The 48,187-nt window shown below is 43.1% G+C and carries 38 protein-coding genes, 1 other RNA gene and 1 pseudogene; 19 read left to right on the top strand and 21 right to left on the bottom strand.

Going from position 1 to position 48,187, the window contains the following annotated elements; translation table 11 throughout:
* Window positions 1-129: 129 nt before the first annotated feature.
* Window positions 130-3,402, bottom strand: a pseudogene (locus tag FTT83_RS09085) (LysM peptidoglycan-binding domain-containing protein); the annotation flags it as partial.
* A gap of 221 nt (window positions 3,403-3,623) precedes the next feature.
* Here FTT83_RS09085 and dnaQ point away from each other — a divergent pair.
* From dnaQ to nudC, 3 genes are all read left to right on the top strand, one after another.
* A complete protein-coding gene (gene dnaQ / locus FTT83_RS09080) occupies window positions 3,624-5,096 on the top strand; it encodes a DNA polymerase III subunit epsilon (RefSeq protein WP_180081400.1) in 1,473 nt (490 codons plus the stop codon).
* Window positions 5,097-5,222: 126 nt separating this feature from the next.
* Window positions 5,223-6,869, top strand: a complete 1,647-nt coding sequence (locus tag FTT83_RS09075) for a chemotaxis protein (RefSeq protein ID WP_180042736.1) — start codon at window positions 5,223-5,225, stop codon at window positions 6,867-6,869.
* Entirely contained in the window at window positions 6,869-7,642 is a 774-nt protein-coding gene (nudC, locus tag FTT83_RS09070) for an NAD(+) diphosphatase (RefSeq protein ID WP_180176381.1), read from the top strand. Before FTT83_RS09075 ends, nudC begins: the two co-directional genes overlap by 1 nt.
* Before the next feature lies 1 nt (window position 7,643).
* On the opposite strand, the gene FTT83_RS09065 is transcribed toward nudC, so the two are convergent.
* Genes FTT83_RS09065 through FTT83_RS09050 form a run of 4 tightly spaced genes read right to left on the bottom strand, consistent with a single transcriptional unit; the run spans window position 7,644 to window position 10,628 of the window.
* The gene (locus tag FTT83_RS09065; protein ID WP_086194943.1) at window positions 7,644-8,531 is read right to left on the bottom strand and encodes an alpha/beta hydrolase; all 888 of its coding nucleotides are present in this window, start codon (window positions 8,529-8,531) and stop codon (window positions 7,644-7,646) included.
* The gene (locus tag FTT83_RS09060) at window positions 8,521-9,204 is read right to left on the bottom strand and encodes a BON domain-containing protein (protein WP_166170967.1); all 684 of its coding nucleotides are present in this window, start codon (window positions 9,202-9,204) and stop codon (window positions 8,521-8,523) included. Before FTT83_RS09060 ends, FTT83_RS09065 begins: the two co-directional genes overlap by 11 nt.
* 60 nt (window positions 9,205-9,264) lie before the next feature.
* Window positions 9,265-9,693, bottom strand: coding sequence for a YraN family protein (locus FTT83_RS09055; RefSeq protein WP_180176380.1), 429 nt, complete (start codon window positions 9,691-9,693; stop codon window positions 9,265-9,267).
* Complete coding sequence (locus tag FTT83_RS09050; protein WP_180176379.1) at window positions 9,690-10,628, bottom strand: penicillin-binding protein activator; 939 nt, start codon at window positions 10,626-10,628, stop codon at window positions 9,690-9,692. Before FTT83_RS09050 ends, FTT83_RS09055 begins: the two co-directional genes overlap by 4 nt.
* Before the next feature lie 12 nt (window positions 10,629-10,640).
* Between FTT83_RS09050 and rsmI the strand changes: the two genes are divergently transcribed.
* Complete coding sequence (rsmI, locus tag FTT83_RS09045; RefSeq protein ID WP_180176378.1) at window positions 10,641-11,480, top strand: 16S rRNA (cytidine(1402)-2'-O)-methyltransferase; 840 nt, start codon at window positions 10,641-10,643, stop codon at window positions 11,478-11,480.
* Between the two features lie 80 nt (window positions 11,481-11,560).
* Here the strand turns inward: rsmI and FTT83_RS09040 are convergent, their stop codons facing one another.
* The 6 genes from FTT83_RS09040 to FTT83_RS09015 form a co-directional block, all read right to left on the bottom strand.
* Window positions 11,561-11,809, bottom strand: a complete 249-nt coding sequence (locus FTT83_RS09040; RefSeq protein ID WP_086194938.1) for a hypothetical protein — start codon at window positions 11,807-11,809, stop codon at window positions 11,561-11,563.
* Window positions 11,810-11,985: 176 nt separating this feature from the next.
* Entirely contained in the window at window positions 11,986-13,233 is a 1,248-nt protein-coding gene (locus FTT83_RS09035) for an FAD-dependent monooxygenase (RefSeq protein WP_180176377.1), read from the bottom strand.
* On the bottom strand, window positions 13,230-14,438 hold the full coding sequence (gene ubiH, locus FTT83_RS09030) for a 2-octaprenyl-6-methoxyphenyl hydroxylase (protein ID WP_180176376.1): 1,209 nt from the start codon (window positions 14,436-14,438) through the stop codon (window positions 13,230-13,232). Before ubiH ends, FTT83_RS09035 begins: the two co-directional genes overlap by 4 nt.
* 441 nt (window positions 14,439-14,879) lie before the next feature.
* Window positions 14,880-15,116 (bottom strand): DUF378 domain-containing protein, encoded by a 237-nt coding sequence (locus FTT83_RS09025; protein WP_180176375.1) that lies wholly within the window; start codon window positions 15,114-15,116, stop codon window positions 14,880-14,882.
* A gap of 444 nt (window positions 15,117-15,560) precedes the next feature.
* Window positions 15,561-16,892: a Xaa-Pro aminopeptidase gene (gene pepP / locus FTT83_RS09020; protein ID WP_180176392.1), complete on the bottom strand. Its 1,332-nt coding sequence runs from the start codon at window positions 16,890-16,892 to the stop codon at window positions 15,561-15,563.
* A gap of 75 nt (window positions 16,893-16,967) precedes the next feature.
* Window positions 16,968-17,600, bottom strand: a complete 633-nt coding sequence (locus FTT83_RS09015) for a UPF0149 family protein (RefSeq protein WP_180176374.1) — start codon at window positions 17,598-17,600, stop codon at window positions 16,968-16,970.
* A 64-nt stretch (window positions 17,601-17,664) separates the two neighbouring features.
* On the opposite strand from FTT83_RS09015, the gene FTT83_RS09010 reads away from it, so the two are divergent.
* The 3 genes from FTT83_RS09010 (at window position 17,665) to ssrS (ending at window position 18,787) form a co-directional block, all read left to right on the top strand.
* On the top strand, window positions 17,665-18,216 hold the full coding sequence (locus FTT83_RS09010; RefSeq protein WP_166170981.1) for a hypothetical protein: 552 nt from the start codon (window positions 17,665-17,667) through the stop codon (window positions 18,214-18,216).
* Window positions 18,217-18,218: 2 nt separating this feature from the next.
* Window positions 18,219-18,503 (top strand): cell division protein ZapA, encoded by a 285-nt coding sequence (locus FTT83_RS09005; protein WP_086194931.1) that lies wholly within the window; start codon window positions 18,219-18,221, stop codon window positions 18,501-18,503.
* Window positions 18,504-18,603: 100 nt separating this feature from the next.
* A non-coding RNA gene (gene ssrS, locus FTT83_RS09000) (6S RNA) lies at window positions 18,604-18,787 on the top strand.
* A 171-nt stretch (window positions 18,788-18,958) separates the two neighbouring features.
* On the opposite strand, the gene FTT83_RS08995 is transcribed toward ssrS, so the two are convergent.
* Entirely contained in the window at window positions 18,959-22,051 is a 3,093-nt protein-coding gene (locus tag FTT83_RS08995) for a heavy metal translocating P-type ATPase (protein WP_180176373.1), read from the bottom strand.
* Between the two features lie 82 nt (window positions 22,052-22,133).
* Between FTT83_RS08995 and FTT83_RS08990 the strand changes: the two genes are divergently transcribed.
* The 3 genes from FTT83_RS08990 (at window position 22,134) to lon (ending at window position 25,724) form a co-directional block, all read left to right on the top strand.
* Complete coding sequence (locus FTT83_RS08990) at window positions 22,134-22,514, top strand: MerR family transcriptional regulator (protein ID WP_180176372.1); 381 nt, start codon at window positions 22,134-22,136, stop codon at window positions 22,512-22,514.
* 48 nt (window positions 22,515-22,562) lie between these two features.
* Window positions 22,563-23,150, top strand: a complete 588-nt coding sequence (locus FTT83_RS08985; RefSeq protein ID WP_180176371.1) for a 5-formyltetrahydrofolate cyclo-ligase — start codon at window positions 22,563-22,565, stop codon at window positions 23,148-23,150.
* 147 nt (window positions 23,151-23,297) lie between these two features.
* On the top strand, window positions 23,298-25,724 hold the full coding sequence (gene lon, locus FTT83_RS08980; protein ID WP_180176370.1) for an endopeptidase La: 2,427 nt from the start codon (window positions 23,298-23,300) through the stop codon (window positions 25,722-25,724).
* Window positions 25,725-25,989: 265 nt separating this feature from the next.
* On the opposite strand, the gene FTT83_RS08975 is transcribed toward lon, so the two are convergent.
* The gene (locus FTT83_RS08975) at window positions 25,990-26,949 is read right to left on the bottom strand and encodes a M28 family peptidase (protein ID WP_180176369.1); all 960 of its coding nucleotides are present in this window, start codon (window positions 26,947-26,949) and stop codon (window positions 25,990-25,992) included.
* A 154-nt stretch (window positions 26,950-27,103) separates the two neighbouring features.
* Here FTT83_RS08975 and rlmH point away from each other — a divergent pair, with 154 nt between their 5' ends.
* The 3 genes from rlmH to FTT83_RS08960 all read left to right on the top strand — a co-directional run bounded on the left by rlmH (window position 27,104) and on the right by FTT83_RS08960 (window position 29,481).
* Window positions 27,104-27,586 carry a 23S rRNA (pseudouridine(1915)-N(3))-methyltransferase RlmH gene (gene rlmH / locus FTT83_RS08970; protein ID WP_092819942.1) on the top strand — a complete coding sequence of 161 codons (483 nt, stop codon included), beginning with the start codon at window positions 27,104-27,106 and terminating at the stop codon, window positions 27,584-27,586.
* A gap of 201 nt (window positions 27,587-27,787) precedes the next feature.
* Entirely contained in the window at window positions 27,788-28,564 is a 777-nt protein-coding gene (locus tag FTT83_RS08965) for a dioxygenase (protein WP_180176368.1), read from the top strand.
* 149 nt (window positions 28,565-28,713) lie between these two features.
* The gene (locus FTT83_RS08960) at window positions 28,714-29,481 is read left to right on the top strand and encodes a DUF4377 domain-containing protein (RefSeq protein WP_092819944.1); all 768 of its coding nucleotides are present in this window, start codon (window positions 28,714-28,716) and stop codon (window positions 29,479-29,481) included.
* Between the two features lie 71 nt (window positions 29,482-29,552).
* On the opposite strand, the gene gdhA is transcribed toward FTT83_RS08960, so the two are convergent.
* Window positions 29,553-30,896: an NADP-specific glutamate dehydrogenase gene (gdhA, locus tag FTT83_RS08955; RefSeq protein ID WP_180176367.1), complete on the bottom strand. Its 1,344-nt coding sequence runs from the start codon at window positions 30,894-30,896 to the stop codon at window positions 29,553-29,555.
* Between the two features lie 307 nt (window positions 30,897-31,203).
* On the opposite strand from gdhA, the gene FTT83_RS08950 reads away from it, so the two are divergent.
* Together FTT83_RS08950 and nth are read left to right on the top strand one after the other, a co-directional pair.
* Window positions 31,204-32,025, top strand: a complete 822-nt coding sequence (locus FTT83_RS08950; RefSeq protein WP_257234889.1) for an RnfABCDGE type electron transport complex subunit B — start codon at window positions 31,204-31,206, stop codon at window positions 32,023-32,025.
* A complete protein-coding gene (gene nth / locus FTT83_RS08945) occupies window positions 32,025-32,720 on the top strand; it encodes an endonuclease III (RefSeq protein ID WP_180176391.1) in 696 nt (231 codons plus the stop codon). Before FTT83_RS08950 ends, nth begins: the two co-directional genes overlap by 1 nt.
* A 43-nt stretch (window positions 32,721-32,763) precedes the next feature.
* On the opposite strand, the gene FTT83_RS08940 is transcribed toward nth, so the two are convergent.
* The 4 genes from FTT83_RS08940 to FTT83_RS08925 all read right to left on the bottom strand — a co-directional run bounded on the left by FTT83_RS08940 (window position 32,764) and on the right by FTT83_RS08925 (window position 35,698).
* Entirely contained in the window at window positions 32,764-32,973 is a 210-nt protein-coding gene (locus FTT83_RS08940; RefSeq protein ID WP_180176365.1) for a hypothetical protein, read from the bottom strand.
* Between the two features lie 83 nt (window positions 32,974-33,056).
* Entirely contained in the window at window positions 33,057-33,716 is a 660-nt protein-coding gene (adk, locus tag FTT83_RS08935; protein ID WP_180176364.1) for an adenylate kinase, read from the bottom strand.
* 82 nt (window positions 33,717-33,798) lie between these two features.
* The gene (locus FTT83_RS08930) at window positions 33,799-35,115 is read right to left on the bottom strand and encodes a hypothetical protein (RefSeq protein ID WP_166171004.1); all 1,317 of its coding nucleotides are present in this window, start codon (window positions 35,113-35,115) and stop codon (window positions 33,799-33,801) included.
* Between the two features lie 64 nt (window positions 35,116-35,179).
* On the bottom strand, window positions 35,180-35,698 hold the full coding sequence (locus FTT83_RS08925; RefSeq protein WP_086195128.1) for a hypothetical protein: 519 nt from the start codon (window positions 35,696-35,698) through the stop codon (window positions 35,180-35,182).
* Between the two features lie 235 nt (window positions 35,699-35,933).
* Between FTT83_RS08925 and mrdA the strand changes: the two genes are divergently transcribed.
* Together mrdA and rsmD are read left to right on the top strand one after the other, a co-directional pair.
* Window positions 35,934-37,958 (top strand): penicillin-binding protein 2, encoded by a 2,025-nt coding sequence (gene mrdA / locus FTT83_RS08920; protein WP_180176363.1) that lies wholly within the window; start codon window positions 35,934-35,936, stop codon window positions 37,956-37,958.
* A gap of 3 nt (window positions 37,959-37,961) precedes the next feature.
* Complete coding sequence (gene rsmD, locus FTT83_RS08915) at window positions 37,962-38,519, top strand: 16S rRNA (guanine(966)-N(2))-methyltransferase RsmD (protein ID WP_180176362.1); 558 nt, start codon at window positions 37,962-37,964, stop codon at window positions 38,517-38,519.
* 82 nt (window positions 38,520-38,601) lie between these two features.
* Here rsmD and FTT83_RS08910 read toward each other — a convergent pair whose 3' ends face one another.
* Window positions 38,602-38,808, bottom strand: a complete 207-nt coding sequence (locus FTT83_RS08910) for a hypothetical protein (RefSeq protein WP_180176361.1) — start codon at window positions 38,806-38,808, stop codon at window positions 38,602-38,604.
* A 241-nt stretch (window positions 38,809-39,049) separates the two neighbouring features.
* On the opposite strand from FTT83_RS08910, the gene FTT83_RS08905 reads away from it, so the two are divergent.
* Together FTT83_RS08905 and FTT83_RS08900 are read left to right on the top strand one after the other, a co-directional pair.
* The gene (locus FTT83_RS08905; protein ID WP_180176360.1) at window positions 39,050-39,784 is read left to right on the top strand and encodes a sulfite exporter TauE/SafE family protein; all 735 of its coding nucleotides are present in this window, start codon (window positions 39,050-39,052) and stop codon (window positions 39,782-39,784) included.
* A gap of 218 nt (window positions 39,785-40,002) precedes the next feature.
* Window positions 40,003-40,305 (top strand): hypothetical protein, encoded by a 303-nt coding sequence (locus tag FTT83_RS08900; protein ID WP_306443904.1) that lies wholly within the window; start codon window positions 40,003-40,005, stop codon window positions 40,303-40,305.
* Between the two features lie 122 nt (window positions 40,306-40,427).
* On the opposite strand, the gene FTT83_RS08895 is transcribed toward FTT83_RS08900, so the two are convergent.
* Both FTT83_RS08895 and FTT83_RS08890 read right to left on the bottom strand, forming a co-directional pair.
* Window positions 40,428-41,015: a 1-acyl-sn-glycerol-3-phosphate acyltransferase gene (locus FTT83_RS08895; RefSeq protein WP_180176358.1), complete on the bottom strand. Its 588-nt coding sequence runs from the start codon at window positions 41,013-41,015 to the stop codon at window positions 40,428-40,430.
* Between the two features lie 477 nt (window positions 41,016-41,492).
* Window positions 41,493-48,176: a tandem-95 repeat protein gene (locus FTT83_RS08890; protein ID WP_218951840.1), complete on the bottom strand. Its 6,684-nt coding sequence runs from the start codon at window positions 48,174-48,176 to the stop codon at window positions 41,493-41,495.
* Window positions 48,177-48,187: the final 11 nt, after the last annotated feature.

The following is a 48,187-nucleotide window of genomic DNA, read 5'->3' as shown; positions in this document are numbered from 1 at the left end:
TTCAAATGGCTATTCTACGTTTGATTGGTTTTGGAAAAAAAGAAGAATTTAAGAAAGTGCTAGCAATTTTAAGAAAGAAAAAGCCTGATAGGACAAGGATCCTATGAAATTTGTCGTGTACAGAGATAAGTTTGGAACTTTAATCACATCACCAATGCGCAATTGTTTATTGGGTTGCATATCATTCATTTCTGCAAGTTTGGAACTTTCCACACCATAACGGCTGGCCAGCCCAATCAGGGTATCGCCACGTTTGACTTTATATTCAACCACAGTTTTAGGAATAACAATCTGCTGCCCCACACGTAAACCGGCACGAACATTCAAATCATTCATCGCCGCCAATTCAGCAACCGATACCCCTGTCCGGTTGGCAATGGCATTTAAAGACTCGCCCGCTTTCACGGTATAAGCATCGGTATTTTTAGATGATTTCACTGCTTTTGCGATAGGCTCATCCACTTTAGCATCCAGTTTTGGCAGATCCCCGTCAATTTTTAAACGTTGCCCAATACGGACCGTATAATTGCGGGTTAAGCCATTCAATGCAGCTAAATAATCCAGCTGTAAATGATATTTTTTCGCAATATTGCTTAATGTCTCGCCAGATTTAACTACATGGCTATCACTCTTTTCAAAGCTGACTTTTTCAATTTTCGCTTCTACTTTGTTAGATGCTGCGACAGGTTCTTCACCCGTCAGTTTCAAACGCTGTCCTACACGTAAACCCGTATTGCGGTTAATACCGTTGATATTGGCAATATAATCCATGCCTAAATTGTATTTGGCAGAAATGGCCGACAGACTATCCCCGGATTGCACGGTATAACTCTCCGGAACAGTTGAACTTACAGGAATCTTCAAAGTTTGACCTACCCGAACGCCACTGTTGTTGGATAATTTATTCAGCTGTGCCAGTTCGGTTAAGGAAATTTTCGATTTGGCTGCAATACTCGACAGGGTATCGCCACGTTGCACCTGATAATTTTCCGTTTTATAGGATGGCTCAATAACTACCGGATCTATTTTAACCGGACTCACTTTTTCTTCCGGCTTGCTGTTTACTTCATGCAGTGGCACATTAATTTTTTGTCCCACCATTAAACTGCTGCCTGCAGTTAATCCGCTGGTTAAATCGGCCAACTCCTGATTGGATAATGCATAACGGTCAGCAATCAGTTTGAGATATTCACCACGTTTGACCACATAAGATTTGGTTTTCACTTTAGCAGCGGATTTTGAATTATTGTTCTTAGTTTCAACAATATCGGAATGACTTTGAGCAGTTTCTTTTAACGATAATTTTTGCCCGACACGTAAACCGCTGCTGACCGATAAATTGTTGAAATCTGCCAGCTGCTTCACCGACAAGCCAAACTGGCTGGCCACTCCGGTCAGACTGTCATTGGCCTGAACTACATAGGTTTCAGGCTGTGCTTTAGACTTGGCCGATGATGAAGTTTCGGTATTTTTTTCACTATTTTGTGGTTTGGCATCATATAAATAAATACTGGTTCCCACGTACAGCGGAGAGTTTGGATCAATCTGGTTCCATTTGGCTACATCACGCCAGTTCAGGCCATTTTTCATGGCAATAACGGCTAAAGTATCGCCCTGTTGAACGGTATAGGTACTGCGTTTTCCTTTCGGTGCAACCACTACAATTTCAGTATCTGTCTTAACGTAATTTTTGCCCTGGTTACGTTTGGCTTCATCTGAATCAGGCTTGGTACTTTCCGCCACACCTTTTGGATAAGCAAAACCTTTGGTTAACTCCTTACCTTGCTGTTCAGCGACCGACAAACTGGTTTGAATGGCCGTTAACTTGATTTTGCCGTCAAACGGATCGACTATTTCGGTGCCTTGCGGTGCAATCGCTTTAATTTCTGCTACGACTTTTTCCTGTTCAGCTTTACTGGCTACCGGTTGCAGTACCTGTTCTAGCGTTTTATTTTCACCTTCTGCTTTCACTGCCGCCATAATCTGCTCACGCTCAGCAGCAGACAATGGAGGTTCTACCGTCACAGGCTTGACATTCGCCACCTGACTCACCGCAACAGGAATACGTGGTGCACTTGGAATATCGCTATTTGCAGCAAAAGATGCCAAGGCATCAGGGCCTTGAGGCGTAGCCATACGTTTGCTACTTGAAGGCTTTGTTACTGCCACAGGATTTGCCGCATTCACTGGGGTAGCAGTGGCTGGCTGAGAACTTTTAGGCGTGTTTGTAGCTAATACCGGTGGTGCTGTTTTGGCCGGATTAATCACTTGCATATTTAACTCAGGCGGATTGCTTCTTTCCGGAGTAAAGGGTTTTGCCGTGCTTGCCCATAGCGCACCTGAACTCGGTGAGAGTTTCTTGAGCCTTGCATCAATAGCAGGGCTTAAATCCGCAGGAATAATGATCTTCATCGGGCTTTGCTCATCAACCCAGTCCCCACGATGTCCTGGATTTAACTGGTACAGCTCGGCACGGCTTAAACCGGTAATGGAGGCGACTTCATTTAAGTTTACCGGCCCGACCGATACCTCCCTAAAGTGAGGACGGTTGGCAATCGGTGGTAAAGACACCCCATAGGCCCCCGGATTTTTAATAATTTGCGCTACGGCCAGGAAGCGTGGCACATAGTTCATGGTTTCCTGAGGCAGTTTCAGTGACCAGTAATCTGTAGGCAAGCCGGCTGCCTTATTGCGGTTAATCGCCTGCTGGATCCGTCCCGGACCCGCATTATAAGCCGCCAAAGCCAGTTCCCATGAACCAAACTGGTTATATAGTCCACCTAAAAACTCATAAGCTGCACGGGTCGATTCCACCACATCACGACGGCCATCATACAGACTGGTCTGTCTTAAACCATAAATCCGTCCGGTACTTGGGATAAATTGCCACATCCCGGCAGCGGCTGCACTACTGGTCGCTGCAGGGTCATAGGAACTTTCAATAATCGGCAATAAAGCCAGTTCTGTTGGCAAACCACGGCGTTCCGCTTCTTTCACCGTATGATAAAGATAACGTGAAGCACGGGCACTTAAACGGTCCAGATAAGGTTGTCGGGAAATGAACCAGCCGCGCTGTGCTTCAATACGGGAGTCCCAATGGCTCTGATCCATCTTGAAACCGACGGTCATACGCTTCCAGACATCACCATGTTTCAAGATCAGCAGGCGATCGCCTTCTACTGCGCTCATGTCTGTTGCAGACAATAAATCTTCCAATGAATCCAAGCTGTCGGCATCCAGGTATCCGGATGAACCCACCATTTTCGATTTTGAGCCATGTGTCACACTTTGGCTTGAAGAACAGCCTGACAGTCCCAATGCAGCTAAAGCTGAACCCAGTACTGTTATTTTTAAAAAATTGGGTAATGTAGGCTGCCACAAAATCGCGGTTGGTTTATACATAAAAAAATCCAAACAACTCGTATAAAATTTATTTTTTAGATCTGCCATTGTAGTGAAGCATGAGGGAGACACAAGGGATTAATTTAGCGCGATTTCACTATAAATGTTACAAGAATTTAAAAAATAACCGTGTAATACACTTTTAAAGTGAAATTGCGTTATACAATATGCCAATCACTTGGTTTATTTGACTCTCATTTTAGCGTTCGGATTTGGTTTATATGACTCAAACAATCACTCTCTATGTCGATGGCGCGTGTCGCGGCAATCCTGGTTTAGGCGGTTGGGGTGCATATATCATTACAGAATCGGAAAAGCATAAACTGTGTGGCGGAGAAGCGGAAACCACCAATAACCGCATGGAACTCACCGCGGCAATTGAAGGTATTCAGTTTTGTCCACACGATGCCAAACTGATCATCTGGACCGATTCCAAATATGTCAAACAAGGCATTACCGAATGGATTCATGGCTGGAAAAAGAAAAACTGGAAAGATGTCAAAAATCCGGACCTGTGGAAATTACTGGATGCGACTTGTCAGGGTCGTGACATTGAATGGAACTGGATCAAAGGTCATGCCGGACATCCGGGTAATGAGATGGCCGATCAACTGGCCAATCGGGGCGCCGATCAAACCTTAAAAGCCATGAAAAATCTATTATCATCTGCCGAAACTGTTTTAGAACAAGCCGACATGCTGGATAAAAAAAAAGCTGAAAAAGACTGGTTGTTAGATGACCCCTTTGGTTTCGACCTGATGGAAGCCGAGCTGCAAGATGACAATGAAATTTTAGACAATGAGTCTTTAGTAAATGAGCCTTCAGAAAGTGAAGTCTTAGAAAGCACATTGTTAGAAAACACAGAACAAGAAACCGATCAGGCAAATAGTATGCAGGAACAAAGTGAAGATCTGGACACGATTGTACCTAACATTACGACTGCTTCGGATAAACCCCTGCACCCGCATATCATGATTACGCCACGAAGCAAAGAAGTTCATGGTCCTCGCCAGCTAATTCTGGATACCGAAACCACCGGTTTCTATTTTCAGGACACGGACCGGATTATTGAGGTGGGCGCGATTGAAATGGTCAACCGCAAACTGACTGGCAGTTCGATTCATATTTATATCAACCCGCAAAAACCGGTGGGTGAATCTGAAAATATTCACGGTATTTCAGATGAGTTTCTGAAAGACAAACCGCTTTATGCAGAAATTGCCGATGTGCTGTTTGACTACCTAAAAGGTGCAGAAATTATTGCGCATAATGCCACCTTCGATATGAACTTCCTCGATATGGAGTTCAAACGTGCAGGCTTTGTGACCTTATCGGAAGTCTGTGAAGTGACCGATACCTTGGCCATGGCCAAGAACAAGCACCCGGGACAAAAGAACTCTCTCGATGCTTTGGTGCGCCGTTATGAAATTCCGCAGCGTGACCGTACTTTCCACGGTGCCTTACTCGATGCCGAAATTCTGGCGGATGTCTACCTAGCCATGACCGGCGGTCAGGTGTCTTTCGATATGGATACCCTGACCGAAGCCGAGCAACAACAGAGTCAAGCAGCCCGCTCCACTGTACAAATAGAGCTGCCTGTGATTTTACCTTCAGCCGAAGAATTAGCAGAACATGAGAATTGGGTCAAACAATTTGAAGAAAAACATGGAACAGCTTGTCTTTTTGCAAAATAAAATCTACATTTCTAGTGGTTTTTTGTATTTAAACGTTTAACAGTTACGTTATAGTTAAACGTAAAGAAGTTTGGCCTTGAACGGGCTACTCATAAACAGATAAAACACTAGGAAAGGTGCAGATCCATGTCTTCTTACCAAACCTCTATTCATTTTGACCCGACTGCATTGCTGATAATAAAAAATGAGGTTGATAACTCCATTAAATTAGTTGAATCAGCGGTGAGTTCTTTGGCAGAAGACCACACTTTACCCTTTGGTATTGACGATGCACTAAATCAGTTTGAACAATGTGCCCAGGTGCTTGCGCTCATTGATATGCAAAGTCTGGCTAAAATTGCCCAGTACTCAGCAGAGTTAATGCGCAAGATTATGCAGAATCCTGCGCAAATTAATACTCAGGAAGTGGTGGCCCTAAGTGAAGGCACCACCATGTTGAAACGTTACATCGAATTTATTTGCTTACGCGAAGTTAAAATTCCACAATTCCTGCTCGAAACCCTGAATCGTCTGGAAATTGTGCTGGGTAAACCGATTAGCCATGAAGGTCAGTATATCGAGCCATTACTGGACTGTATTACTCCTGATTTTAAGCTGCCTCAAGCACCAAGTCTGGAAAAGTCACAATATGTACATCGCCTGTACAAACTGTCTTTAAACAAGCTGCTGAAACAGGAAGAAACTGAATTTGACCTGCAGGCGATCAAACTGGTCGGTGCCTATTTGGCAGGTCTGGCAGAAAATACGCCAAGCAAACAATACTGGAATCTGGTGCATGTGGCATTTAATCAGGTGAACCATTTATTGATCAATGATGCACGTTTACGCACCCTGATCGGTATTGAACGCAATATGGCACAATATTTTAGTGCTCCAGATCGCTTCAAGCCAAGTCTGTCTGATCTAGCCAACATCTTAAGCTTGTGTATTAGTCAGGAAGATGAGACGGCTCAACATATCCGTAGCCAGCTAAACATTGGTGAAGATCATTTGACCGATACCCAATTGCAGGTATTTAGCCGCCATCTTTATGGTCCTGATTTTGATACCATGCATACCATTAGTGAACTTGTGACCACAGAAATGGCGCAAATTCGTAATGATATCGAATTCAACTATCAAAACATGACCGCTGAGAAAACGCAGCAACTGCAAGCTCAATTACTCAATCTTGCCAATATCTTTAAAGTATTGAACCTAAATGAAGCATATAATGATTTATCGCGTCAGGCTGCATCACTTAGCCAAGGTGATATCTTAAAAGATGAAAATTTTGCACAGCAGTTGATGAATTGCATTTTGTCAGCAATGAACTCGATTGGAGTCCTTGAACGCCATTACACCTCAAGCCGTTTACAACTTCGTGTAAATAATATGAACATTTCTTTAGACCGTTTAGATGAAGCACATGAGGCTTTACTGAACGAAACTAGAGCCGTGATTGAGCTTTCCAGCCAAATCTTGATGCAGTACCTGCAAGATCAAAATCTGGCTGCGCTTGAGAATATTCCAACCCAATTGCGTGAAATTGGTGGTGCCCTGCTGTTCTTAAATGCCGAATCAGGTCGAACTTCATTGAATACAGCTGCGACCTTTATTCAACAGCAAATTGAAAATTCTGCAACGATCACTGCTGAACAAATCAACCACACCCTCGATACTTTAGCCAGTGCCGACATGCTGATCGACAATTTAAAATCGAAACAGCCTGTCCTCCAGTCCATGTTTGATGTAGCATTGCAAAGTAGCGAAAAACTGAAAACTGTTGCCTAATGTCTGAATTGTCACTTGCTTATATCTTCCATCAACATCAACTTCTAGTCGATGAAAACTTTCAACTCCCTCGGGTAGAACGTTTAGCAAGTGACCTTCACTTCAACACGGGTGATAAGGTGATTGCCCGTGACCTTCTCGAAAATGAGCCTATTCCAGCAGGCTTGCAACTGGTTCCTATCCGTCAATTGTTAACCTTGTGGGATACCCAACAGTTTGAAGCCGCCAGTCGTGCCATCCAGCTGTTAGAATGGCGCCGCAACCACAAGTTCTGTAGTCATTGTGGACATCCAACTGAAGCCCATGCGACTGAATATGCCATGGTTTGCCCAGCATGTGGTTATCATCAATATCCGCGGATACAGCCCTGCGTCATCACCATCATTACCCGTGGTCAAGATGAAATTTTGCTGGCTAAAAATGCCAACAACAAAAGTAATATGTACGGTCTGATTGCCGGTTTTGTTGAGGTAGGAGAAACGCTGGAAGAAGCTGTACGCCGTGAAACTTTTGAGGAAGTGGGATTAAAAGTAAAAAATATTCAGTATCTTGCCAGCCAGCCCTGGCCTTTCCCGAGTAACTTGATGCTCGCCTTCCGTGCTGAATATGCTTCTGGAGAAATCAAGCTGCAAGAAGAAGAAATTAGCGACGCGCAATTCTTTAAAATGGATCAACTGCCTGAAATTCCATTTAAAGGCAGTATTGCCTACGCCATGATTAAACATATTACCGAAGGTCATCCCGTAGCAGATGATACCCGTGAATGGCTATAAACTAGGGTTTTAAAGCTTCATCCAGAACCGCCAAAATTTGTTTCTTGGTCTGGAAATAGCGACTGAACAAACTGGAAACAGAACCCATAATGGACACATGTCCAGTACCCGGGATGGTAATCATCTGGCTATGATTACCCTTTTCCTGCAGAATACGATGTAGATCTTCGGAATTATTATGACCGACCACCTGATCATTTGCCGCTAAAAACAGGTAATGTCGCACGGTATTGGTTTCAACAAAATAATAAGGCATCACCTGTTGATAAGGTACGCTTTGATCAAAGGCATCTGCACAGATCGGATCATCTTTATAATCAAAATGATAAGGGCCAGACAAACCAATAATGGCTCGAATCTGGCTGCGGCATTGCAAAGGGTAAGGTGTCGGATGATAGAGTGCCGACATGACATTAAATGCACCGGCTGAATGGCCCATCAATACCAGTTTTTCCGTCTGAATATTGTATCTGGACTGATGCTGAGTCAAATAGTTTAATGCCAGGCTCAGATCATCAATATAACTGGGAAATACATGCTCGGGAGCAAGATGATAATTGATCACCGCAACATCATAGCCTTCTCTGGCGAAAGCCTCTCCCACAAAGCGGTAATCTTTTTTATCTCCATGCAGCCATGCCCCACCATGCACAAATACAATTAAAGCACGCTGTTCACGCGGTACTTCGCTGGTAAAAATATCCAGGCGTTGCCGGGCTTTCAAGCCATAAGCAATGTTTTCAATTACCGTATAGCCTTTACGCGGGGTTAAACGGTTTAAGGCATAGCTACCAAAATCGTAAAGGCGAAAATCCTTGTACAGGATTTGCACTTTTTCGACTTTTTGCTGGATTTCCTTTCTAACTGTTTGTACAACCTTATTGAGCATAGGTGGGCTCTGCTTGATCCGGATCAATAGCCACTGGTGTCTGTTCGACAGGCTGTGCATTCACGACAGGACTACTAAAACTTGAAGTCCTTATAGCAGACTGTTCCACATTGTCAATCAGAGTAATAATTTTGGTGACATTGCCGACTTGTTGCAGCACCTGATTCAGATCATTAATTTCCGCAGTATTTAAACGCCCCATCACATATAAAACACCATCTTCGGTGTGAATGCGCACTTTGCTATCAGACACTACCACGGCTTTCATAATCAGACCACGTGTATTCGCAGTTACCGTGGTATCTTGCATAATAGTGCTATAACCAATCTGGTTACCCACAGCAATGTAATTATGTACGGTTTTTACATCACTCATGGCACGGACATTATCTTCAGCCAACTGTTTTAAGTGTGCATCCGGCACTTGACCGGTTAACAATACATTGCCATGAAAACTTTCAATATTGACACGAGATTGTTTAAAGCGACTGTCTAATTTATATAAATTGATTTTAGCGGTACGTTCTATAGAGGAATCGATAAACACCTGTCCAAGAGAACGGGCGCCACTTTCTGTACCTACCGGGGCCGATCCTGTGCCACTCGAGATAAAACTTGCACAACCAGATAAACTTGCTACACACAGTAACGTCATTGCAATACGGTTAAACACTCAGCAAGACTCCTCATTATTCAGTTCTATTTTATGTCAGCATTTACGCTATGATTTTGTTCAAAGATTAATAAACTCTTCATCAAAAGTAAAAGCATTTTCAATCCATTGTTGATCATAAGTGAATTTAGAAAAATCTTGCTGTATGGTTTTTGCAAATTGTTGAAGAAAATCAAAACAAATCACATCAAAACGACAATAAAAGGTTTGCAATTCAGGATGGGCATGCAAAAAGCACAGCGCCGATTTCATAATTTTGCGCTGTTTGGAAAAAGAAATGCTTTCGAAGGACTGGGCATACTGGGTGACTGAACGTGCTTTGACTTCGACAAAAATCAGTTCCTGAGCCTGCTGTACAATCAGGTCAATTTCCCCGTAACGGCAATGATAATTTGCCACAAGCAGCTGAAAGCCTTGAGCCTGCAATAATATTAAAGCCTGCTGTTCAGCCCATTGTCCCAAATTTAAATGTGCCGCAAGCTTTGTCATAACAATGCCCGGATTCCCTTTTTGGTATTTTCATAACAATGTGGAATGCGCTGGATTTGATTGTTATTGACTTGAATTAGTCCGGTACGTCCCTGAAACTGCATACTTTTTAAATTGGGTTCAGCCAAATACTGGCTCGCAATATGCCAGGCATCGCCACCAAAAGCGATCAGGCGCTGATAGGCCATGGGAATGACATTTTCTTGAACAGCCTGGATGACATCTGGCCATTCCGAGCCATATAAGGCCGGAGCATCACAAAACTTTACCCCTACCGGCAATGTCTGACCTTGTTCAACGGCATTTGCTAAAATATAGATATTTTTATGCGGCAGTTGGGTCAGCTTATTCAACCAGGCATTATTCCCCAATAATAATAACCCGGTATGTTTATTTAACTTTTTGGGTGCTTCTTCGATTAAATTCAGGCGGTAATTTGTTTGAGTAAGTAAAGAAATCAGAAACAGTTCATTATCAATTTCAGCATCTTTTTGCTGCAACACATAAAGCTCTTTGATTTTGTCATTCTGCAATACCTGATTCAGTGCCACCGCATCCTCCTGCTTGGACAAACTAAATTGTTCAACATTGGCAAACTGCGATGACGCATCATTTAAGGCCAAAACCCGAACGTTCGGCTTTGCCTTGATTAAAGCTTCCACATCCTGACGGGCTAAAGGTCCAACCACCATTTCAGTTTTTTTATTGACATTTTGTTTAAGCAACTGCGCAATCGGTTTTTTGTCCGAGTTTACAAATTTAATGGGGGTTTCCAGCTCTGATGCCTGATAAGCACTCATAAAACCCTGTTTGATACTTAATCCGGCTCGCGCCAAAGGTCCCGATTCGGGTAAAATGAGCAGCACTTCAGCTTGAGCGTGATTGAAAATGCAATACAGGATGAAGCCCATTAATTTTTTATTATTATTCAACATTGGAGAAACCTTATGAGTGCTCAGTTATTTGTTGTAGCGACCCCAATTGGGCACTTAGATGACATTACTTATCGTGCTATTGATATTCTAAAGTCTGTAAGTATCATCGCGGCAGAAGATACACGTACTTCCGCTCAATTATTAAAGCACTTTAATATATCAACTCCACTGACTGCCTGTCACGAACATAATGAAAGCAATAAAATCGACATCTTGATCCAGCGCTTGCTGAATGGCGAAAATATGGCACTGATCAGTGATGCAGGTACGCCGCTGATTAGCGATCCGGGGTTTAAACTGGTTCGTGCAGCCCAAGAACATAACATTCGCGTTATTCCTGTTCCCGGTGCCTGTGCAGCCATTGCAGCACTAAGCTCTGTTGGTTTACCGAGTGACCGCTTCAGTTTCGAAGGTTTCCTACCTTCACGCCAGTCACAACGTCTGAGCCAGCTGGAAAAACTGAAAGATGAAACCCAGACCCTGATTTTTTATGAAGCACCGCATCGCATTTTAGAGTCGGTCAAAGATATGGCCCAGATATTTGGTGCCAATCGTCCTGTGGGTTTTGCCCGTGAAATAACAAAGACCTTTGAAACCATCAAAAAGATGACTTTGGCAGAACTGGTTCAGTTTATTGAAGCTGACCACAACCAGCAAAAAGGTGAAATTGTGCTGGTCATTGGGGGTGCAACTGAAGAAAAGGATCTGGAACAGGAAAAACTGGACCAGCTATTGACCCGTTTATTACAGGATTTATCCGTAAAAGCAGCGTCACAATTGGCCGCAGATTTAACCGGAATAAAAAAGAAAGTGGCGTATCAGCGCGCGTTGGAACTTAGCAATAAGGTCTGAGCAACTGTCAGTTCAAAAGCAAAAAGCATCACGAAAAGTGATGCTTTTTATTCTGTAGCCAAACCCGACAAAAGAATCAATTAATCTTTTGCTGACTCGTCTGCAGGCACTTCAGTAATACGACCGCCACGCGCAAGGAAAGCAGCCACCTCATCTTCCAGTGCTTGACGCTGTTTCAGTTTAGCAGTCACTGTCAGTGTTTCAGCTTCAGCCACATCACCATCAGTTGCAACTGAATCACTGTCAGATGCACCTTTTTCAGCAGCTTTTGCTTCATCTTCATCTACTGCAGTATCTTCTACATCATCGTAGTCATTCATATCTGTCATCTTTCTTTCTCCCCAAAAATGACGTCTATCACTTCAATTTGAATTGATTGCGAACTAGGAAGAAATTTAGCAATCTCTGTAGGTTTCGCATAGAGTCAATTTAAAAAAAATCGTATCTTTTTTAATCAAAAAAGTAACCTTGTATAAATATTTGTACAAAAAACAGTTTTTCAGCCTTAAACCGCATATCGTGTATCTTTTAAGATCTGCAATCCGTTGGCTTGAGCCATGAAGGCATCTTTTAATGCCGCATGTTGCTCCACTTGTTTTAAGCCAAAATTTCGTGCCCAAACCACGGGAAACAGTTGGGTCGTTTCCATCCATCCAATTGCAGACATGCTGTGCATCATGGCATCGTTTTGACCTTTACGGCGGTGTTCATAGCGCTGTAAGGTTTGTTCATGCGCCCATACTCCACGTTTCAAATCATGCAACAGTACATCGCATAAAATGGCTGCGTCCAGACAGCCAATATTGACCCCTTGACCAGCTAGTGGATGAATCACATGTGCGGCATCTCCAATCAAGGCTAAACCGGCTTTGACATACTGCTGTGCGGCACGTGCTTTAAGCGGAAACTGTGCTCGTGGCGTTGCCTCTAAAACCTCACCCAGCATGTGATGACTTTCACGCGTGAGCAATGCAGTAAAATCGGCATCATTTAAAGCGGCATATTCTGCTGCATAATCATCTGGTAATGTCCAGACAATGGATTGCCAATAGCCTTGCTGTTCCGGCTTTAAACTGGCCATCGGTAAAAAGGCCAATGGGCCAGTTTCCAGAAAAATCTGACGAGCCACATGTTGATGCGGCTGGGCAGTTCGAATGGCACAGCTCAAACCGGCCTGTTTATAATCCAGAATATCGAGATCAATAAAGGCCTGTTCACGAACAAAGGAATTTGCTCCATCCGCGCCGATCAGCAGTCTGGTTTTTAATTGGGTACCGTCTGCCAGGTGAATCTGCCAGATTCCCGCTACACCCTGCTCTATAGCTGTGACCTTGACCTGAGTACGATAATCCTGAAGCTGCTCCAGCATTTTTTCTTGAATGGCTAAGTTCAACAAACTTGGCTCGACCATTGAACCCAAAGCTTGCTCAACCGATGGTATTTGCTCTGCTGCATGCCCAAAGTTAATTTCACCATAGCCATTTTTATTCCACACTTGCATGCCTGTGTATGGCTGTTGGCGTGCCAGTCTGTCCCAGACACCGGCCATTTTCAATAAATGAATAGTCGCCTGGCTGAGCGCCAACACACGTGGGTTGGCAACACTTTTGGTTTTCTCGGCATCCAGAATGGGGGCTGCATCCAGTACCGTGGCCTGTACACCACCTTGAGCCAATAACAAAGCAGTCAGACCACCAACCAGACCACCACCAATAATGACTACATCTAAAATATCAGACTGAACCTGGTTCATGCTTTTAACCCCATTGCATAATTGGCCACCAGAGGTTTAATCCCTGGAATAGTATCAAAAGCGACCAAGCCGGTATTACGAATGAATTTTAAAACAGGGTTGCTATTGCTAAAGCCACGGACTACCGAATCACAGAACTTGATCACACGTTGCTGATCGGTCAGACGGGATTTTTCATAGTCTTGCAGCAAGGCTGCATCACCTAAGTCGGCTTGCTTTGCGACTTGTTCGATTAAATAACGGAGCAAAACATAGGCATCACGCATACACAGGTTAAAGCCCTGACCGGCTACCGGGTGGATGGTATGGGCTGCATTGCCCATCAGTACCACACGTCCAACGGCCTGTTTTTCTGCCAAAACTTGCGACAAAGGGTAACTAAAACGCTTGGCAGTTTTCTGGAATTTACCCGCACGGTCACCATAGGTTTGCTGTAAAGCATCAAGGAAGTGCTGGTCATTTTCATCGCCCAGCCATTCGCCTTCTGTACCTTTTTGCACCGGCCAAACCACTGAACGGCGGTATTCACCCGGTAATGGTAACAGCGCTAAAGGTCCAAGCGGGCTAAAACGTTCAAAGCCGACATGGTTATGCGGTTTTGAAGTTTGTACAGTCGTAACAATAGCCACTTGATCATAGTCATGTACCGATGCACCAATGCCCAAGGCTTTACGACAAAATGAATCGCGGCCATCGGCAGCTATGACCAGCTTGGATTGTAAAGACAATGTTTCTTCGCCACGTTGCGCTGCGATATAAGCAAAGTCAGCATCTTGGGTCAGTGAGGTCACTTGTACGCCATCAATCAGTTCAATCAATGGCTGTTTGCGCACTTCTGTTAGCAACACACGGCCGAGCCAGGCATTTTCAATGACCTGACCAAAACTTTCGACTTTTTCCTGTTCTGCTTTTAAACGTGCCTTGCCAAAGCTGCCCTGTTCGGTAATATGCACTTCCAGAATTGGCGTGGCATGTTCTTGCAGTGCATCCCATAAACCGAGTTCCTGATAAATTTGTACGCTACGGCGTGACAAGGCACTGTTACGTGCATCAAAGCTCGAATGATAGGGAGCAAGATCGGCATCATCATAATTGGGGTACTTAATTGCTTCGAGCAGCTTCACTGCAATATTTGCCTTAGCCAACATCAAGGCTAAACTTAGCCCGACCATACCACCGCCTACGATGATTACTTCTTGCTGCATGTTTTGATCCTTTTATGTCGTATCTATCAGGTTGAGATACTTATAATCTTGATTGATTTTATATTACCTCAAAGAAATTTATTTTTATAATGAATTAGCGCTGCACTTTTAGATGATATCCAATTATGAATGGATTTCAGCCAGGCTAAGCCGATTATCTAGCTGTCTTGGCTCCATAAAAAGTGTTTAGTGCTTACGCTGTAAACATCATAAGGGTATTGCTTAAATCTCAACCATGAAAAAATATGTGGAAGCAATCGGTTTCAAGTCTATATGGATGTGAAATTCCTCACAGGAAAACCATCAGCTTGTAATGTAGAAGCAAAAACGGAGCTTAAGCTCCGTTTTTACAGACTCAAATGAAATTCTCATAACACAATGATATAAATTACAGAAAAATCGCCTTCATGAAGTTTCTAATTGAGTTTTGTATTTAGTCTGCTAACGTACCACTCTTGTCTGAGGCTCATGATGTACTGTTTTGTCTAATTTCGTTCCTGTATAAATCAGATATAGTGCCGACAAGCCGACCAAGATATAAATAATCCTAGATAGAGCGCTCATTTCACCAAAAATAGCAGCGACTAAATTGAAATCGAATGCACCAATTAAGCCCCAGTTCAGGCCACCAATAATTGCCAAAGCGTAAGCAATCCAGTCGATAGTATTTAATCTCATCATTTTTCTCCCACTGTTCTTTAGTTTATTTAAGGATCAGAGGAATTATCTGAAGAAAAGCAGATTTAATATGTTGCTTTGATGCTAAAAACCGATTTTATATGTTGAATTCGTGTCAGTTTTTAAACTTTAAATTTTAACTGGGTTGGTTTTATTTAAGTTATTCGAGATAAACGTAAATAAAATCATTTTTCGCATTTAATGCATATCCACCCGAATTACATCAAATATTGAAATTTTTTAATCTCGTCGCAAGAAAATCAAGAACCGTCAAACAAGCTAATTGATCTGGAATTTGTTATAACGAGCAATAGTTACATCGATTATATACACCACAATTGTAAGATTGATTTTTATAGAAAAATCTAAAAATCATGCTCTAATCAGACCATATCTTTAATAAAAAAGCCGATCATCTGATCGGCTTTTCATCCTAAAAATCGCTTAGGCTACTTTGGCTTTTGCCATCAGGGCTTCAATATCTTCTACTGTTTTGACCACATCTTTGGTGAGCACCAGTGGCCCATTTTCGGTAGCGACCACATCGTCTTCAATGCGGATACCAATACCACGCCATTTGGCATCGACAGTTTCATCATCTGGTGCAATGTACAAACCCGGTTCAACCGTCACCACCATACCCTCTTCATAGGCACGCCATTCGCCATCCTGTTTATATGAACCGACATCGTGCACATCCATACCCAACCAGTGTCCGGTACCATGCATGTAAAACTGACGGAAAGTTTCTTTTTCGATAATTTCCTCAATATCACCTTGCATCAAGCCAAGTTCAAGCAAACCTTGAACCAAAATGCGTACCGCCACATTGTGCGGTTCCTTATAAGAGTTGCCAATACGTACCGCATCAATCGCAGCCACTTGTGCTTTTAACACCAGCTCATATAAGGCTTTTTGCTCAGGGCTGAATTTACCATTCACCGGGAAAGTACGGGTGATGTCTGAGGCATATAACTGATATTCGCAAGCCGCATCAATCAGCACCAGATCACCATCTTTCAGCACTTGGTCATTTTCCACATAATGCAAAATGCAGGCATTTTCTCCTCCCCCAACGATACTATTGTAAGAAGGCACGCAGCCATTTTTACCAAAAATATAATTCAATTCTGCTTCAAGTGCATATTCCATCATGCCCGGTTTCACCGTTTGCATGGCACGGGTATGCGCTTCTGCTGAAATATCCGATGCCAGTTGCATCAACTTGATTTCCTGTTCAGATTTATGCAGACGTATTTCATCGACAATTCGGTCCAGCTGAATCACTTGCGCAGGTGCCGAAGTACCTTTGCGTGATTCACCATTAGCTTTGGCAATCCATTTCGCTACACGGGCATCAAAATCGGCCTGATGACCAATACGATAAAACAGTTTTTGTTTATTGTGCAGTTTCTCGATAATTTCTTCATCCAGCAGATCAATGGCATAGGCTTCATCCGCCTCGTAATCATCCACTGCACCGTCTACACCGGCACGGTAACCGTTCCAGATTTCCATCTCGCGGTTACGTTCCCGGCAGAACAGACTATAGGTATAACCTTCATCAATCGATTCAAAAGTCTCAATCACGGCTACTGCTTCAGGCTCTGCAAAGCCCGTTAGATAGAAAAAGCTGCTGTCTGCACGGAATTTATAATCCGCATCGCGGTTACGCATAGCAACCGGACTGGTGGCAATAATTGCAATACTGTGCGGACCCATTTCTTCTGCCAGGCGGTCACGACGTTCCTGAAAATCTGCTTGAGTCAGTTTCATCATTAAGTGTACTTTTGTCTTTTATGAGGAGGTGATAACTTTTAAAGGATCTGTTCTTGAACACAATCGTCCGAATTAGCTCGGACGATGCGGGGTAAACATTTCAACAACACTGCTGGCTTCTGTAGTCGCGCTATTTTTTTGTAACTGCGGCTGGATATTTTGCAGCAATGGAGTTTCTGCAATTTCCACTTTTTTACGCCCCAATGACAGGCTCACAGGAATCAAGCGCACAAATTCGTAAAGTTCCTGATAGCTTTCTTCGCCTTCTTCGTCATCATCCGACTCATCAAATTCAACCGCTGCCACATCTTGCAGATGTTCAATCAGTTCCATTTCATCCGGACGGATATGTCCTGATGCCAGACCAAATCCCAATACCACCCCGGCACACCAGTCCGCCAAGGCTTGTACACGATCCGCAAGAACGTGTTCATCATCCGGAAGCAAAGGTAAATAGTCGAGTTCATCTTCAGATAAAGCATGGGCAATATCTTCTGCTTCATCGGCTAATATCTCTAAAACCTGCTGCTCTAGCGCAGGAATTTCAAGCGTGGCTAAAATTTGTTGCCATTCATCACCGGTCGGTGCTTGAGTAACACAAACAATACCCGTTAGTAACCCATGTAACTCACTTGGGCTTGAAATCTCTTCAATTTTTGAAAAATTGTGGTGCCATTCCGACCAACCTGAAATATCGTCTTGCATTCGCTTATCCAATCTCTATACTTCTTATATATTACCTTTGTTTGCGATACTGTGCGACCACGATATGTTAGAAGAATTACAGCGTCTACAGGCGCATATTGGCGTTTTAAAAACGCGACTTGCGCATTATGAAAGTGAAAATGCTGCACTTAATGCTGCAAAAGCAGATTCCAACGAGCACTATCATGCCCAAATTGTGCAAAAAAATGGCATCATTACCCAAAAACAAGAAGAAATAGATAATCTGAGTGAGCAATTAAGCGAAACCCAATCGCAATTCAAGCAACTGAATAGTGATGCAGCTGCTTTAGCAGACCGCTATAGCCGTTTGGAAAAAAGTTGTACCGATCTTAAAAACCGTTTTCAGGAAATTCTGGCTGAACGTAATGAATTACGTGTCATTAAAGAAAAAATGCAAAATGATCACCGTGTTGCTCAACAGGAAATTCAGGGCTTGCAACAGGAACGTGAAAGATTGTTACAAAAAAATGAACATGCTAAAGCCAAAGTTGAAGCCATTATTCAGCGTCTTGCAATTTTAGGTACTGCTCAAGATCAGCATGCGCAAGAAATTCAACAGCTTGCTCACCCAGCCGATGCAAATGAGGATATTTAATCATGAGTGAACAAATTGCCGTTGAACTGCGTGTGCTGGGTCATAATTTTCGTTTAGCAACCACAGAAAAGGAAAAAGCTGGTTTAGAACGTGCAGCTGAATTGTTAAATGAAAAATATGATGATTTTCGCCGTAAAGCACCCCGTGTTGAGCCGAGTAAACTGATTATTATGGTTGCACTTGAATTGATGCAGGAAGTGCTTTCAATGAACAAATCCTTGCAAGAGTATGCACATTGTGATCGCTTGCTGGCGACTATTTTAGAAGACCTCAATGATTTGGTTTAATTTCCTATTAAATTGAATAAACTATCAACATTTGTGATTTAACTTTACAGTTGTTGCACATTGAGGATTTGCCAACACCTCATTATTGGTTATACTTACTCTATCTCTGAGGTGTTCGCCAGCGCGTCTATATCCCTGCCGATACTTAAATCTACGGATTGTGTTCTGCATATTTAGAGTGTATGCCCATCTTCGAATGGGAAACCCAGCAAGTATGCGTCGCGTCCACCTTGAACTTCTTCGGGTTCAGGGTAACGACATGCAGCGGCATCTTCGGAGTGTTTTTTCTTATTATTCTAAGTGTCATTTATTACAATACTTATTCATCTATTTTACATTTTAAAGAGTTTTCGTTTTTAAATTTCATTTCATTCTCCGCCATATTCATCAATATTTTATGCAAAAAATACCCAAGATTTTCATCTTGGGTATATCACTTAAGTTCTGGCATTCAGTTATTTAGACTTTTGCAGCCGCAAAGCATTGATGACTACTGATAATGAACTGAGCGACATGGCAACCGCTGCAAGCATCGGGGTCAACAGCAGTCCAGTGAGGGGATAAAAAACACCCGCTGCCACAGGCACACCCAAGCCATTATAGACAAAGGAAAAGGCCAGGTTCTGTTTCATGTTCTTCACGCCTAACTTTGCCATATGAATAGCATCGGCTACGCCTCGGATATCTCCTTTGACCAAAGTCACTTGAGCCGTCTGTTTGGCAATATCGGTACCATTGCCCATTGCCACCCCCACATTGGCCTGGGCAAGTGCCGGTGCATCATTAATGCCATCGCCAGCCATCGCCACAACTTTTCCTTGAGCCTGAAATTTTTTCACGATATCTAATTTTTCAGTCGGGGTACAGTTGCCATAAACCTGCTGAATCCCCAGCTCAGCCGCGACCAGTTTGGCATTCTGCTCGTGGTCACCAGTCGCCATCACCACTTCAATACCATCGGCCATCAGTTGATCAATCACCTGATGGGCATTGTGTTTAATCGCATCATGAATCGAGATATAAGCCAGAACTTGCTGCTCATTGGCCAGAAAGCTAATCACATTACCGCTCTCGCGTTGCGCATCCAGCTGTGTCTGAACATGATCAGGCAGCTGTAAACCCAATTGATCAATCAGCTTTTGACTGCCCACATACAGGGTTTGACCCTCAATTTGACCTTTCACCCCAAAACCGGTGACATCTTCAAAATCAACGACTTTCAACAGTTGCTCATGTGGAACAAGCTTGGTTAAAGTCTGGGCAATCGGATGAGTTGAATATTGCTCAATCGAGGCAATCCATTGTTCCACTTGCGTTTGCTGAGCTGTATCTGAAAGCAGTTTAATCTCTTTCAGGCTCGGTTTACCTTCAGTCAAGGTTCCGGTTTTATCGACAATTAAAGTGGTGACTTTGCTCAAGGCTTCTATGGCTTCCGCATCTTTAAACAGCACGCCTTTTTGCGCTGCCCGCCCTGTGGTGGCCATGACCGACATCGGCGTTGCCAGACCTAAAGCACATGGACAGGCAATAATCAGTACAGCCACTGCACACATCAGTGCCAGATCAAATTGCGCTTGGCCAAACAGCATCCATGCCATAAAGGTCAACACACTAATCGCTAAAACAATCACCACAAAATATTTGGCAAATACATCAGCAAGTTTTTGTAACGGTGCTTTAGAGCGCTGTGCTTCCGCCACAGTCTGAATCATTTTCGCCAAAGTGGTATTGGCCCCCACTGCCGTGGTTTGAATACGTATACTGCCCTGCTGATTCACCGTACCGCCAATCACCCGGTCATCAAGTTCTTTTTTGACGGGTACAGGTTCACCCGTCATCATGGCTTCATCAACATAGGTTTTGCCTTCCACCACAATGCCGTCGAGTGGAATCTGGTCCCCTGATGAAATCTGCAGGATATCGCCCTGTTTCACCATGCCAATATCCACCTCAACAACCTGATCATGCTGTACCAGTTTTGCAGTATGCGGTTGCAGTTTCAGCAAGGATTTAAGTGCGTCAGCGGTTTTGGCACGGGCTTTCAGCTCCATGATTTGCCCGAGCAAACTCAAGGACACGATCATACACGCCGCTTCATAATACACGGCAACCCCATGACCGGTTTTCGCCTGCATCGGAATCAGGGATGGAAAAACTGTCGCCACAACACTGTAAATAAAGGCCGCCAGCACCCCGACCCCAATCAGGCTCCACATGTTCAGATTACGTGTTTTATAAGAAGTCCAGCAACGTTCGATAAACGGCTTACCCGCCCAAAGGATGACGGGAATAGACAGCACCAGTTCAATCCACGGCTGAATATGCTGCGGAATAAAGGCATGGATATGCGACCCCATGGCCAATACAAAGACGATTAAAGTCAGTGGCAACGTGATCCAGAAACGGTGACTGAAATCGACCATCTCAGGATTCGGTGCATCATTCAAACTAGGTTGCATAGGTTCCAAAGCCATACCGCAGATTGGACAGGTTCCCGGTCCTTTTTGCACAATTTCAGGATCCATGGGACAGGTATAATCCATGTCAGCAGCACCTTCCGGCACAGGTCGCTGATCTGCTGGAAGCAAATAAAATTCAGGGTCTCCTTTAAACTTTTCCAGGCAATACGGATTGCAGAAATAGTAAGTTTTACCCGAATAATCAGTTTTTAAATCGGTTGAAGTGTCTACCGACATGCCACAGACAGGATCGACCTCAGAATGAGGTGATGATGCAGGATGAGTTCCGCCACAGCAGCTGGATTGCTTTTCTGCAACTGCCACTTTTGCTGTTGAAGCACAGCAGGAGGATGCTGTTTGCAGAGTTTGTAGATATTGTTCAGGTTGCTGGGTAAATTTATTCAGACAGCGTTCTGAACAGAAATAATAATCTTTTGATTCAAACTTGCTATGCCATTTAGAATCCGTTTTAACCTGCATGCCACAAACCGGATCAACTATTATTTCACTCACCTGCTCTACGGTTTGTGCTTTATTTCCCGCACAACAGCCTAATGATTGCGCTACGGGTGGTTGATTTTGAGAACCGCAGCAAGATTTTTTTTCATCTGTTTTTAATTGAAATGCACAGCCGCAGCCCGAAGTTTTAGATTTATTTTTTTCTAAATACTGTTCTGGATTGGCCTGAAATTTATTCAAACAGCCCTGACCGCAAAAATAATAACTTTTATCTAAGTATGTAGTGTGCGGCTTGGATAAATCCGTCACGGTCATACCACAGACGGGATCAATATACTGTTGTGACTCAGCTTTTTGACTACCACAACATGAAGATGAGGCCGCTACAACTTTAGCTTTATTTGCACAGCCACAGTCTGATTTAGGCGTGGTTTCTTGAAGGTAAGCTTCAGGATTTTTAATAAACTTTTGTTTGCAGCCATCACAACAAAATAAATATTTTTTCCCCAGATATTCAAAATAATGTGCTGAACTTTCCGAAACGTTCATTCCACAGACTGGATCAACTTTCACTAATTCAAGGACTGAATCCTGTTTTGCACAGCAGGCAGATTTTTGTTGCTCATTCATCCGACTCACCTATTTTATTCTTTCATTGTGTTAGCATAAAGTCTGTACCCAAGTACAGAGTCAAGTCATTTGAGGATATTTTATGCTCACTATCGGAAAACTGGCCAAACACTGTCATGTAAACGTCGAAACCATTCGCTATTATCAACGCATCGGTTTAATGCGCGTACCTGAATCCACGCAGAGTTACCGTTATTACAATGACAAAGATATTGAAACCTTAAGCTTTATTCAAAAAGGCAAAGATGCAGGCTTGCAACTCAGTGAAATACAGGAATTACTGCAACTTCAACTCGAAGACCGTGAACAGGTGAGACATGTCATTGAGCAACGATTGGAAAAAATTGATCAACGAATTCAGGAATTGCAGGCACTCAAAACCCGTTTAAGCAGCTGGGTAGATGAATGTAAAACCACCAATGAAAGCTGTTGCCCGATTTTGAAAGAGCTAAAAAACAGTTAAACTGCTTTTACGATAAAAATGTATATATTTTTGGGGAATTTATAACCGATGTCAGTGGATTTAAAAGTTTTACGCAAGCAACTTCGACATCAGCGCAGAGCCGTTTCCAGCTTTCAACAAAAACAGGCGCAACAAAAAGTATTTCAGCAACTGATCCGGCTAAAACCTTTTCAGCATGCCAAAAAAATCGGCATCTATCTGAATGCCTTTGGTGAAATCCATACCCAAAAAATCATTGAATACTGCTTTAAACAGCATAAACAGGTTTATCTGCCAATGATTTGCACCATGAACCAGCAATTGCACTGGGTCAAAATCACGCAACAGCAATACCGAAACAATCAATTTTCATATCATCCACTCGGCATGAAAGAGCCTATGGCCGGGCGTGGCCTGCATGTTTCGACGCTGGATTTTTTAATGATGCCTTTGCTGGCCTGTGATATTCACGGTACCCGCATTGGGATGGGCGGCGGTTTCTATGATAAAACCCTGGCCAGCGCCCCCCATAAACCCTATCGGCTTGGTATTGCACATGCCTTTCAGCTGATTCAGCAGCCTTTACATCGTGAAGTCTGGGATCAACCTCTCGATGCCTTACTTACCCCTGCAAAATACCTACACTTTAAGCGTTGAATGGGTATTTTTGACTGACAAGAATATTTTAAAATCACACATTTACTCATTTTTTATACATTTTCATTTGCCCTGCCCTTGTATTTTTTAAAATACCCATCACTATAAAAAACATGGCAACACTGTTGTTACTCATTAGGAGTGCCCATGTCTGAAATTATTATGAATCAAGAAACCTTAGATACACAGGTTCCAAGCGTATTACCACTTTTAGCGCTACGTGATGTGGTGGTTTATCCACACATGCAAATTGCGTTATTTGTAGGTCGTGAAAAATCGATCAAAGCAGTTGACGTGGCCCGTAACAGTGACAATCTCGTATTTGTAGTTGCACAACAAGATTCTCTTACAGAAGAAATTGATCACGACAACTTATATCAATACGGTACTGTCGCGAAGATTGTGCAAGTTGTGAATCATGAAAATGATGAAAACTGTATAAAAGTACTTATTGAGGGTCTACACCGTTCTAAACTGGTGAAAATCATCGACCATGATGAATATTTATCAGCCGAACATGCCCTTAGCCCAATGACGGTCAATGTTGAGGCTGGTTCTCAAGCAACACGTGTGCAAGAACTGCGAACTTTATTTGCCCAGTATGCAGAAGCCAAATTACGTAATGCACGTGAATTGGTTACTGCTGCAAATAAAATCGATGACTTGTTGCAACTCTTGTTCTTTGTTGCCACCCGTGTCCCACTGAACATTGATATCAAGCAAAAGTTTTTGGAACAGGATGACTTTGAAGCACATTTGACTGAGCTCATGACTTATTTGTTGCAACAGTCTGAAGAACAGCAGATTGAACAAACCTTGCATGACTCGGTAAAACGCCAGATGGAGAAAAACCAGCGCGAATATTTCCTGAATGAAAAAATGAAGGTGATTCAGCGCGAGCTTTCCGACATGAATGGCGGTGCTGAAGATGATGTCGCTGAAATTGAACGTCGTCTGGAAGAAGCGGATTTACCTGAACACGTGCGTAAAAAAGCCGAATCTGAATTCCGTAAGCTCAAAGCCATGCAGCCCGCTTCAAGTGAAGCTGCTGTGGTGCGCAACTATATCGAGGCGATTTTAGATACGCCTTGGAATAAAGCTAGCAAAGTCAGCATCAATTTGGCGAAAGCACAAGAGATTTTAGATGCCGATCACTACGGTTTAGATGAAGTCAAAGACCGTATTGTGGAATATCTTGCAGTACAATCTCGTGTGAAAAAGCTCAAAGGCCCGATTCTTTGCCTGGTTGGCCCTCCAGGGGTAGGTAAAACTTCACTTGGTGAGTCGGTTGCCAAAGCTACAGGTCGTGAATTTGTGCGTATGGCCCTAGGTGGCGTACGTGACGAAGCAGAAATCCGCGGTCACCGTCGTACCTATATCGGTGCGATGCCGGGTAAAATCGTGCAATCACTGACAAAAGTAGGCGTGAAGAACCCGCTGTTCTTGCTCGACGAAATTGACAAGATGGCACAGGATTACCGTGGCGACCCTGCTTCTGCCTTGCTTGAAGTACTGGATCCATCACAAAACAGTAAATTCAACGATCACTACCTCGATCTTGATCTTGACCTGTCTGAAGTGATGTTCATCTGTACTGCAAACAGCATGAATATTCCTGAGGCTCTTTTAGACCGTATGGAAGTGATCCGTCTACCGGGTTATACCGAAGAGGAAAAAGTCAATATTGCCGAACGTTATCTGGTTCCTAAAGCCATTAAAGACAATGGTTTACGTGCAAAAGAATTGACCATTCATGAAGAAGCGATCCGTGACATCGTGCGTCGTTATACTCGCGAAGCCGGTGTGCGTAGCCTAGAACGTGAAGTGTCAAAAATTGCCCGTAAAGTGGTGAAAGAAGCGGTCAGCAAAAAAGCCAAAAACTTGCATATCGATGTCACTGCTGAAAACCTGTCTGATTACCTGGGCGTACATAAGTTCGACTTCGGTATGGCGGAAGAAGAAGCGCAAGTCGGTCGTGTCAATGGCCTGGCTTGGACTTCAGTTGGTGGCGAATTGCTTTCGATTGAAGTTGCTGCGGTAAAAGGTAAAGGTAAATTCATTACCACCGGTTCACTCGGTGATGTGATGAAAGAATCCATTACCGCTGCAATGACTGTGGTGCGTACTCGTGCCGATGCCTTGGGTATTGAGGCTTCAAGATTTGAAGAAACCGATATTCATGTGCATTTACCTGAAGGTGCAACACCGAAAGATGGTCCATCTGCAGGTTTAGCCTTAACTACCGCACTGGTTTCAGCTTTCACAGGCATTCCGGTACGTGCCGATATTGCCATGACCGGTGAAACCAATCTGGGCGGTCGTGCAATGCGCATTGGTGGCTTGAAGGAAAAACTTTTAGCTGCACATCGCGGTGGCATCAAGCTAGTATTTATCCCTCAAGAGAACGCTCGTGACCTGGTGGAAATTCCAGAAAATGTTAAAGCCGGCCTTGAAATTAAGACCGTGAAAAGCATCGATGAGATCTTGCCATTGGCCTTGGTAGAAGCACCAAAACCTTTGGTGAAAGCACCGATTGTTAAACCAATTGCAGAAGGCAAAGCAGCGCGTCATTAATTGCATTTAGCTACAAAAAGAGGAGAGCTTCGGCTCTCTTTTTTTGTGTAAATTTTTTACCATATTCATAAAACATTAGCTTGAAAAACCAGCAGCTCATCCCCATTTAATATGGTATAGATAATGATGCGCTGTAGGTTTCTGATTTATTTCTACTTAAAAAGTTATTAATAAGTTATGTGAATGGTCATCTACATCTCCAGGTGGATGACCTTTTGATCGCAGTCCCAATATTTCATTAGGGGACTGCGTTTTTTATGTGTTCTTATTCATCAGCTTGAATTATTAAATTATAAGCCAGACCATCTATGACACTGGCCATTTTGGCAATATTTAAAGTTTTCAAGGTATCCTTGGCACTGTGATAGTCCCTGTTACGAAAATGCCCCGTATCTGTAATCATCATGGCGGGAATATCCAGCTTCCAGTAATTGAGATGATCTGAAAACTCCATCCCCGTGATAAAAGACGGTGCGACCAGTCGTTGACACTCCAGGCGCTTCAATATTCGCATGGATTCACAATATTTTGCACCCAAATCATACGACTGCAAATTACTGACAGCCGCAATAAAGTTACCATGTTGCGGATAAACCCATTTCAGGCCGGCAGGATACTCCTGTACCAGATTTTCATCAAAAAACCCGATCATCTCTAAAATATAAACGCCGCGAATGTGATCTTTCTGAGCCTGGATGGATTTTGCATGGACAAAACTGCCCATGTATTCGGTCTTGAAAAATGGCGGCTCCTGCAAGGTATAAAATACAAATTCAACATTATATGGCAGTTGCGATTTCTGCTGTGACAGTATGCGTGCGGTTTCAATCACCCCTGCTACTCCGGAAGCATTATCATCCGCACCTTGAGTTTCACCAAACACATCATAATGCGCGCCGACAATCACTTTGTCAGCATGACCTGCGGTTAAGGTACATACTACGTTGCGATAACCCAAACCATTCACCGAATAATTTTGATACTGGCATGGGATACCAAACAAACGCATCTGTTCTTTAATCCAGGCAGAAACGCGTTGTAGCTCTTGTGAGTTTTTATAATTACGATGCCCCTGCTGACCTATAATTTGCTCCAGATAGACCTTTAAATTATCGTTACTGGCGGGTGATATGCTCGGTAATGCCCAACTTGAAGTATTGAACAAAAGAGTGCAAAGGAAGGTGCTCAACCATAAGCCTAATTTTTTATCCCTTTTTAATCTCATTTATTATCGTCCTCTCTTCTTATGCATATTCAATCCATTGCTGAAGATTAAAGCAGCATCTGGCACGCCTTTTCAATTGCAATTTGTTGCTCAAAAACAAGTAAAATCAGTTTTAGCGTTTATAATAAAGATGAGTCTTAAATCATCGAATCTTATGAAAATCCGTATTATTACCATCGGTCAAAAAATGCCAGCCTGGGTGCTCACCGGTTTTGAAGATTACTTCAAACGTATCCAGCCTTTTGTGCAGACCCAAATTATAGAATTACCTATGGCAAAACGCGGAAAAAATGATTCTGAAGCCGATATTCTGAAATATCGCCAGATTGAAGGCGAAAGCATTCTGAATGCACTGAAACATAATGAAACCCTGATTGCCCTTGAAGTCGGGGGTAAAGAATTCAGTACTGAAAAACTGGCTGAAACCATGAAACAATGGATGCTGGAAGGTAATGATGTGGTCTTGGCGATTGGCGGTCCGGATGGTCACTCCGAAGCGGTACGTAAAGCTGCTGCATGGCACTGGTCTTTATCCAAGCTCACCCTGCCTCACCCTATGGTTCGCGTCATGCTGATCGAGCAGCTCTACCGCGCAATGAGTATCAACCATAATCATCCTTATCACCGGGCGGGTTAAGCAGGTTCAGAACGGGATGATTTGAGCTTGGCAAAATCGTGTAAAGCGAACATATTCCTGAGCTTGAGTCATCAACTGGATCAGACCGTGCATTATTGTTCTAAAAAAAGAACAATATGTTGATATAAATTGTATTTATTCTATTTCTCTTTATTTGGCATCATAGCCTCAATCGATGTTATTTAAATTAGGCGCATCAACATGAATCTACAAACTTTACCCGGTTTATTTATTTCACATGGCTCACCCATGCTGGCGCTAAATCCGGAACAGGTAGGTCCTGCTCTGGAGCGATTGAGCTTAAATCTGCCTAAGCCTGAAGCCATTATTGTGATGTCTGCGCACTGGGAAAGTAATGCGCTTGAAGTGAGTAGTAGCGTTCGTCCAGAAACCTGGCATGACTTTCGTGGTTTCCCGCCTGAGCTGTATGAAATCCGCTATCCGGCACCGGGTCAACCTGAACTTGCAGAACAGGTTCTGCATCTTTTGGCCAATGCTGGCTTTACAGCCCATGCCAACAGCACTCGTCCACGTGATCATGGCGTGTGGATGCCATTGTTGCATATGTATCCCGAGGCTGATATTCCTGTGGTAGAAATCTCTTTACCGATGAACATGTCTGCTGAGGAGATTTATAAAATTGGTCAAACCCTGGCACCATTATGTGAAAAACAAATATTAATAATCGGTTCGGGAAGTATTACCCATAACCTGCGTGAATTGGCATGGCATGGTGAAGCTGCTACTGTACCCGAGTGGGCATCGACTTTTCGGAATTATGTGGTCAGCAAAATGAATCACAGCGATTATGCTGCGGTTCTGGACTGGCAAAGTATCCCTTATGTAGAGCGTAATCATCCTACCTTAGAACACTTTGCTCCCCTGTTCTTTGCGATGGGGACTGGGCATCGTTTCAGTATTGTGCATAGCAGTTTCAGTATGGGTTCTCTGGGCATGGATATTTACCGTTTTGACTGATGCACATCAACTCATAAATTTTTATTAATTATTAACAAAATTATAGTTATGGATACATTTTGATACCTAATTCACCAAAATGTATCCATATTTTTTAAGTACCTTTACGTTATTCTATTAAAAATTCTTCAAAACCAAGTACTTTTAAAATGAAAGTTAAACTTTTAGCAATGGCTCTTTTCCCACTCACGCTTGCAGCTTGTCAATCTGGCGATATTCAAAAAGTTGGAGATGTCGCCGTGTCTGTACTTCAACAACAAAATGCAGATAAGACCTTGAGCACTTATCAATGGCTTACAGCTACAGGGTCCGCACCTAAACCACTGGTACTAAATTTTGACGATCAAGGCCGTTTGAGCATTGCTACCAGCTGTAATGGTATGGGTAGCAGCTGGAAAGTTGAAAATAATCAGATCGTGACAGGCCCCCTCATGGGAACCCAAATGGCATGTCCAGACGTCTCCATGCAGCAAGAAAACATTGCCAAAGATCTGTTTAATAACCGCAAAGTACCGTTTATTTTAGATTTAAAAAATTCACAACAACCGACATTAACCCTCATTTCAGCCACAGGTCAGAAATACGTTTTCACTGGCACCATGACCCCTGAAAGCAAATATCAGACTCAGGCTGAAACCATTTTTCTGGAAATTTCACCTGAAACTAAGCCATGTAGCGGTGTCGCCCCACAAAACTGTTTACAGGTTCGGGAAGTTAAATACAGTGAAAGCGGGATAAAAATCCAAGTCGATAAAGACTGGACTTTATTCTATGATCAAATCGAAGGTTTTACCCATAACCCCAATGAGCGACAAATCATCAGGGTCAAGCGTTATGAAATCAAGCATCCTGCTGCAGATCAGTCGAAATATGCTTATATCCATGACATGACGGTTGAACGCTCAACGGTTAAGTAAAGCATTTACTCAAGACATAAAAAAACCGAGGCCATAGCCTCGGTTTTTTTAAAGCTTAAACCAAGTCAGACTTAGAATACGCCTTGAGCCAGCATTGCATCGGCAACTTTTACGAAGCCAGCAATGTTCGCACCATCAACATAGTTCACAGTACCATCTTCTTTAGTACCGTATTTCACGCAGTTACGGTGAATTTCTTTCATAATCGCGTGTAAACGTTCATCAACTTCTTCAAACGTCCAGCCTAAACGCAATGCATTTTGAGACATTTCAAGACCAGAAGTCGCTACACCACCTGCATTCGATGCTTTACCTGGCGCATAAAGGATTTTCGCTTCAACGAATTTTTCCACTGCTTCAAGCGTAGACGGCATATTTGCACCTTCAGCAACACAAATCACGCCATTTGCAAGAAGTTGAGCTGCATCGTCTGCATCTAATTCGTTTTGAGTTGCACATGGAAGCGCGATGTCACACTTGATACCCCAAGGACGTTGACCTTCCATATATTCAAAACCGTGTTTAGACGCAAACTCAGAAATACGGCCACGTTGAACGTTTTTAAGTTCCATTACTTCAGCAAGAAGTTCTTCAGTGAAACCGTCTTTAACGAATACAGTACCCGCAGAGTCAGAAAGTGAAACCACTTTTGCACCCAGGAACATGGCTTTTTCAGCAGCGTATTGAGCTACGTTACCAGAACCAGAAATAGTCACCACTTTATCTTTAAAACTATCGTCACGAGTTTTCAGCATTTCTTCCGCGAAATAAACCGTACCGTAACCCGTTGCTTCAGGACGAGCCAGTGAACCACCGAAAGTCAAGCCTTTACCAGTGAATACGCATGAAGTGTCATTGCTGAGCTTCTTCATCATACCTGCCATGTAGCCTACTTCGCGGCCGCCTACACCGATATCGCCCGCAGGAATGTCAGTATTTGAACCCAGATGACGGTACAACTCGATGATTAATGCCTGGCAGAAACGCATGATTTCGCCTTCAGACTTACCTTTAGGGTCAAAGTCTGAACCGCCTTTACCACCGCCCATAGGCAATGTAGTCAAGGCATTTTTGAAAGTTTGTTCAAAACCTAGGAATTTCAAAATTGAAAGGTTCACTGAAGGGTGGAAACGCATCCCCCCTTTAAATGGACCAATAGCTGAGTTGTACTGTACACGAAAAGCACGGTTTACGTGAGTTTGGCCTTTGTCATCTACCCATGAAACACGGAACTGAATCGCACGTTCAGGTTCTACAAGACGTTCAAGTAATCCATGATCAGCATATTCTGGATTCTTTTCAATGAATGGCCAAAGGCTAGTCATTACCTCTTCTACAGCTTGTAGAAACTCTGGTTGATGTTGATCACGTGATTTAACGTAGTTTAGGAAGTCGTTAAGGCTGTTGTATTTCAACGCTTAATCCTCAGCAGAAAATGGATCAAAATTGGTCAAAATTTCAATCAATGATATATTTTGGCGCAAAACATTAAATATCACTTGCACCTATTCAGCAATAGTTTTTTGAAAAAAACTTCAATTTTCTATATAGAACATATATTTAATTTAATTATTCAGTCTTTTTATTTATAAATAAAATAACTTTCAGATATATATCAATGTAATATTTTGCCCGATATTAATGCATTTTTAGTCCCATTTTTGCGCACAGGAATTCTATGTAAAAACATGCTAGTATTGCTCTCCAGCACATTGTTTCACGCTGCTTGCCCAGCACTCCCGGTTATACATGAACACTCAAATTAGCTTGATTCAAAAAATTGACGCCCTGTTGCCGCAAACACAATGCGGACTCTGCGGCCACCGAGATGGATGCCTCCCTTATGCAAAAGCCATAAGTGAAGGTGAAGAGGCCAATAAATGTGTACCAGGCGGACAACCCGTTGCCGATGCTTTGGCTGAATTGCTGGGTCGCCCAAAACTCAAAGCAGAAGAAAGTGTTTGGCCGATTCAAAGTGATGGTCGTCCACAACGTATGAAAGCGATTATTCGTGAAGATGAATGTATTGGTTGTACCAAATGCATCAGTGCCTGCCCGGTCGATGCGATTATTGGTTCAGGTAAGCTCATGCATAGCATTTTGACTGACCTGTGTACCGGTTGCGAACTCTGTATTCCGCCCTGCCCGGTCGACTGTATTGACCTGGTGGAAGACAACCACGTCGTGCCTTCAGAAGAGGCGCGTATTGCTGAACAAACTGACCTGCGCAAGCGCTATTACGCCCATATTCAGCGTGAAGAGAAACGCCGGATTAACCGCAAAGGTCCGGTGGTGCGTGCCAATATTGATGCGGCCTTATTTGCCCAATTTTCAGCGCAAAGTGACTTGGTTCCAGAGATTCAAGTGGTAGAAAAAACAGCTGATCCTGTGGTAAGCCACGATGCAGCAACCACCATTCAACTGGCAAAAATTCGCACCCAAATCAAAAAATTAGAAAAACAGCTCAGTGTTCGTGAAGACCTCAAGAAACGTGCCCTGCTGGATGATTTGCAACAGCAGCTGATTGTTCTGGGAGCTTCATGATGGCAGTTAAAAACATGACCAGAAAGCAGGTTCAGATTTTTTTTGAACGCTTACGAGAGCAAAGACCCAGCCCTAAAACCGAACTGAATTACAGCACTCCTTTTGAGCTATTGGTGGCCGTGACTCTTTCCGCTCAAGCCACCGATGTCAGTGTCAACAAAGCCACCGATAAGCTGTTTCCAGTGGCCAATACCCCGGAAGCCATTTATGCTTTAGGCGTGGAGGGTTTAAAAGAATATATTAAGACCATCGGCTTATATAACGCTAAAGCCGAGAACGTAATTAAAACCTGCAAGCTGCTGATTGAAAAACACAATAGTGTGGTGCCCAACAATCGGGCTGATCTGGAAGCATTACCAGGTGTGGGGCGTAAAACTGCCAATGTGGTGCTGAATACCGCTTTTGGCCATCCGACCATGGCAGTCGATACGCATATTTTCCGTTTAGGTAATCGTACCGGTCTGGCTATTGGCAAAAATGTGCTTGAAGTTGAACACCGGCTGGTCAAAGTCATTCCCAAGGAATTTATAGTCGATGCCCATCATTGGCTGATTTTACACGGTCGTTATACCTGTATTGCACGCAAGCCCAAATGTCATGAATGTGTGGTGTGTGATGTGTGCAACTGGCCAGATCGTTTTGAATTTGGTGCTGGCCGTGCGATTTCTGTCAAGAACATTGAAGCTGAATCATAAGTGAGATGAGTTCAACCAGGTGATGTGCTCCGTTTAAAAGCCATTATTTTTTATTTTGTTTTGCCTGTTCTTGCTGGCGTTTTTGTTCGAGTTCTGCCTGTAACTTGGGATGCAGCCGACGCACAGGCACCTTACCAGCATTTTCGCTACGCTCTTGCTGACGTACTTTTTTCAGCATCTTGAAACTGACATAGAACAAAGCAAACAATACTGCCAGAAATACGACCATTAACCCTAATACAGCAAACTTCACAGCAGTGTCCTTTTTGAGAGCGTAATAAAAAGAGCCCTAATATGACTTAGGGCTCTTCGATTGTCAAAATCATCGAAATACGATTATTTTGATTGATCTAGAATGGCAAACAAATCAGTTTGAACTTCTTCAATTGGACGCAGACCGTTTAACTTGTCATAAGTCGGTGCATTTTCACCTGATGCTGCACAACCTTGGTAGAAACCTACCAATTGTTCAGTTTCAGTGTGATAAGAACCTAAACGTTTACGGATGGTTTCTTCCTGGTCATCAGGACGTTGAACCAGTTCTTCACCCGTTTCATCATCTTTACCTTCCACCTTAGGCGGATTGTAAACTACATGATAAACACGGCCAGAAGCCGGGTGCTGACGGCGACCAGAAAGACGTTTTACGATTTCTTCGTCTGGAACATCAATTTCAATCACGTGATCAATGTTGATGCCTTCTTTTTCCAAAGCTTCTGCTTGAGGAATAGTGCGAGGGAAACCATCAAAAATGCAACCGTTTACACAATCAGGTTGAGCAATACGTTCTTTAACCAGACCGATGATAAGCTCGTCTGATACCAGACCACCACTTTCCATCACGCTTTTAGCTTTAAGACCTAATTCAGTACCTTCACGAATTGCAGCACGGAGCATATCACCGGTTGAAATTTGTGGGACATTGTAGCGCTTACAGATCAACTGAGCCTGTGTACCTTTACCTGCTCCAGGTGGTCCGAGTAATATAATGCGCATAAAAAAACATCCTCATTTAACAAATATATGTGATGCGTTTGCATAACGAATCTCTTTATTCGTCATGTAGTCCAGCATCTAATTATAAGAAAGCCACAAACAAATGTATTGTACCCGCTATAAATCCGGTTACGCCACCCAAGACAATCAGAATCCATTCATCTTCCTGAAAGGCAGGACGTAATAAATTCTGAAACTCTCTTGGCGTCAACTCGCGAATACGGTCTCTAAACATTTGATAGATTTTCTGTGCACGGCTCGCATTAAAGGCCGGGTCGCATACAGGCACCATCGTAATTTCAATCGAGCGATCGATCAAGTCCGTCTTGAGTTTTGCATACTCTTTTGGTCCTAAAGACAGCTGCAAAGAGGTTCGAACAATCGGAGTTTCCATAATTTCGTTAATATGGCGTTTGACGATACGACGAGTTTTATCTTTCTTCCCGCCATACATCATCTCAGTCATAATGGATTTTAACGTAATTAAGTCTTCTGTGACTACTCGGGCAAAAACATCGGAAACCTCATCCTGACGTTTCATAAATGCACCCTGGATATTATAGGTGCCAATATGTGGAATCACCGGTTTGATCCACGGGAACGTGCGACTTTCAGTACGCGCAAAAAACTGTGGATAGCGGATATAATGCGGTTCCAGCGGATTAAACACCATCCAGATGGCAATCCAGTTAGTCAGGAAACCCCACACCGCTGCCCAGAAAGGAACCGTCCAGTGCCAGGGTACAACAAACCAGACAATCATCTGGAATATACCGAAGAACATTCCAATTAATGCACTGATATGCCAGATAAAGTTGATTTCTTTACGTCCCACTTTCAGGAACATGTTCACCATTAAACGGCGATCACCTTCCATTTGGCGCACCACCATTTCCCGCATATCCACAAGTGACTCGACGTTCATGGTCAGCTCAGTCACTAATTCTCTTAAAATACCTGGCAGCTGTTTATGCGCTTGCGAATAGATACGGCGCTTAATTGAATAGGGTAAGTTTTCCCACAGTACCGCATTACGGTCGATCATCATTTCATCAATCAGATGTTCAAGTTCAAAACCGACCTGCTCACCGATAATCCGTGCCATATCTTCCGGATCCATGGCATCCAGAAATTCACGTAAAGAACCCAATTTCGATAAGGTATTGTCGGTGATAATTCCTGAAATGCGACCGGCTTTACGTGGCACAATCCCCTGCCAGCCGACAGGGAGTGGCCCTAAGTGGAATCCCCAAAACGTCAGGGGGTAAAACACCATTTTCAGTGCCATCCACACATGTGCCCAAGTTACAAAAGCTGTCACAGGAATGATGCTAAGTACTGCCCAGAAATCAGGGCGATTCAAGAAGGTTTGCCACAATTCGTTGACGTACTCAAACATGCACGATTTCCATATTTAATTTTTTAATCACAAAATACTTAATTATAAAAGCTCACTATTCTCACTATAAACCGACACTTAGAGTATAGGAAAATTGTAGCATGGGTTCTGTCTCTGCAACCACATTACCCTTCTGATCCGTCATCTCTTCGCCAGCCCCAATCCCGATACTAAAACTGCTAATCCGTTCTTTACTGAGCAATACATAGGCTAAATCTATACCCGCACCCAGTCTTGCTTCATATTCATTGTTGATGTGTTTACTTTCCAGATGCCCTGCATAGACACCCAGGTAGTAACCGTTTTTATCTTTTCCGGTAAGGTAATAAGGATAACGAAACCCAACCTGAGCACCGGCATTATAGTCATCATTATAAAACACACCCGCTTTTGCATAGGCGATGCCATAAGGATTGACCCATTCTGCATTCAGATGAAGAAGCTTTTTGGTAAATCCAGCCCCGATATTCCATGTTTTAGCACTGTCTGATGTCAATTTCGCTTCAGGTAAATATGAATGGTCTTGTGCATGAGCAATATTTACCAGCGCAAAAAAAGCCAGCAAAGGATACACTTTTGTGATTATTTTCATCGTTGTCCCTAAATTTTATTTTTTAGTACAGTCCTTTTTTTGAATTTTGACTTTAGCAGAATTATCAGAACTCTTATATACTGCACTTTACAATTTTAATGTCTGTAAAGTCAAAGTTTAAACTAAACCCGCCTAACAGTTCGCCAGAACAAATATCAAAAAATGCTGACTTGCGTTAGAATATGCCACCAGATTTTTCACTCCCCTGTATGTAAGTCGATCGCGTATGAAGCAGCACTTTCCTTTAAAAAATGTTCAGCAAGAAAAGCGCATTTATCGCAATCGGGTGTTTATCTCCATCGGGATTGTGGCATTCTTTCTGCTCCTGCTTGTTGCCCGTTATGCCTATCTGCAAATTGCGCATTATAATGAGTTTTCAACCGCTTCAGACCAGAACCGTATCCGGCTACAGCCTTTGGCACCTGCACGCGGCTATATCTATGACCGTAATGGTATTTTGCTGGCAGATAATTATCCGGTATTTTCTGCCACCATGTCTCGGGCTGATGTAAAAGATATTGAAGATACAGTCAAGCGTTTAACCCCGATTTTAAGCCTGACACAAGAAGATATTGACCGCTTTAGCAGCCGCATCAAGACCGCTAAAAAAACCGAACGTGTATCATTAAAATTAAATTTAACCGAAACTGATATTGCCAAGTTTAGTGAAGTCAAGTTTGAGTTTCCCGGGGTCAATATTGAAACCCAGATGACGCGCTACTATCCGCATGGTGAGCTATTTGCGCACGTGATCGGTTATGTAGGGCGTATTAACGACAAAGAATTAAAATCAATTGATAAAGATTTATATGCCGGCACCAACCTGATCGGTAAAATTGGGGTGGAGAAATCTTATGAAGATCTGTTGCATGGCTTGCCCGGCAATGAATCTGTCGAGGCTGATGCTCACGGTAACGTATTACGTAATTTAGGTCGTAAAGAGCCGGTACGCGGAAATGACTTGTACCTTTCAATTGACTATGGCTTGCAGGTTACAGCAACTGAGCAACTGGCGGGTCGTCGCGGTGCCATTGTGGCGCTGAATCCGAAAACAGGAGAAATTCTGGCCCTGGTTTCCAGTCCAAGTTTTAACCCGAATTTATTTGTGACCGGGATTAGCAATACCGACTATAGTGCACTACGTGACAATCTTGACCAACCGCTGTATAACCGTGCTGTACAAGGTGCCTATCCTCCAGGTTCAACCATTAAACCGATGTTTGGTTTAGGTGGGCTGCATTATAATATCGTGGATTGGAACACCGCCATTTCAGACCCCGGGTATTTTTCTTTACCAGGCGATTCACATAAATTCCGTGATTGGCGTAAATCAGGTCATGGCACGGTCAATCTGCATAAAGCTCAAGTAGTTTCCTGTGATACCTATTATTATATTTTGGCCTACCGCATGGGCATTGAAAAAATGAATGCCTGGATGCGCCAATTTGGCTTTAGTGAAAAAACTGGCGTCGATTTACCGAGTGAAAGTACCGGTTTGTATCCAAACCCGGACTGGAAAATGCGGACCCGTAAGAGCAAATGGCTAAAAGGTGAAACCATTTCCGTCAGTATCGGACAAGGTGCCTTTACTGCAACACCGCTGCAACTGGCTATGGCTACTGCAATTACTGCAAACCAAGGTGCGCATATTACCCCGCATGTACTGCGTGAAACCCATGGTGCCAAACCTTTTAAAATGCGTAATGCACCAGATGGTAAAATTCAGTTTAACGGCAAACCCGAAGACTGGATTAAAATGCGCGATGCCATGATTGATGTTATCGAGACCGGTACAGGTCGTGGTATTCGTACCCCACTGTATCATATTGCAGGGAAAACCGGGACTGCACAGGTCAAAAGTATTGCCCAAGGTAAAAAATACAACGAAGCATTATTAAGTGAACGTCAGCTTGACCATGGTTTATTTATTGGTTTTGCCCCTGCTGAAAATCCTGAGATTGCGGTTGCGATTGTTTGGGAAAATGGTAAACACGGTGGTTCGGCCGCGCAGCTGGCTCGTCCTCTGTTTGACTATTGGTTATACACCCGTAAAAAGAATCCGATCCGTCCTGCGGGCCATCAAATTAGTGGCGGCCTCATGACCGCAGGCATCAAACCGGGTGAATTGCCAAGTGGCACGGCACCAGTGGATACGGCGACCAATGTTCAGAGCAATACAACAGCAGCAGCGACACAGCACGCTACTCAAGCCGCATCAGGCGCACAACCCGTAGAAGTTGAAGGTGACTGATCTATGAAAAATCAACTCCGTATTATTGGCGGTGAATGGAAACGCCGTCAGCTTCCTTTTGCCAGTGTTGAAGGCTTACGCCCTACACCCGACCGTGTCCGTGAAACTTTGTTTAACTGGCTGATGTGGGATATTCAAAATGCACAGGTTCTCGATATCTGTGCCGGCTCAGGAGCCTTAAGTTTTGAAGCTTTATCCCGCGGTGCAGCACAGGTGGTAATGATTGAACCGAACCGTGCACAAGCTGCTTTTTTAACCGATAATTTGCAGTTGCTGAAAGTGACCAGCCAACATGCCAAACTCAAAGTCGCCACGGCACAGCAAACCTTACCTACCCTGAAACAGACCTTTGATCTGGTTTTTTTAGATCCGCCTTATAGTCTGGATTTATGGGAAGAACTGGCCCAGCTTGCTGACCCGCTGATTAAAGACCGCGCCTTTATCTATGTGGAGGCCGATCGCGAGTTAAATCAGCTTAAACTCCCCTCTTCTTGGCAACAGATTAAACAAAGCAAGGCGGGAACAGTCCGTGCAGGACTGTATCAAAAAAATGCATCCTGATTAAAAATAAAAAAAGGATTCCTGAATGGAAGCCTTTTTTTGTTAAATGTAGTCAGTCAATTTCAGATCGGTGATAGATTAATTAACGACCATAGCGCCAGTCTCGGTCATTTCTATCATGATCCCAGTCCGGACGGTCTTTATTGTTCCAGTCACGGTCACCATGATGGTGTCGGTCATAATGTCCATTACGGTCTCGATGACCACCATAACCGTCATCATAAGTATCCAGGACACAACCAGTTAATGACACTGCCAATACAGAAAGTAAGATCACTTTTTTCATCATCTTCATCACCTCTTTACGGCGTGACTTCAGTATTCAATGCTTTAATGAAGAGCGATGGGAGTCTATGTGAAATTTTGTAGTCATTTATGTCTTTTTTATTCACAGGAAGAATTTCTGTCCTGAATGCTGAAGCGGTTTTATACAAAGTTCTCCTTAGGTTTGCATAAATCCTGCTAAACATATGCTTGGCTTTTTGACTGATCTTTTAAATACTACCGATTTTTCATCTGTACAGATCGCTATGACTTGGTTGTTATTTATTGTTGGGGCAATGGTCGCAGGTTTTGTACAGGGACTGACGGGCTTTGCCTTTGCCCTCATTGCCATGTCATTCTGGGTATGGGTCCTCCCCCCGAAAATTGCTGCCCCACTGGTGGTCTTTGCTTCGGTGTGGAGCCATGTCATTTCATTGTCCAATGAACAGCAGCATCCACATCTAAATAAAGCACTGGTGCTGCCTTATTTAATTGCCGGGCTGATTGGCGTACCTTTGGGCACATATCTGCTGCATATTATTCAGCCCGAAGCCTTTAAAGTCGTTTTAGGCTTATTTTTGATGTTGTGGTGTCCGGTGATGTTTTTCAATCCGGCATTTCCACGGCTGCAACAATCCGGAAAACTGGCAGACAGTCTGGTTGGATTTTTGGGCGGAATTCTGGGTGGTTTAGGCGGTTTTTGCGGTTCGTTGCCTTCTGCCTGGGTCATGCTGAAAAATCTTCCCAAACAGCAACAACGTTACATTTTACGACATTTTAATTTTGGCATTCAGCTGTTTACCTTACTAGCCTATTTACTACAAGGCACGCTTGACATCCAGCTCTGGCCTTATATGACAATTTTACTGATCAGTGTCAGTTTTCCCGCCATTTTGGGGGCAAAATTATTTTATAAAATTTCAGAAACCCAGTTTAAGCATACTGTTTTAGGCCTTTTATTTTCTTCTGGCTGTTTCCTGATTTTCAATACACTGCTCTAAAGAGTAGAGCCTACGTCCCAAAAAATCAGATTTATATGTTGAGATATTGCCGCCTTATTTATCTATAATAACCGGTCAAAAGTACAATAAATCTCATTTAAACAAAAAACACCCAATCACTCAGGCAGATCAAATATATCGGCAGGAAAACTTTATACAATAACCTAACCCCATCATCCATTTTCCTAGAAATGAAAACCTTGATTTTAGTAGCAGGAATGATTCTTCTCTCTGGCTGTTCTCTGACCACTTCTCATGAGCTGAAACATGCAGAAAAAATGCTTGCAGATTTTCAGTGCAATAGAATTGAAACTGCACAAATGGCGCATACTTCTATTACTTCCTATCATGAACAGGCACTCGCTTCTAGCCGCCAGAAAGCCGAATCTTATGTACAAAGCTATAAAGATGGAGAGGAATTATTTAAGGTGCCATTAACAGAAGTGATCGAGGAGCAATATTATATTTATCAAGAAGCTTGCCAACATTTAGGCGGGATTAGTCAGGCACAAAATCAATAATTTTTTTTAAGCGAAAATCGATTTCACATTGACTGATCCATCATGCACAGCGAGCCAAGATTTTGCCATCTGCATTTCTTAGCTTCGCTTGAAGATCAGTCAGGGAAACCGTATGTTTTCACTTAGGCTTCATGGTAATAACGTGTATCCACGCTAAACTGTTCTGGAAATTTGGCCTGAATTTGTGCATAAAAAGCCATAATTTCAGCCATATCTTTTTCATAATCACCACTAGGATAAACAATTTTACCCACCCCGGTTTTCTTCTTGGCATAATCCATATAAGCCAATGCAATGGGCACACCTGCATTGACTGCTACATGGTAGAAACCGGTTTTCCATTGTTCCTGTTTGGCACGTGTTGCTTCCGGTGTGACCAACATCACCAGTTTTGGATGGGTTTTAAATAAATCCGACATCACCTGAACCATACTTGGTCGTGGCTCACCCTCTTTTTTTGCTGTGCGGTCAATTCCGATTCCACCCATTGCGCGTACAAATGGACCAAAAGGAAATTTCATATAGCTGTCTTTAATGGTAATACGAACGTTGACACCTAAGGCTTTGAGTGCCAGACGTGCATATAAGGCATCCCAGTTACTGGTGTGCGGTGCAGCAATCATGACGCACTGATCCAAATCAAGGGGCCAATGGTTATCGATTTCCCAGCCCATCATTTTTAAACTTTGTTCAGCTAATTTCTCAAACACTTACCGCACCGCCACCTAATCAAGTGCGCAAATTTTAACAAGGTCGCTGAAATATAAAAGTACATGATGAATAATAATCAACCAGTTAATAGATCAAGACATAACTATCAAGTTCAAATAAAACAGCTAAGGTTTGCTATTTTATTTGGCCCCAATTTCCACATTAAGATCATAAACTGATGATCTTAAGACGAAGTTCCATATCCAAACCCTACAAAAAAGACCGAATAAAGCCGGTGGCTATTCAGTCCACTTAATTTAGTGGACACTATCATGGTATTAATGAGGTAGGAAAAGTGGGGTCCACTGGACGCTTACGGCTTATAGGATAGGTTGGTAAGATAAGTTCGCCGGATGCGTACCTTCTTAAGTTTATTAGTTCAGACTTACTTAAAGAAAATCCCAGTTTTAAGAGATTAAAACTGGGATTTGGGTTTGACCAGATATGCTGCCTTTGCAACATATCTAAGATGAGTTTTAGATAATGATATTTACACCACCTGCAGCAACGATCTCATTCTCAACCCATACTTTGGCACTAGAATCACTCCAAGTATACTCAGTCATGGTGACATTATTGGCATCTGTAATAACAGCTCCTTTAATAGCACCTGTTTCCAATGTAACTTTATCAGCAGCATCACCGTAGATTGCCAATATATCAGTATCAGAAATATCTAGAACATCCTGAGCTGTCAGAGTAAGTGTTGATCCTTCTGCTTCATTACCCAAATTAATGTGCTCAATACCTGTGATGTTATTATGCAAGGATAGATCAAGATTGATTCCTCCCAATAATGTCAAAGTATCAATGCCTAAGCCACCATTCACAGATTCAAATCCAGTGCCAGATATCATAATCTTATCATCGCCTGAACCGCCATTCATAGTGTCATAACCATTACCATCAAAAAGTAAGTCATTACCGGCACCACCATTTAGCACGTCATTACCTGTACCACCGCGCAGCAAATCGTTACCATTATTGCCATTCAGTATGTCATCACCATCAAAGCCATATAAACGCTCACTTGATAATCCTAATACGCTACTATCCAAAACATCATTTCCAGAAGTTCCTTGAATAATATCCGGATTACCACTCTGACCGATTAGACCTTCAAGAACCGCTGCATCAGCAAGAGAAGCGATAATATCGCTATCTGTTGAATTATAGCTGTCAGTTGCTGTAATGGTGAAAGTACCCAATACACTGACATCCAGCGTTAATCCGCCATTTAAGGTTTGTAAGACAGTTAACAAGTTGATGCCGTCAGATTGTAATCTTACTGTCGCAAGCAACTCATTAATTGCCCAGTTATCGATATCACCGCCGTCAATTGCAGTAATCGTGAGTGTTGAAGTCGGACCTAAAAGACCTAGTAATCCAGTATTTTCAACCGTAAAATTTAGACCTAGATTTTTAGCAAGTTGAGCAGAAACTTCCAGATAAGCATCACCTAAAGCAACATTCGCGACACCCGCAAATTTAACTACAACTGTACGAAGATTGTTATCCACATCCAGCGCGACCATTGCTTGGCGGCTTAAATCAATAACGCCTAGTACATCTGCACCAATTAGGCCTAGCAAGTTGGCATCAAATGCCTGTGTTACTGGTGGCGCATTTCCATCTAACTCAAATGCAGGATCTGAACTATCAAAAGCAATAGTTGTATCTACAGTGTCTTTATCATTGTCTGTGAGAACGATATCAAAAGTAGAAACTCCTTCTGTGGACAGAGTTGAATATTCCTGATCAACTAAGAGGTTTCCATTTTTCAACAACTGTTCAATCACTTCAAGGTTTGATTGGCCATTGACCAGATCAGTATTGGTAAAGATGATACGCTGGTCTACTGTTGTGCTAACGGCACCTGAAGTACTGATATCAAGTATCGTATCATCTGCAACACCATCACCATCACCATCACGTATACTGAAAGATAAATAGTTGGTGAGATTACCGGCTAATAGATTTGCGATAGCACGTTCGTTTTCTAACAAGCCACGCAGATCAAGAATATCTCCACCACCGGCAACTGGTTGTACATTGAAATCAGCAATAATATCAGTTGCTAATGATGTACCTTGATCGCCTTTCTCAAAGAGGAAAATATCATTGCCTGTTCCACCAACCAGAGTATCATCACCTGTACCACCAATCAGCGTATCATTACCTGATCCACCATTGAGGATATCTGAATCCGCTCCTCCTCGCAGTAAATCATTACCATCACTACCCGCTAGCTGGTCATCACCTGCGTAACCATATAAACGTTCGTCTGTAGTTAGACCATTATTATCACCAGTCTGCAGATCAATACCTGAGGTACCTTCCCAAATTGGTGAAGGATTGTTAGAAGGATTCAGTAAATTAAGCCCAGCGAGATCAGTTTCTGCAGAATCTGTAACGACATTTCCTTGGTTATCTGTCACTGTCATTGAAATTGTAGGAAGCAGATTCACAGATACAATACTGCCTTGATCCACATAAACAGTAGCCAAAAATTCATTTAACTGCTGATTATCAATCGTTCCTCCACCTACTTTTTCAATAGTAATATTGGCAAATGTTTGAAGGAGCCCCCCTAGTCCGTTACGATCTGGAGTGACTACCAAACCAAACTCATCCGCCAACGCCTGAGACCAACGGATATCATAAGAGTCTAAAAGGGAAATGCCTAATGATGTCATTTCCACTACGACTTGGGTGATATCATTGTTCGGATCAGTGGCTGTAAATTGCTGGCTGGTACCAACACCCACCAAACCAAGAGCACCTGCATTTACCAATCCCAACAAACTCGCAGAAGAATTGACATTCACAATTGGTGCTTCATCAATTGCCGGTCCTGACTCAAGTTTAGCGTACTCATAACTACCCGTGAGCATATTGACAATCAGGAGATCGCCACGGTTGGTATAAATGGTTAACTCATCTGAAGCCGGGTCAAATGTATATGTCGTACCATCCGCGGTGCCTGTAGGCGTGATCGTATCTGCACCATTATAGGTTAACGTATAATCTGCAAAGGTTACACTTTGGACATAACCACCATCGGCACCAAAACCAACTACAAGCTCACCTGAAGTCGTTTCACCCGCCGATACCTGAACCCAATTGTCTGGGTAGCTATAATCAACAAGAAGATTACCCGTATAGAGCAAATCGTTGAGGATCTCCTGTTGAGTCTTCCCTGTGACAAGATCAACATTCGCAAGAATGATAACCTGATCATAAGAAGTTGATACTGTGCCATTTACACTTACCCGGATAATGGTATCGTCTGCAATACCATCACCGTCACCATCAGCCTTTTCAAATGATAGATAGTCCGTTAAATTGCCCGTTTGTCCAATCAGATGATTTTCACCTTGTAACAAAGTGCGCAGATCAATCACATCTCCGCCAGCACCCAAAGTAAAGTCGGTAATAACATCAACTGGTTTATAGCTGATAACACCATCACTGTTAAAGTCCTGAACTATGGTCACTTCCGGTGATGAATAAGTACTTACTAGAGGACCAGTATCCACAGTTACACTATCAGTACTCGCAATAGATATTGTATCACCTCGCTGAAGCGTCGCTGTCACAGTTAAAGTTTGCTCCTCACCAGGTGATGGATAGCTTCTTGTAATTGGGCCTGCATCAATAATTGCTTGAGTCAGTACAATCGTTTCGGTAACTCCAGTATTTGTCACGATGACTAACTCATCCCCAACTGCAGAACCAGATGCCAAAGCTATAGAAACATCAATATCACCTTGTAACTCTCCTGCATCTAGAATTCCGTTGTGGTCTGTTAATAAACCATCATTAAGTAGATTACCAAGACCATTACCATCATCTTCAGTAATTGTAACAGTCGGCTGAAGGCCGTTAGTCATCGCACCAATCACCACAGTTGCAGTACCAGGTTTACTTACATAGGTTGAACCTACACTGAGCATATGAACAGCTGTCACTGTAATTTGTTGACCTTCTACTGGTGCTGTGACTGGCACTAAAATATAGCCTGTAACGATATCTGAGGCAGTCAAGGTAATATCTTGTGTTGTTGTAACTATTCCAACAGTCGTTGTTACACGAATAACTTGACCATCTATATAACCAACAACATCAATTTTTGCATCAAGCGTAGTTGGAGCTGTCATAAGCTGATCGCCCAGACTCCATTGGAAGATATCAGACCCTGTTCCACCAGTTAGCTCATCTGAACCTTGTCCACCATTAAGCAGATCAGCACCTGAGCCACCATTTAAGAGATCATTTCCTAAACCACCATCGAGCAAATCATTCCCATTATTGCCATATAACTGGTCATCTCCAGCACCACCATAGAGCTTGTCATTTCCATCAGAATCACCACCTTCGTCGACAGAATTGTAACCATAGAGTCGATCGTTTCCTGAACCGCCGAATACAATGTCAGATCCGCCAAAACCGTACACAGTGTCATTACCCACACTGGTAAAGTAGACATCATCTCCCATGTTTACTCCAGATGTACCAGTCACAGTATCATTTAAACCAGCAGCGTAACCCAATACACTACCACTATTCAGAACATCAGTTTCCAACCAGTCTGAACCCAGTTTGGTGTCACTAAAACCTGAAGTATCGGTCACGGTCAAGGTAGACACTGCCATCATATCGTTGGTAGCACTTCCTCCCATCAGACCACGCATCATCTGGTACAGGGTAGTTAACAACACATTAACTGATTGATTATCCATTGATGTTGGAGCTACTGCTGTAACGGTAAAGATTAAATCTCCTCCTGTAGTCCAATTAATTTCCAAACCTAATTCAGCAGCAAACTCCGACTTGAATAAAACTCCTGAATCATTATTCAGTAGTGTTCTTAAAGTATCCGTATTGGTGCCAGATGGGATAGATAACACAACACTGGCAAGATTGTTATCCGATGCCCAGGCCAATAGTTTCTGATCTGTACCAAATTCCAGAATATTCAACAGTTGTGAATCAACACGCGCAATATCGGGATCCGCATCTGACAGCACTGCTACAATATTATCCGCCCCCTCATATGTTGGCAGGGAGGAAGCAGCTGTCATCATGGCAACCGGCATATCATCTTCAACATCTATCGTAAAGTTATAGGTTGAACCATCCATAACAGTACTAAATTGAAGTGAAAGTACATCCTCAACATCGACAACAGGATGATCTAATGGCGCCAGTAAGGTAAATGTATATTCACCATTTGCTTTGACTATTAAAGTTGCAACAGGCGTAGTCCCAGCTACTCCAGTTAGAGTATAGGTATCTGTTCCGTCTCCACTTGCTGTCCATGTCACAGGAACTCCATCCGAGTTTAGAGGTGCTGAAGTTAATGTGACTGAAGTCACTGTTGTAACAGGAGATATAAGATTCAGCGCCGCCGTAACTGTTGTTACGTCGGTCGTATCTGTCGGGGATCCAAGCATATCTGGCTGACCAAATGGTAGGCCTTCTTCAGATACAGTCGGTTGACCCACGATCAGCGTTAAGGTTGCTGTATCTGTAAACTCACCATCTGTTACCGTATAGAGATAGGTATCTGTTCCCATCCATCCAGAGGTAGGTGGGGTATATACATAACTACCATCACTCGCAATAACAATTTGCCCACCTTGAGTTGTCGTGTAAGTTCCAGGTGCTTGTATACTCAAGCTACTATCCACATCTGTATCATTGGCCAACACACTCACTTTAGATGTAAATGTCGTGTCTTTTACAACATAAGCAAGATCATCTACTGTAACAGGCTCATCATTCACAGCACCAACAGTAATTGTCAAAGTTGCGGTATCAAAGAACTCTCCATCTGTAATTGTGTAATCAACGCTATCTGTACCATTGAAATTCGCTACAGGTGTATAGACATACTGCCCGTCCGCAGCAATCACGATCGTACCACCCTGAGTCGTCGTATATGTAGCTGCAACTGCTGTGAAACTGCTATCAACATCACTGTCATTCGCCAACAGGCTGATTGTTGAAGTAAATACAGTATCTTCTGTGCTACTAATCGCATCATCTGCTGCTATTGGAGCATCATTTACAGAAATTACATTAATATTCACAGTAGCTGTAGAAGTCTCACCATCACTATCCCTAATGGTGTAAGTGAAACTTGCAGGACCATTGTAATTAGCGCTTGGCGTAAATATGACATTTCCATCTATATCAAGAGCCACAGTACCATTGGTTGCATTTTGCACCGAGGTAATGCTAACTGGTGCATCAAGCAAGCCTGTATCATTACTTAACAGATCAGCTGCTGTGATATTAAGTACAGTATCTTCGTTAGTAGCAAAGTTGTCATCTACTGCAACTGGCTGAGCTTCATTGACTGCTTCAACAACTATGCGTAATGTTCCTACATCTGTTAGTGATCCATCCGTAATGGTGTAATCAACAGTGTCTATACCGGCAAAATTAGCTGCTGGCATATAAACATATTGGCCGTCTTGCGAGATCACAATCGTACCACCTTGCGTGGTCGTGTACGTACCTGCAACCGCTGTAAAGTTGCTATCAGCATCGCTGTCATTCGCTAACAGACTAACGGTTGAAGTAAATATGGCATCTTCTGCAACTGTAATCAGATCATCTATCGCTACCGGGGCATCATTCACCGGAGTCACGCTGACGTTCACTACGCTGCTGCTGGTACCGCCATTGCCATCTGTCACGCTGTAGCTAATGGTGTCTGCACCGGTGTAGTTCGCGTTCGGTGTATAGCTGAGTGTGCCATCTGCATTGATTGTCACTGTGCCATGCAACGCGCTCGCTGCAGTAACAGTTAACGTATCATTTTCAGCATCCGTGTCATTGCCCAGAACAATAATGGTGGCTGCAGTGTCTTCAACCACCGTTGCTGTATCTGGAGTTGCTACAGGCGCATCATTCACCAGGCTGGTCGCCGGCATTGTCGCTGTACCAGTCACAGGCGTTATACCGTCGCTCACTGTTACGCTCACTGCAGGAAGGTTTCCACCTCCGTTCACCCAGTCTGCGCCCGCCTGGGTCAAGCTTACAACACCCGTCGCAGGATCAATGCTGTAGTAGCCGTCCGGATTGTTAGTCAGGCTGTAAGTCAGCGTATCGCCTTCGGCATCGGTCGCATTCGCATCCGTCACCACCATGCCTGCCGTCG

This window comes from Acinetobacter sp. YH01018 (assembly GCF_013420295.1).
Classification (GTDB): domain Bacteria; phylum Pseudomonadota; class Gammaproteobacteria; order Pseudomonadales; family Moraxellaceae; genus Acinetobacter.
This window is presented reverse-complemented; position numbering and strand designations above follow the sequence as displayed.

Bases quoted from the DNA above. Each gene is read 5' to 3' on its own strand.
- dnaQ (WP_180081400.1), top strand. From the start codon at position 3,624: ATGACTCAAACAATCACTCTCTATGTCGATGGCGCGTGTCGCGGCAAT.
- FTT83_RS09075 (WP_180042736.1), top strand. From the start codon at position 5,223: ATGTCTTCTTACCAAACCTCTATTCATTTTGACCCGACTGCATTGCTG.
- nudC (WP_180176381.1), top strand. From the start codon at position 6,869: ATGTCTGAATTGTCACTTGCTTATATCTTCCATCAACATCAACTTCTA.
- FTT83_RS09065 (WP_086194943.1), bottom strand. From the start codon at position 8,531: ATGCTCAATAAGGTTGTACAAACAGTTAGAAAGGAAATCCAGCAAAAA.
- FTT83_RS09055 (WP_180176380.1), bottom strand. From the start codon at position 9,693: ATGACAAAGCTTGCGGCACATTTAAATTTGGGACAATGGGCTGAACAG.
- FTT83_RS09050 (WP_180176379.1), bottom strand. From the start codon at position 10,628: ATGTTGAATAATAATAAAAAATTAATGGGCTTCATCCTGTATTGCATT.
- rsmI (WP_180176378.1), top strand. From the start codon at position 10,641: ATGAGTGCTCAGTTATTTGTTGTAGCGACCCCAATTGGGCACTTAGAT.
- FTT83_RS09040 (WP_086194938.1), bottom strand. From the start codon at position 11,809: ATGACAGATATGAATGACTACGATGATGTAGAAGATACTGCAGTAGAT.
- FTT83_RS09035 (WP_180176377.1), bottom strand. From the start codon at position 13,233: ATGAACCAGGTTCAGTCTGATATTTTAGATGTAGTCATTATTGGTGGT.
- ubiH (WP_180176376.1), bottom strand. From the start codon at position 14,438: ATGCAGCAAGAAGTAATCATCGTAGGCGGTGGTATGGTCGGGCTAAGT.
- FTT83_RS09025 (WP_180176375.1), bottom strand. From the start codon at position 15,116: ATGAGATTAAATACTATCGACTGGATTGCTTACGCTTTGGCAATTATT.
- pepP (WP_180176392.1), bottom strand. From the start codon at position 16,892: ATGAAACTGACTCAAGCAGATTTTCAGGAACGTCGTGACCGCCTGGCA.
- FTT83_RS09015 (WP_180176374.1), bottom strand. From the start codon at position 17,600: ATGCAAGACGATATTTCAGGTTGGTCGGAATGGCACCACAATTTTTCA.
- FTT83_RS09010 (WP_166170981.1), top strand. From the start codon at position 17,665: ATGTTAGAAGAATTACAGCGTCTACAGGCGCATATTGGCGTTTTAAAA.
- FTT83_RS09005 (WP_086194931.1), top strand. From the start codon at position 18,219: ATGAGTGAACAAATTGCCGTTGAACTGCGTGTGCTGGGTCATAATTTT.
- FTT83_RS08995 (WP_180176373.1), bottom strand. From the start codon at position 22,051: ATGAATGAGCAACAAAAATCTGCCTGCTGTGCAAAACAGGATTCAGTC.
- FTT83_RS08990 (WP_180176372.1), top strand. From the start codon at position 22,134: ATGCTCACTATCGGAAAACTGGCCAAACACTGTCATGTAAACGTCGAA.
- FTT83_RS08985 (WP_180176371.1), top strand. From the start codon at position 22,563: ATGTCAGTGGATTTAAAAGTTTTACGCAAGCAACTTCGACATCAGCGC.
- lon (WP_180176370.1), top strand. From the start codon at position 23,298: ATGTCTGAAATTATTATGAATCAAGAAACCTTAGATACACAGGTTCCA.
- FTT83_RS08975 (WP_180176369.1), bottom strand. From the start codon at position 26,949: ATGAGATTAAAAAGGGATAAAAAATTAGGCTTATGGTTGAGCACCTTC.
- rlmH (WP_092819942.1), top strand. From the start codon at position 27,104: ATGAAAATCCGTATTATTACCATCGGTCAAAAAATGCCAGCCTGGGTG.
- FTT83_RS08965 (WP_180176368.1), top strand. From the start codon at position 27,788: ATGAATCTACAAACTTTACCCGGTTTATTTATTTCACATGGCTCACCC.
- FTT83_RS08960 (WP_092819944.1), top strand. From the start codon at position 28,714: ATGAAAGTTAAACTTTTAGCAATGGCTCTTTTCCCACTCACGCTTGCA.
- nth (WP_180176391.1), top strand. From the start codon at position 32,025: ATGGCAGTTAAAAACATGACCAGAAAGCAGGTTCAGATTTTTTTTGAA.
- adk (WP_180176364.1), bottom strand. From the start codon at position 33,716: ATGCGCATTATATTACTCGGACCACCTGGAGCAGGTAAAGGTACACAG.
- FTT83_RS08930 (WP_166171004.1), bottom strand. From the start codon at position 35,115: ATGTTTGAGTACGTCAACGAATTGTGGCAAACCTTCTTGAATCGCCCT.
- mrdA (WP_180176363.1), top strand. From the start codon at position 35,934: ATGAAGCAGCACTTTCCTTTAAAAAATGTTCAGCAAGAAAAGCGCATT.
- rsmD (WP_180176362.1), top strand. From the start codon at position 37,962: ATGAAAAATCAACTCCGTATTATTGGCGGTGAATGGAAACGCCGTCAG.
- FTT83_RS08910 (WP_180176361.1), bottom strand. From the start codon at position 38,808: ATGATGAAAAAAGTGATCTTACTTTCTGTATTGGCAGTGTCATTAACT.
- FTT83_RS08905 (WP_180176360.1), top strand. From the start codon at position 39,050: ATGACTTGGTTGTTATTTATTGTTGGGGCAATGGTCGCAGGTTTTGTA.
- FTT83_RS08900 (WP_306443904.1), top strand. From the start codon at position 40,003: ATGATTCTTCTCTCTGGCTGTTCTCTGACCACTTCTCATGAGCTGAAA.
- FTT83_RS08890 (WP_218951840.1), bottom strand. From the start codon at position 48,176: ATGGTGGTGACGGATGCGAATGCGACCGATGCCGAAGGCGATACGCTG.